This window comes from Acinetobacter sp. 12966, assembly GCF_031196995.1.
GTDB lineage: Bacteria > Pseudomonadota > Gammaproteobacteria > Pseudomonadales > Moraxellaceae > Acinetobacter > Acinetobacter geminorum.
Map to the genome: position 1 here is coordinate 57,672 of NZ_JAVIMC010000055.1, position 57,671 is coordinate 115,342.

Annotated in this window: 52 protein-coding genes (1 of these 52 only partly in view); 13 read left to right on the top strand and 39 right to left on the bottom strand. The window is 38.0% G+C overall.

Annotated elements, in window-relative coordinates:
• On the top strand, window positions 1-432 hold the 3' portion of the coding sequence (locus RFW85_RS08030; RefSeq protein WP_151302861.1) for an SDR family oxidoreductase. 270 nt of this gene lie to the left of the window's left edge; only the last 432 of its 702 coding nucleotides appear in the window; the start codon falls outside the window, past its left edge; it ends in the stop codon at window positions 430-432.
• An 88-nt stretch (window positions 433-520) separates the two neighbouring features.
• Here the strand turns inward: RFW85_RS08030 and RFW85_RS08035 are convergent, their stop codons facing one another.
• The 5 genes from RFW85_RS08035 to RFW85_RS08060 are packed head-to-tail and all read right to left on the bottom strand — an operon-like array spanning window position 521 to window position 5,869.
• The gene (locus RFW85_RS08035; protein ID WP_032064043.1) at window positions 521-997 is read right to left on the bottom strand and encodes a hypothetical protein; all 477 of its coding nucleotides are present in this window, start codon (window positions 995-997) and stop codon (window positions 521-523) included.
• 28 nt (window positions 998-1,025) lie between these two features.
• Window positions 1,026-1,379, bottom strand: coding sequence for a hypothetical protein (locus tag RFW85_RS08040; RefSeq protein ID WP_309171383.1), 354 nt, complete (start codon window positions 1,377-1,379; stop codon window positions 1,026-1,028).
• A 52-nt stretch (window positions 1,380-1,431) separates the two neighbouring features.
• Window positions 1,432-1,947: a hypothetical protein gene (locus RFW85_RS08045; protein WP_309171384.1), complete on the bottom strand. Its 516-nt coding sequence runs from the start codon at window positions 1,945-1,947 to the stop codon at window positions 1,432-1,434.
• 14 nt (window positions 1,948-1,961) lie between these two features.
• Window positions 1,962-3,080 carry a hypothetical protein gene (locus RFW85_RS08055; protein ID WP_347757674.1) on the bottom strand — a complete coding sequence of 373 codons (1,119 nt, stop codon included), beginning with the start codon at window positions 3,078-3,080 and terminating at the stop codon, window positions 1,962-1,964.
• Window positions 3,077-5,869, bottom strand: a complete 2,793-nt coding sequence (locus RFW85_RS08060; RefSeq protein WP_309171385.1) for a type VI secretion system Vgr family protein — start codon at window positions 5,867-5,869, stop codon at window positions 3,077-3,079. The genes RFW85_RS08055 and RFW85_RS08060 overlap by 4 nt, the downstream gene beginning before the upstream one ends.
• Before the next feature lie 261 nt (window positions 5,870-6,130).
• Between RFW85_RS08060 and RFW85_RS08065 the strand changes: the two genes are divergently transcribed.
• Window positions 6,131-6,823 carry a tetratricopeptide repeat protein gene (locus RFW85_RS08065; RefSeq protein WP_309171386.1) on the top strand — a complete coding sequence of 231 codons (693 nt, stop codon included), beginning with the start codon at window positions 6,131-6,133 and terminating at the stop codon, window positions 6,821-6,823.
• A gap of 11 nt (window positions 6,824-6,834) precedes the next feature.
• On the opposite strand, the gene RFW85_RS08070 is transcribed toward RFW85_RS08065, so the two are convergent.
• Window positions 6,835-7,308 carry a DUF4844 domain-containing protein gene (locus RFW85_RS08070; RefSeq protein WP_017387431.1) on the bottom strand — a complete coding sequence of 158 codons (474 nt, stop codon included), beginning with the start codon at window positions 7,306-7,308 and terminating at the stop codon, window positions 6,835-6,837.
• Window positions 7,309-8,358: 1,050 nt separating this feature from the next.
• On the opposite strand from RFW85_RS08070, the gene RFW85_RS08075 reads away from it, so the two are divergent.
• Window positions 8,359-8,700 carry a hypothetical protein gene (locus RFW85_RS08075; RefSeq protein WP_032053509.1) on the top strand — a complete coding sequence of 114 codons (342 nt, stop codon included), beginning with the start codon at window positions 8,359-8,361 and terminating at the stop codon, window positions 8,698-8,700.
• A gap of 256 nt (window positions 8,701-8,956) precedes the next feature.
• On the opposite strand, the gene RFW85_RS08080 is transcribed toward RFW85_RS08075, so the two are convergent.
• The 9 genes from RFW85_RS08080 to RFW85_RS08120 form a co-directional block, all read right to left on the bottom strand.
• Window positions 8,957-9,466: a GNAT family N-acetyltransferase gene (locus tag RFW85_RS08080; protein WP_069141633.1), complete on the bottom strand. Its 510-nt coding sequence runs from the start codon at window positions 9,464-9,466 to the stop codon at window positions 8,957-8,959.
• Window positions 9,467-9,873: 407 nt separating this feature from the next.
• Window positions 9,874-10,449, bottom strand: coding sequence for a DUF4126 domain-containing protein (locus RFW85_RS08085; RefSeq protein WP_309171387.1), 576 nt, complete (start codon window positions 10,447-10,449; stop codon window positions 9,874-9,876).
• A gap of 122 nt (window positions 10,450-10,571) precedes the next feature.
• Entirely contained in the window at window positions 10,572-10,706 is a 135-nt protein-coding gene (locus RFW85_RS08090) for a zinc ribbon-containing protein (RefSeq protein WP_001983336.1), read from the bottom strand.
• Between the two features lie 369 nt (window positions 10,707-11,075).
• Entirely contained in the window at window positions 11,076-12,341 is a 1,266-nt protein-coding gene (locus RFW85_RS08095; RefSeq protein WP_064785667.1) for a hypothetical protein, read from the bottom strand.
• Between the two features lie 11 nt (window positions 12,342-12,352).
• Entirely contained in the window at window positions 12,353-12,571 is a 219-nt protein-coding gene (locus RFW85_RS08100) for a hypothetical protein (RefSeq protein WP_309171388.1), read from the bottom strand.
• 75 nt (window positions 12,572-12,646) lie between these two features.
• Entirely contained in the window at window positions 12,647-15,253 is a 2,607-nt protein-coding gene (gene acnD, locus RFW85_RS08105; protein ID WP_309171389.1) for a Fe/S-dependent 2-methylisocitrate dehydratase AcnD, read from the bottom strand.
• Window positions 15,253-16,410: a 2-methylcitrate synthase gene (gene prpC, locus RFW85_RS08110; RefSeq protein ID WP_004795430.1), complete on the bottom strand. Its 1,158-nt coding sequence runs from the start codon at window positions 16,408-16,410 to the stop codon at window positions 15,253-15,255. The genes acnD and prpC overlap by 1 nt, the downstream gene beginning before the upstream one ends.
• A gap of 269 nt (window positions 16,411-16,679) precedes the next feature.
• Window positions 16,680-17,564, bottom strand: coding sequence for a methylisocitrate lyase (gene prpB / locus RFW85_RS08115; RefSeq protein ID WP_005071840.1), 885 nt, complete (start codon window positions 17,562-17,564; stop codon window positions 16,680-16,682).
• On the bottom strand, window positions 17,557-18,267 hold the full coding sequence (locus RFW85_RS08120) for a GntR family transcriptional regulator (RefSeq protein WP_001153627.1): 711 nt from the start codon (window positions 18,265-18,267) through the stop codon (window positions 17,557-17,559). Before RFW85_RS08120 ends, prpB begins: the two co-directional genes overlap by 8 nt.
• Before the next feature lie 45 nt (window positions 18,268-18,312).
• Between RFW85_RS08120 and RFW85_RS08125 the strand changes: the two genes are divergently transcribed.
• A complete protein-coding gene (locus RFW85_RS08125) occupies window positions 18,313-18,447 on the top strand; it encodes a hypothetical protein (protein WP_081274222.1) in 135 nt (44 codons plus the stop codon).
• 335 nt (window positions 18,448-18,782) lie between these two features.
• On the top strand, window positions 18,783-19,997 hold the full coding sequence (locus RFW85_RS08130) for an amino acid aminotransferase (protein WP_046812480.1): 1,215 nt from the start codon (window positions 18,783-18,785) through the stop codon (window positions 19,995-19,997).
• Window positions 19,998-20,045: 48 nt separating this feature from the next.
• Here RFW85_RS08130 and dld read toward each other — a convergent pair whose 3' ends face one another.
• The 4 genes from dld to lldP form a co-directional block, all read right to left on the bottom strand.
• Window positions 20,046-21,752 (bottom strand): D-lactate dehydrogenase, encoded by a 1,707-nt coding sequence (gene dld / locus RFW85_RS08135; RefSeq protein WP_309171390.1) that lies wholly within the window; start codon window positions 21,750-21,752, stop codon window positions 20,046-20,048.
• A 325-nt stretch (window positions 21,753-22,077) separates the two neighbouring features.
• On the bottom strand, window positions 22,078-23,229 hold the full coding sequence (gene lldD / locus RFW85_RS08140) for an FMN-dependent L-lactate dehydrogenase LldD (RefSeq protein ID WP_000587282.1): 1,152 nt from the start codon (window positions 23,227-23,229) through the stop codon (window positions 22,078-22,080).
• Window positions 23,226-23,978 (bottom strand): transcriptional regulator LldR, encoded by a 753-nt coding sequence (gene lldR / locus RFW85_RS08145; RefSeq protein WP_001222772.1) that lies wholly within the window; start codon window positions 23,976-23,978, stop codon window positions 23,226-23,228. Before lldR ends, lldD begins: the two co-directional genes overlap by 4 nt.
• 19 nt (window positions 23,979-23,997) lie before the next feature.
• Complete coding sequence (gene lldP / locus RFW85_RS08150; protein WP_272280914.1) at window positions 23,998-25,665, bottom strand: L-lactate permease; 1,668 nt, start codon at window positions 25,663-25,665, stop codon at window positions 23,998-24,000.
• 373 nt (window positions 25,666-26,038) lie between these two features.
• Between lldP and RFW85_RS08155 the strand changes: the two genes are divergently transcribed.
• On the top strand, window positions 26,039-27,409 hold the full coding sequence (locus tag RFW85_RS08155; RefSeq protein WP_031966799.1) for a phosphomannomutase/phosphoglucomutase: 1,371 nt from the start codon (window positions 26,039-26,041) through the stop codon (window positions 27,407-27,409).
• Window positions 27,410-27,435: 26 nt separating this feature from the next.
• Here the strand turns inward: RFW85_RS08155 and RFW85_RS08160 are convergent, their stop codons facing one another.
• The 13 genes from RFW85_RS08160 to tviB all read right to left on the bottom strand — a co-directional run bounded on the left by RFW85_RS08160 (window position 27,436) and on the right by tviB (window position 42,726).
• On the bottom strand, window positions 27,436-29,097 hold the full coding sequence (locus RFW85_RS08160) for an LTA synthase family protein (RefSeq protein ID WP_081313817.1): 1,662 nt from the start codon (window positions 29,095-29,097) through the stop codon (window positions 27,436-27,438).
• A 315-nt stretch (window positions 29,098-29,412) separates the two neighbouring features.
• A complete protein-coding gene (gene galE / locus RFW85_RS08165) occupies window positions 29,413-30,432 on the bottom strand; it encodes a UDP-glucose 4-epimerase GalE (protein WP_004735665.1) in 1,020 nt (339 codons plus the stop codon).
• A complete protein-coding gene (pgi, locus tag RFW85_RS08170) occupies window positions 30,425-32,095 on the bottom strand; it encodes a glucose-6-phosphate isomerase (RefSeq protein ID WP_083040543.1) in 1,671 nt (556 codons plus the stop codon). The genes galE and pgi overlap by 8 nt, the downstream gene beginning before the upstream one ends.
• Window positions 32,092-33,354: a nucleotide sugar dehydrogenase gene (locus tag RFW85_RS08175; protein ID WP_000686131.1), complete on the bottom strand. Its 1,263-nt coding sequence runs from the start codon at window positions 33,352-33,354 to the stop codon at window positions 32,092-32,094. Before RFW85_RS08175 ends, pgi begins: the two co-directional genes overlap by 4 nt.
• 115 nt (window positions 33,355-33,469) lie before the next feature.
• Entirely contained in the window at window positions 33,470-34,345 is an 876-nt protein-coding gene (gene galU / locus RFW85_RS08180) for a UTP--glucose-1-phosphate uridylyltransferase GalU (RefSeq protein WP_083040540.1), read from the bottom strand.
• 24 nt (window positions 34,346-34,369) lie between these two features.
• Entirely contained in the window at window positions 34,370-34,990 is a 621-nt protein-coding gene (locus tag RFW85_RS08185) for a sugar transferase (RefSeq protein ID WP_004735659.1), read from the bottom strand.
• A 12-nt stretch (window positions 34,991-35,002) separates the two neighbouring features.
• Window positions 35,003-35,830 carry a glycosyltransferase gene (locus RFW85_RS08190; RefSeq protein ID WP_000493217.1) on the bottom strand — a complete coding sequence of 276 codons (828 nt, stop codon included), beginning with the start codon at window positions 35,828-35,830 and terminating at the stop codon, window positions 35,003-35,005.
• 6 nt (window positions 35,831-35,836) lie between these two features.
• A complete protein-coding gene (locus RFW85_RS08195) occupies window positions 35,837-36,871 on the bottom strand; it encodes a glycosyltransferase family 4 protein (RefSeq protein WP_000697341.1) in 1,035 nt (344 codons plus the stop codon).
• Between the two features lie 3 nt (window positions 36,872-36,874).
• A complete protein-coding gene (locus RFW85_RS08200) occupies window positions 36,875-37,816 on the bottom strand; it encodes a glycosyltransferase family 2 protein (RefSeq protein WP_000142497.1) in 942 nt (313 codons plus the stop codon).
• Between the two features lie 4 nt (window positions 37,817-37,820).
• Window positions 37,821-39,203 (bottom strand): O-antigen polysaccharide polymerase Wzy, encoded by a 1,383-nt coding sequence (gene wzy / locus RFW85_RS08205; RefSeq protein ID WP_000367709.1) that lies wholly within the window; start codon window positions 39,201-39,203, stop codon window positions 37,821-37,823.
• A 6-nt stretch (window positions 39,204-39,209) separates the two neighbouring features.
• Window positions 39,210-40,157, bottom strand: a complete 948-nt coding sequence (locus RFW85_RS08210) for a glycosyltransferase (protein ID WP_309171391.1) — start codon at window positions 40,155-40,157, stop codon at window positions 39,210-39,212.
• The gene (locus RFW85_RS08215) at window positions 40,157-41,446 is read right to left on the bottom strand and encodes an oligosaccharide flippase family protein (protein ID WP_309171392.1); all 1,290 of its coding nucleotides are present in this window, start codon (window positions 41,444-41,446) and stop codon (window positions 40,157-40,159) included. The genes RFW85_RS08210 and RFW85_RS08215 overlap by 1 nt, the downstream gene beginning before the upstream one ends.
• Window positions 41,447-41,448: 2 nt before the next feature.
• A complete protein-coding gene (gene tviB, locus RFW85_RS08220) occupies window positions 41,449-42,726 on the bottom strand; it encodes a Vi polysaccharide biosynthesis UDP-N-acetylglucosamine C-6 dehydrogenase TviB (RefSeq protein WP_000487067.1) in 1,278 nt (425 codons plus the stop codon).
• A 162-nt stretch (window positions 42,727-42,888) separates the two neighbouring features.
• On the opposite strand from tviB, the gene RFW85_RS08225 reads away from it, so the two are divergent.
• The 5 genes from RFW85_RS08225 to RFW85_RS08245 all read left to right on the top strand — a co-directional run bounded on the left by RFW85_RS08225 (window position 42,889) and on the right by RFW85_RS08245 (window position 48,340).
• Window positions 42,889-44,031 (top strand): polysaccharide biosynthesis/export family protein, encoded by a 1,143-nt coding sequence (locus RFW85_RS08225; protein WP_001190673.1) that lies wholly within the window; start codon window positions 42,889-42,891, stop codon window positions 44,029-44,031.
• A gap of 1 nt (window position 44,032) precedes the next feature.
• Window positions 44,033-44,461 carry a low molecular weight protein-tyrosine-phosphatase gene (locus RFW85_RS08230; protein WP_002050525.1) on the top strand — a complete coding sequence of 143 codons (429 nt, stop codon included), beginning with the start codon at window positions 44,033-44,035 and terminating at the stop codon, window positions 44,459-44,461.
• 21 nt (window positions 44,462-44,482) lie between these two features.
• Window positions 44,483-46,678 (top strand): polysaccharide biosynthesis tyrosine autokinase, encoded by a 2,196-nt coding sequence (locus RFW85_RS08235; protein ID WP_309171393.1) that lies wholly within the window; start codon window positions 44,483-44,485, stop codon window positions 46,676-46,678.
• A 190-nt stretch (window positions 46,679-46,868) separates the two neighbouring features.
• Window positions 46,869-47,594: an FKBP-type peptidyl-prolyl cis-trans isomerase gene (locus RFW85_RS08240; protein ID WP_130174159.1), complete on the top strand. Its 726-nt coding sequence runs from the start codon at window positions 46,869-46,871 to the stop codon at window positions 47,592-47,594.
• 50 nt (window positions 47,595-47,644) lie between these two features.
• Complete coding sequence (locus RFW85_RS08245; protein ID WP_016139674.1) at window positions 47,645-48,340, top strand: FKBP-type peptidyl-prolyl cis-trans isomerase; 696 nt, start codon at window positions 47,645-47,647, stop codon at window positions 48,338-48,340.
• Between the two features lie 47 nt (window positions 48,341-48,387).
• Here RFW85_RS08245 and murJ read toward each other — a convergent pair whose 3' ends face one another.
• Window positions 48,388-49,938, bottom strand: coding sequence for a murein biosynthesis integral membrane protein MurJ (gene murJ / locus RFW85_RS08250; RefSeq protein ID WP_309171394.1), 1,551 nt, complete (start codon window positions 49,936-49,938; stop codon window positions 48,388-48,390).
• 72 nt (window positions 49,939-50,010) lie between these two features.
• Entirely contained in the window at window positions 50,011-50,580 is a 570-nt protein-coding gene (gene ampD / locus RFW85_RS08255) for a 1,6-anhydro-N-acetylmuramyl-L-alanine amidase AmpD (RefSeq protein WP_130174158.1), read from the bottom strand.
• 171 nt (window positions 50,581-50,751) lie between these two features.
• On the opposite strand from ampD, the gene nadC reads away from it, so the two are divergent.
• Window positions 50,752-51,597, top strand: coding sequence for a carboxylating nicotinate-nucleotide diphosphorylase (nadC, locus tag RFW85_RS08260; RefSeq protein WP_130174157.1), 846 nt, complete (start codon window positions 50,752-50,754; stop codon window positions 51,595-51,597).
• Here nadC and RFW85_RS08265 read toward each other — a convergent pair.
• Window positions 51,594-51,761: a hypothetical protein gene (locus RFW85_RS08265; protein ID WP_081309989.1), complete on the bottom strand. Its 168-nt coding sequence runs from the start codon at window positions 51,759-51,761 to the stop codon at window positions 51,594-51,596. The two genes, nadC and RFW85_RS08265, sit on opposite strands and share 4 nt — an antisense overlap.
• A gap of 376 nt (window positions 51,762-52,137) precedes the next feature.
• Complete coding sequence (locus RFW85_RS08270) at window positions 52,138-54,306, bottom strand: phosphocholine-specific phospholipase C (protein WP_309171395.1); 2,169 nt, start codon at window positions 54,304-54,306, stop codon at window positions 52,138-52,140.
• 40 nt (window positions 54,307-54,346) lie between these two features.
• Between RFW85_RS08270 and RFW85_RS08275 the strand changes: the two genes are divergently transcribed.
• Window positions 54,347-54,484, top strand: a complete 138-nt coding sequence (locus RFW85_RS08275) for a hypothetical protein (protein ID WP_017387462.1) — start codon at window positions 54,347-54,349, stop codon at window positions 54,482-54,484.
• A gap of 111 nt (window positions 54,485-54,595) precedes the next feature.
• Here the strand turns inward: RFW85_RS08275 and rph are convergent, their stop codons facing one another.
• The 3 genes from rph to RFW85_RS08290 form a co-directional block, all read right to left on the bottom strand.
• Window positions 54,596-55,312 carry a ribonuclease PH gene (gene rph, locus RFW85_RS08280; protein WP_002120794.1) on the bottom strand — a complete coding sequence of 239 codons (717 nt, stop codon included), beginning with the start codon at window positions 55,310-55,312 and terminating at the stop codon, window positions 54,596-54,598.
• Between the two features lie 159 nt (window positions 55,313-55,471).
• Window positions 55,472-56,614 (bottom strand): acyl-CoA desaturase, encoded by a 1,143-nt coding sequence (locus RFW85_RS08285; protein ID WP_130174220.1) that lies wholly within the window; start codon window positions 56,612-56,614, stop codon window positions 55,472-55,474.
• Window positions 56,615-56,644: 30 nt separating this feature from the next.
• A complete protein-coding gene (locus tag RFW85_RS08290) occupies window positions 56,645-57,670 on the bottom strand; it encodes a ferredoxin reductase (protein WP_130174155.1) in 1,026 nt (341 codons plus the stop codon).
• Window position 57,671: the final 1 nt, after the last annotated feature.

Sequence of the window (57,671 nt, forward strand, 5' to 3'; positions counted from 1 at the left end):
ATTGAAGGAAATATCTTAGAAACCCCTCCACTAGAGCTCACCAAAAGCTTTCATATTCGTGTTTCGAGCTATATTGCGACGGTTCAAACTTGCTTAGGTGATTTAGAGAAGAACCACGGTAGTATTTTATCAACAAATGGAATTTTTGCTTTCGATGCAGTGGGTATCGACTTGGTGGCTAAAGAGTACTCATCATTAGCAATTACTGCCGCTGCTCAATACAAAACCACCAATTTACTTGCTCATAGTCTCGCTGACTCAAATGTTTATGTGAGCCAAGTGATCGTGAATGGTTTCGTTGATGGAACATCTGGAGCACAAGATAAGACCTACACGGTACATCCAGAAACCATTGCAGAGCAGTTCTGGTACTTACACCAACATAAACAAGAAACTGTCTCCTTTTGTGGTGAAGCAATTCAAGCTGCTTAAAATTATTTCTTATGACAGAAGAAGCGTAATCAATTACGCTTCTCTGAACTTTTTTAATTTTATGTTTCTATGCCCCAGAAATATTTAATTATTTTTCATACTCTGAAGGATCAATTGTGTATTCTTTGAATAAAATTGAACGCACAGAGTCTTTTATACGTTCATCATGTTTAATAATTAAATAAATATCTTTTTTAGTCAGAGGAATTTCTTTTAGTAAATCAGGCAAGTCCTTCGACCTTATACCACTGACTTCACTAGGTTGTTTTAAGATATCTGGGTCTTGTTCTTCGAATTTAAAATCTACACCTTGTAAATTGAAATAAACCATAACCCTTCTGTTCAAAGAGTCACTATCATCATATAAAACAGTACCTTCTGGTAAAATATAATATTCTGGCAAAGTGCTATTTTTCGAATATTTACCTTCAAACGAATATATCTTTAAAGGTTTTTCTAAAACATGAATTTCGGGTGTTTTTGTGCGGTTCCAGAAGTAATAATTTAATAAGGACTGTATGATGAAAATTGAAATTAGTACGGTAATTAATAAATTCTTTTTCATATCCTCTTCTTATTAAAAAGATCTTTTATTATTTAACTACAAATTCATAGGTTTTAGTTAGCTTATCATCGCCTCGCCCATAAAAATATGTATTAATTACAATTTTGTATTTTCCTTTATATTTAGGAATACCTTCTATTTTTATGTGATTGTATCCATCTATATCATCTACTGGAGTAATTTGGAAACCCTGATTTTCTGGAATATTAGAAGTTAATTCAAAATGTTGTTCTGAGAGTTTACCACCTGTAATTTTAATAAATTGACTATATGACTTTCCTACATAAGCTACTGGGAGCTCATGTGGTTCAATCTTGTAATCGCTACTACACCCTAAAAAACTTGTCATTAAAAACAATATTATTAAGTTTTTAAAGTTCATCTTTATTTCTCTAGATTTCGGGCATAATTATAGCCAACCCATCCTAAATCTTTTAAAAAATTTTCCACCATTGCTTGTTTTTTCTCTGCTCTTCCGCATCTTTGATAGCTTTATTAATATTAGCTTCTATTTTATCTTTATTATTATCCCATATCTTATTTAATACCTGCTCAAGATCTTCTCTGCTCCATAAATGAAATAAGCCACTGCTTTCACCCATTGCTTCTATAATTTTTTCATGAACTTTCTGGTTATCATAATTTTTTATTTTTTTATTAAACATATCAACAACCAAATCATTGATATTTGGCTTTATGTCATTATAAAAATCTATTGTCGTATGATCTTCTAAATTATCATCTTGTATAACCCATTTAGGTACAGGTAAATACAGATTAGTAACAATGATTTCTATCCGTATAATATTTTTATAATACATAGTCCGCTGCGTACCATTAAATCGAATTGCTATTATTTTTTCTTCATCCCAAGATAATTCTTTCGTTAAATATGGAGAAGATTTTTCCTCTTTATGATTACTTTCTTGTTTAAAAAAATTAAATAGCATTGTTTTACCTCTTTTTAAAATACAGTCCAAGCAGTAAATGCTTCTAATTCTTTATCAAATGCATCTACCAGTTGATATGCAGCAATCCCCCCAATTGCACCACCAATGAGGATACCAATACCAGAACATATAGGTGATCCTGGACCACAAATTCCTCCTGCTATTGCTCCACCTGCCGCACCTCCTGCAATACCAGCACCAATAGAGGCGCCTTGTCTGTAAATTTCTTTTTCTTTATTTTCTGCGTTATAGATTTCATAACCTGCATAAGCAGCAGAAAAAACTACAATTGCTCTTCCCCCCCATTTCATAAATGAGATTTTAGAATTAAACCCAGCATTCGTTTTCCCTGAACCTTTTAATATGCTGTAAAACACTCTGTTCTTTTGTGAATCATTAAGCGATTTAAAAATAGGGTTTCCTTGTTTTGCAGAGGCCTTAACATAACTATCTATCGCACTACGCCCCTTACTCTTAAGCTCATCAAACAATTTGGGGTTTTTCTCTTGTAATGCATAGTACTCCATGAATTCATCCATTGTTTTTGTGAGCAGTTTTTCTTTTTCTGCTATAGCACGCCCCACTGGTGAATTACGTTTTCGAATACCTTCTAATATTTCATTTCTTAAACTCGTTGCCTCTGAGGTCGCCTCTTTTACTGTCATCTTTCCTTCTTTGACTAACTGAAGGTAGCGGTCACTCATCTTTTTCACTTCACGGATATAAATTTCACGTAGATGAGAATCATGAGCTAGGAAATTATTTCCAAAATAAACAGCAGTACCATTTAAACTATCTAATGCTATTTCCAGTTCATTTTTTACTTTAACAGGTACTTTATTAGTATCAGCCTGTTTTGTTGAGCCACTCGTTGTTTTTAATTGAAAAGTGGATTTATTAAACTCTCCATTTTCCAATGCAGGAACACGAATTCTCGCGAGCTTAGAATTATTTAAAATGAGTTCAACAAAAATTAGATCCAACTTGTTGCATGGATAAACTCTCGTACATCCATTCGCATCAAGCTTGCCTCCATAGTTCTGTTTTGTTGTTGTATTTGTAAAAGTATAATTTAGCTCAGTCAGAATTTCTCTATTGTCGCAAAATACCTTTAAACGAGCAGTATAAGTCACTCCTTTTCCTCCATAGCTTCTACATCATACTTATGAACCATGAGGGTATATTTTTCTTCTTTATCCGACGAAGCGACACGCACAATTCCGTCTTTTGGAACACTACCAGTTCTAATATTACCTTGAGAGTCTATAAGGCTATATGTTGGTAAGCTTTCTAATGCCACATTATCAAGTTTATGACGAACATCGAATTCTAATATGTACTTACCATTAGGTGATGAGGGAAGATTAGGTAGATCGGTTGTTACTTTTTGACCACCGCTAAACAAATGCTGCCCAGCCTTCACCTCAAACTTACCGCCTGTCGTCATAAAAATGCCTGACCCAGTAATTTTGACTTGAGAGCCGCCTGCGGTGAGTACAATTTCTTTGGCTGCTGTCGCCTCAATTTTGTCTTCTGCTGAAATAATCTGAACAGCTTTACGGGCAATTAAATCTGCACCATCGCCTTGTGCTTGTATCTCAACTTTGCCTTTGCCTGCATAGAGTCTTGCGCCTTCTTGCGCTGCAAAAAGGCTAATCTTGTTTTGGGCATGTGCGATTAAATTCTTTTGGGTAGACAGGTTAATACTGTCTCCAGCAGTTTGGTTTATCTGGCCATCTGCACTTAAGTGAATGTCTTCGTTACTGCTCAGCGCGATGCTATTTGGGCTCGCCAACAACATAATCGCCTCTTTAAACGTTTTGGCTTTTGCGTTGTCTTGCTGCTCAAGTTTTTCAATAAACGACTTTAGGTTTTCTAAATTTTCTAACGGGTCAGTTTGCTGATTTTTAGCAACTTCACTGAGTGCCTTGGCATTGTTGAGGCCGCCTTCTATTTGTTGTTTGGCCTCATTTGCGTCGAGGTGTACGCCTTGAGCTTGGTCCTGCTTGTGGGTACTAACGAGTAAACCACTGCCTGCTCTTACCGCTCCCCACTGGTCTGTTCTAAGTTCAAAACCTTCACCTCGGCCATCACTTTCGGCTTTGTCTTTTGGATGGCTTAAGTTACCCAAGTTGAGCTGGCTGGCCGCATGGCTACTTTGGAGCTGGGCACTGATTTGACCTGTGGTGTCATCAAACCGCAGTTGGTTAAAGCCTTTACCGTCGACTTCCTCAGAGCGGATGCCACTGAGTTTTTTGGTGTCGGGTAACTGGCCTTTCTGGTCGAACTGCGTTGGGTAGCGTTCAGCTTCATGAATACGTCCCACCACAAATGGACGGTCAATATTGCCGTCAAAGAAATCGATGACCACGATTTCGCCCACGCGAGGCAAGAAGCGTGCGCCATAACCGGCGCCCGCCCACGGGGTCAGCACATCTACCCAAGCCGAGTCAGTGTCATTGTCGTTACTTCCTGCCCCACCGTCATGACTATGATCGTCAGCTCGGGTAAACAAGAAACGGACTTTAATGCGTCCCCACTGGTCAACATGAATACTTTCGCCTTCTAGCCCCACCACTTTAGCACGCTGCGGGTAAGCTGCTGGTCGGTGTTCTAGCGGGTTATATTCAGGCACAGCTTTAATATTGCGTCGAACGACATTCAGCTCAGCATAGTGGCGCTGCTCAGGATTTTGGCTGTCGAGTTCGGCTGCCTTGAGCTTGTCTTTTGGTAATAGTCGCTCAAGTTGCTGTTGTAATTCTTTCGGTAAATTATTCTGGTTATAGTAATGCTTGCTTAAGATTAAGAATTCTTTATCGGCACTGTCATGCTGGTCGAGTTCAGGATGGTCATTCAGCTCAAACCAGTAACCGACCTGTGCATCACGGACGTTACCCGAAACGGTAAACTGTTTCGAACTTAGGTGATGATAAGCATTGATGTGCTGGTTAAGCTGTTCAATCTGGCTATTACCAGAAGCAGTAGCTTGGTCTTCACCTTTTAGGTCCTGCATCCACGCTGGGCTAACATGCCATGCATCTTCAAGGTTTAAGCTGGCATTGTCATAGTGTTCGCTGTGCTTTTGCGTGCCTTGTACGCTACCACTGCCTTCTTCTTGTTGTAGGGCATCAGCTTGCCAGCGTTGCACATGAACCGAGGTTGGTTGTAAGCGACGCTCAGCTTTAACTTGGGTAATGGTATCGAACTGTTCTGTCGCACTGCTGCGTTGGTAGCGGAGACTACGGCGTTCAAGCGCCTGATAATTTTGGTTATCGTCAATTAAACGTAAGACTTGTGGCTGAATGGAAGCATTCGGGTCAGCGACAAAAAGTTGCGATTCATCGACCAACCAGTTAATGCCTTCGCTACGCCATAAACGGGTTAAAAAGTCATAATCGCTTTCGTTTGACTGCATCACAAATGGACGCACATCGTAGTCTTTAGTTAAGCCTGCTGTGTCGAGTGTTAAGCTTGAAGCAAACAGCGGGCTTTTGCCTTGCCATTCTTTAAACAGAATTTCGCTAATATCACGCACGCTTTTATTCATAAACACGCGGCTATTGCGGCGTTTATGCCAGAGTGCAGTTGGGTCTTTTAAGGTTAAGTTATAAATGGTGAGTGAGCCGTCGCTTTGACCTTGGCTCGCTTGGGTAATAATGCCCGTAGTTCTAAAAAATTGGCCTGTGTCTGTCACCTGATCTACGGCCACCTGACAGCCAATAAATTGTTTTAATGCAATATGTGCGTTGGTCGATAGACACAGTAACTCAGCAACGCTACCTTGATTGAGGGTATGCTCGCCCTCAATGCGTTGCAAGAAGACTTGCTGATTTAAAGACTGATTTGAGAATTGGATATGAACAGCGCGATTTTGTGAAACAAGGCCTAAACGCTCCAATATACTCGACACACTCATCTGCATTTTTATTATCAATCAAACTTATATTTAGGCCGCATTTTAATTAAAAAAAGACTAATCTGTCTATCTATACTCATTTTCAAAATGTAACTAGTCTAAATATGCAGTTTTACGTTAATTTCTTATTAAATAGGTATTTAAACCGTAAAATCAGATCATTTTAAAGCACTCTAAATCAGCCAAACATATTTAATATTTTTGTTTTATATTCAAATGGATATTGAAGAAAGCAACTACTCAAATTAATAAAATTCAGGATGAGATATGAAAATAAAAAAGTCTGCTTTTTATATATTTACGGTGATTTTCTCACTTCATTCTTCAGCATTTGCTGAACCGAGTGTGGCTGATATTCAATATCGTGCAGAACAAGGGCAAGCTGTTGCTCAATATCATCTGGGGATGATGCTTTTAAGTGGCGAACAAGGCGTTGTTAAAAACTATGAGCAAGCGTTTAAATGGCTAACTGTAGCTGATCAAAATGGAAGTATGGGGGCAAAATATAGTTTAGGGATGATGTATTACACAGGCACGGGTGTTGAAAAAGATGCCAAGCGTGCTTTTGATTATTTTACTAAGGCTGCGGCCAAGGGTCATGCTAAAGCGCAATATAACTTAGGGGTGTTATACGACAGAGGTGAAGGAACTGCGCAAAATTATGTGCAGGCGTTTGAGTGGTTTAGTCGTGCTGCCAAGCAAGGCTACCCACCCGCAGAATATAATTTAGCTCATCTATATAAAAAAGGTCACGGCGTTTCACAAAGTGATGAGCAAGCCCTTAAGTGGTACACCAAAGCGGCTGAGCATAATGAAAGCGATGCCCAGTACAACTTGGCCCAGATGTATTTAAATGGTGAAGGCACGCCGAAAAACCTACAACTGGCAAAGAAATGGTTTCAGCAAGCTGCCGATGCAGGTGATTCGGATGCGAAAGAAATGCTTAAAAGTTTAGAATAAGGTATTAAAACTTAATGTTTATCTAGCTCTAATAACTCACTAATTTCTTCACCATATAGCCATTTATTTAAAATACCTTCCGAACTTTCTAGGCCTACAATATCTAGAAAGCTTTCAAATGTAGTTGCCACTTGTTCTCGATCTTCTGTATCAAGCTTGTCAGGATCGATTTGGCTAATTCCATGAGCAAGAACATGTAAAAGTTCTGCCTTAGTTGGTTCATTCTTTTGTTGATAGAGTCCAATAAAAGCTTGTGCAGCATCAGCCACTTTTTGGTTCAAGCTCATACGTAATGCAGGATTTTGAACCCCTGTATATAGTTGTCCATCTCCAGCAAAATGATCTTGAGCTTTAAACTTTTCTAATTGTTGAATAACAATAGAGTTTGAATTTTGAATACTCATTTCTGTTTTATTGTCAGTTTTTTGGGCACAACCAACTTGTGAACTTAAGATGGCCATAACTAAAACTAAAAGCTTTTTCATAATTTTATTACTTTTATATTTGTCTGCATCAAATATAAACTAAATTAATTATAATTTTCCATACCCATGAAAACTTATTTTATTATTTATTTTTTCTAATTAAATATAAATATTAATCCTATTATTTTAAAAATACATTTAGTTTTATTATTAAATCAAAAATATTTTAAATATTAAATTGACGTAATTAAAATCACCGATTATTATCTCGTTGCTGGCCTACATTGCCAGTCGGTTATGACAGACCGCGAATAACAAAGACGATATGCAAAATTCTTATTTTGCGTGTCGGGAACTCGTTCGCCCCCTTTTTCTCTATGGTAGGGCGGAAGGGGGACACCTTTGTGTGTGCTGGTTCCTTTGTTTCCAGTCTGTCAACCCTCTTTCGTTCTACCACCATAAATTAATTCGCGGTAATCTGGTGGTAGGACTCCATAATTTTAAGGAGTTGACCATGACATTTTTCAAACTTATTCCCTCTCCTGCTTAATCATTTTATTTATTTAAAATTTAGGTTTTCTATTGTCTATTTTTTAAATTTATAAATTATTTTTATTTTAAAAATTTAATTATTTTATTTTCCTATATACACGGGAGGATTAATTATTATCTAAAAATTATTTTAATCCTTAAAACTAATTATATTTTTACACTACTCATAGATATAAATCATTATGAGAATAATATGACAATTTATAAATCTATTTTGGCTTTAAATTTGGTTCTAAGCAGCTACGGTTTTTCAGTTTGCAAAGTCCTGTTCTCCCACGGGACTTTGCCCCTACTTTTTAGCTTCATGCAGCGGTGTGACAAAAGTAGTCTGGGCTAAGCGTTTGGCTTAGCTCCTCTATCTCTGTGTTGCAATGGTTTATTACTTTACATCAGCGCAAAAGATTAAAGTCTGTTGCAGCACAGAGGCCTAAAGAAGAATATTTTTAAGAAATTTGAACTCTTATAGTTTAGATATTTCTATACTCAGCTCGTTTTTAACGATAAAGTCATGTTTAATAAGTAGTATTTTTTAACATTAATATCATAGAGTTAATAAAAATGAGTTTTTATACAGAACTACAAGTCCGTTATACAGATTTTGACACGATTGATTTATCTACTGAAAAGCAAAAGATCCTAGAAATATTAAAGGAAGATTCAATCCACGAAGATGTTTATGGCGCTTTAGTAGATGCCTTTTCTGATGGTCAGGCAGGCCTTAATGTCGATCCCGTTTATTGCTTACAACTCATAGAAAAAATTACCGCTCTATTTCCAAATGCAAATTTTGAATGTCGAGGGTTAGGAGAAGAGTATTTCTATACGTGGATCCTCTGTGCTGAAAATGGGCAGATTATTTTTAGCAGCAAGCCTTGGGAAACTGAAAACCCTTTTATATAAGGATAACCCTACCCATTTTTGTACGCTTTAACTTACAAACTTTTAGGGATTTTGCGGATTGGCGATACTCCTCTTTTTTCCTAATATGAACTCATACAGGAACAGGATGTTCCAGAACATAAAACAACAATAATAGGTTCAAGCACCAGGAGCGTGAGATACGACAGGAGTCATATCTAGCAACCAAATACGAAAAAGCTCGACAGGATGTCGGGCTTTTTTTATTGCCATTTAAAAATAACCTAAAAGAAAATTCTTATATTGTTCTATTCACAACATACCTTTGAACTACTTGGTTGAGAGTAATTTCAGAATGAAGACGACCATTGTTTGCTTGAATAGTTTTTGCAGAAGCTAAATTAGATTTATAACAATGTATATGTAACTCCGTTAGGCCTAGCTTCCATGCCTCCTGAATTGTAAGCTCTAACAATTTCGAGCCAAAATTCTGTCCACGTTTAGAGGGACGAATACCTAAACCAATATGTCCACCACAATATTCAATCTGTTCATTGAGTTTAAGTCGCAAGTTGGACGCGCCAATAATTTCATCATCCTCTACTAACCAATATGTAATGTTGGGAACATGCCCTTCTTCTAGGGATTCCCCTTTTTCATAATCTCTCAGTTTATTCAAAAATGATTCAAAATTTGTATGGTCAAACTCCGTTGTCAAAGGGTGACGATCTTCATCTGCTAATTCATTAATATAGTTGTTATAGCTCTCTTTAAATCTTAAATGAGGTTTTACCAACATAACGGTCATTTATTTATTACTCCCGATAAAATTGTTCTTTTTACAATCAAACTTAAACATAACATATTGTTATCAATAGCAACTCTTATTCTTCTTAACATCTTAAATGATTAGATATAAAAGTAAGCCCCCTCTATTTACCTCCCGTGGTAACTACAAAATGCCCTACACCATATTTCAATGTACGTTTTATCCTACAAACTTTTAAGGATTTTGCGGATTGGCGACATCCCTCTTTTTTCCTATGATGAGTTCATACAGGAACAGGATGTTCCGGAACATAAAACAACAATAATAGGTTCAAGCACCAGGAGCGTGAGATACGACAGGAGTCATATCTAGTACCCAAATACAAGAAAGCCCAACAGGATGTTGGGCTTTTTTTATTGCTGTTTAAAAATATGTTCAGGCTAAACCTATAGAGGACTATGCGCCTGTTCTTGCTTTTTATGGCGTATCCAACGTACTGCTAAAATAACCGCAATCAGCACCACTACAGCAACAAGTGCAGGCACTAACATGGCCGAAACTGAAAGTAAGATTGCACCAATCCACTCACCTGTCGCAACAACAAAATTACCCAAACCACCCGTAGTTGCAGTTGAAACGCCACGTGCAGCAACGGTACTCATTTGCACCACACCAGCCGTGCCACCGCCCACAATAATCGCTGCCGCCCAACTGGCAAACTGAGACATTTCTCCACTACTCACCGCCATTGTCGCTAATGTACCCGCGATCATCGCCGCAGGGGTTGCGACTGTGTCTAATGCATTATCAACCCACGGAATATAGTAAGCTGCAACTTCACACACCGTTGCTACGCCCAAAGCTAAACACACCGATGGTAGAGCTAACCACTCAAAGCCCTTCGATGGCTCAAACCATCCCATCATGATGGCAATGCTCATGACCAGTAGCGGTACAAACACGCGAAAACCGCAGGCAGCGCTTAAGCCCACACCAATACATAAACCCAATATAGTTTCCATAACGGTTTCCTTTTCATGCCCATCACGGGTCTTGTTATGTAAGTCTTATTTTTAAATTAGCAAAAAGCCCCATCGGGTGACAGGGCTTTTTGTTAAATGCGAACGCAAATATTATTTCATTCTTAACGTTTAAATTGTGTGCAGTAGCATTTCGTGCAAGGTGGTAAAGGGTCAGTGTTAATTTCTAAAAACACTCGATGTCCGCACTGAGCACAGAAATAGAAGCCTGTTCCGGGTTTTTCGCCAGCTGTTACCATGATTACATTCCTATAATCGTATATATATTAAACAGGAATATAACCCACTTAAAGTGAATGTCAATTGTCCATTTCGCCCGATGATGATGGCATAAATGCAAAAAATGTTATTTGTACGATTTATCTTACACAGATTTAGGGATTTAGCGGATTGGCTGCCTTCTGCTTTTTTTCTAATATGAACTCATACAGGAACAGGATGTTCCGGAACATAAAACAACAATAATAGGTTCATGCATCAGGATCGTGAGATACGACAGGAGTCATATCTAGCAACCAAATACGAAAAAGCCCGACAGGATGTCGGGCTTTTTTATTCTAATGGTTTTCACTATATCTTATTAGATGAATTTTAGTACTAAAAATTTATTAGGAAGCTTCATCTAAATTATTGTTTGAAACTTTTGGATTAGTAATTTTCTCAACAGCATTTTCAGCAATTTTGCTAGCGCTATTTCCTAATTTAGCTAATCCTGTTGTTTCTAAAAGTTCATGGCTGGGGCTACCGTGATTACTAGCTTCAACTAAACGTAAAGGAGCTTCTTCTAAGCGTGTTAATGCTACGTTGAATAATCTTGCTTCGAACTCTGCATCAATTTTAACTGCTTCTTTTTTATATCCTTCATAGGCTTTGGCCACAGAAGCCTTAAAATCATAATCTTCAGCAAGTTTAAAACGCTGACTAATTTGTTTAGTTGCAAGCCAAGCAAACCATAAAGGAGCAACTACACTAGTCATAGATAAAACTATTTGAATTCCAATCACGCCCCAGCTCAAAGTTGGAGCACTAAGTGAAGTAGTTAAAATCTGTATACGTTCATGGCCAATCCACGCTCCTATAGCTAATGCAAATAATAAACCACCAACCCAAAATCTCATGGAATTTTTGAGGTCTTTGGCTCTTTGATCGAAAGCCGCAGCTAACCCTTTTGTTGTAGTTATACGGTAGGCTTCTTCGCATTTTTCAACTAGTTGTTGAGCTTGACCATGCAACTCATTAATAGCTTTTAATTGTGCCTCTGTTGATGTCTTATGTTCATTTACTTTTTTACGATCAAAAGAGCTTTCTTTTTCCAGTTCAGATACTTTATGCCTAGCCTCCTTTAGACTTTGCAAGTCTGTTGGTAATGACTCTGCTGCTTCAGTTGCATCATTAATAAGAGTTATCTGATCTGACAATATGTTCTTGTTCGGAATCAGGTTATCCAGCTCTGTTTGAATCCCTCTTAATCGACGTGTAAGTGAGGGTGGTAATGCTTTAGAATCTTGCAAGGTTTCCCATGAAAATAATGGCTGAGTTAGTCTTTCAACCCATTGAAGGGTAGATATATAGGCAGGTATTGCTTGGTTACCGTTCCCATTAAACATATAGGGAATAGTATTTGCATACATTATTTTTAATCGTGCAGGTATCGGTAATATTAATTCTACTAGTTCAGAGTCGATATTTTTAATATCTAATTTTCGAATATTTATTGATAAATTTTTTGGAATATTGGCTAAATCATGTCTTGTTATGGCTGGATGATGCCATCCATAAACTTCTTGTAACATTCTATCGTCATTCCATGCATTTAAAACAACTTGTGCTAGCTCATCTAAAGCATCACATAATATAACTAAATTTTTATCCATATTCCCCCCACTTAATCGTGTAAATTTCTTACATTTCTCATGATATAAGAGTTTAATCCATTACCACTCTTAGCCAATATTTTCATTTTTTCGACATGAAGTTGACCTGCTTTATAATAGCTGCACTGATAAATTTTAAAGGTTTTATCAAACTTTACCCTTATATATGTATCACTAATTTCATATGCAAAAACGCCAGAATCACCGTCTAAATCTAAATATTGTTGCATTTTATTCTCATTAAAAAACCCCATCATCAAGATAGGGCTTTTTTTGAACAATATCAATAATGTTTAACTAAACTATCAAGCCACTTGACCTTCTAAAAAGTCTTGTGCAAAACGCTGTAATACACCGCCCGCTTCATATACAGAAACTTCTTCTTCTGTATCTAAACGACAAGTCACAGGTACTTCAAGAATCTCTTCTTTACCATCCGCAGTAGCACGTTCAATCACTAAAGTTAAAGTCGAACGCGGCGCAATATTACCAATCACGCTATAAAGCTCTGTACCATCTAGTTTTAAAGTCTTGCGGTTTACACCCGGTTTAAACTCAAGCGGTAACACGCCCATACCCACCAAGTTAGTACGGTGAATACGCTCAAAACCTTCTGCCACAATCGCTTCAACACCTGCAAGGCGTACACCTTTTGCAGCCCAGTCACGGCTTGAACCCTGACCATAGTCAGCACCCGCGATAATGATTAACGGTTGCTTACGGTTCATGTAGGTTTCAATCGCTTCCCACATACGCATCACTTCGCCTTCTGGCTCTACACGCGCTTTTGAACCTTGCTTAATGGTACCGTCTGAACGAACCACCATTTCGTTATAGAGTTTCGGGTTGGCAAATGTTGCACGTTGTGCAGTCAAATGGTCACCACGATGGGTTGCGTATGAGTTGAAGTCTTCTTCTGGTACGCCCATTTTGTGAAGGTATTCACCCGCAGCCGAGTCCATCAAAATCGCATTTGAAGGCGACAAGTGGTCGGTGGTGATGTTGTCACCCAAAATCGCAAGCGGACGCATGTTCGCCAAAGTACGTGGTGCAGCCAATGCCCCTTCCCAATATGGTGGACGGCGGATGTAAGTACTTTGCGGACGCCAGTCGTAAAGTGGGCTTTTCGCTTGCTCAACTTCGCCCAAGTCAAACATTGGAATGTAGACTTTACGGAACTGTTCAGGCTTTACGGCTTGCTTAACTAACGCATCAATTTCAGCGTCAGATGGCCAAATGTCTTTGAGGTAAATCGGGTTACCGTCTTTGTCATGACCTAACGCATCTTTTTCGATGTCAAAACGAATCGTACCTGCAATTGCATACGCTACGACAAGCGGTGGAGATGCCAAGAACGCTTGTTTTGCATAAGGATGGATACGACCATCGAAGTTACGGTTACCAGAGAGTACTGCTGTTGCGTACAAGTCACGATCGATAATTTCTTGTTGAATGACTGGATCTAACGCACCCGACATACCGTTACACGTCGTACAAGCGTAAGCCACAATACCAAAACCAAGTTGTTCTAAGTCTTTTAGAACGCCTGCTTCTTCAAGGTAAAGTGCAGCCGCTTTTGAACCCGGTGCAAATGATGATTTCACCCAAGGTTTACGAACCAAACCTAGCTCATTTGCCTTACGTGCCAACAAGCCTGCCGCCACGGTGTTACGTGGGTTAGAAGTGTTGGTACATGAAGTAATTGCAGCAATAATGATTGCGCCATCTGGCATTAAGCCATCAGAACGGTTTTCAACAACACCCGCAATACCTTTTTCTTTTAGGTCGGCAGTTGATACACGTGCATGCGGGTTTGATGGACCAGCAATGTTACGTGTGACTGTCGATAGGTCAAAACGAAGTACACGTGGGTACTCTGCTTTGGTCATGTCAGACGCCCAAAGGCCGATTTCTTTTGCGTACTGTTCAACCAATGCGACTTGAGTATCTTCACGGCCTGTTAGACGTAAGTAGTCGATCGTGTTTTGGTCGATGTAGAACATCGCAGCCGTAGCGCCGTATTCTGGTGTCATGTTCGAAATGGTTGCACGGTCGCCCACAGACATGCTGTCAGCACCTTCACCAAAGAACTCAAGGTAAGCACCAACCACGCGCTCTTTACGCAAGAACTCAGTTAGAGCAAGTACGATATCTGTTGCAGTAATGCCTGCTTGACGCTGTCCTACAAACTCAACACCAATAATGTCTGGCAAACGCATCCAAGATGCACGGCCCAACATTACGTTTTCAGCTTCTAAGCCACCCACACCCACAGAAATTACACCCAAAGCGTCTGTATGTGGTGTGTGTGAGTCTGTACCTACGCAAGTGTCTGGGAATGCTACGCCATCACGCGCCTGAATGACCGGAGACATTTTCTCTAGGTTAATCTGGTGCATAATGCCGTTCCCCGCAGGGATCACATCGACATTTTTAAATGCGGTTTTGGTCCACTCAATAAAGTGGAAACGGTCTTCATTACGACGGTCTTCAACAGCACGGTTTTTTGCAAAAGCGTCTGGGTCAGCACCACCGTATTCCACTGCTAAAGAGTGGTCAACAATAAGCTGAGTCGGCACAACAGGGTTGACTTTAGATGGGTCACCACCTTTGTCAGCAATCGCATCACGTAAGCCTGCAAGGTCAACCAATGCAGTTTGACCCAAGATGTCATGACACACCACGCGAGCAGGGTACCAAGGAAAGTCTAAGTCCTGACGGCGTTCAATCAACTGCGTTAAATAAGCAGTTAAGTTCTCGGCATCGGCACGGCGTACCAATTGCTCTGCAAGTACTTTAGATGTGTAAGGCAGTTTTTCGTATGCGCCTGGCTGAATATCTTCAACGGCTTGACGCACGTCGTAATATTCAAGCTGGGTACCTGCCAGCGGTTTACGGTATTTTGTGTTCATTAACCACGCTCCGCCAATGGTTTAAATTCGAGGTTTTCAGGGCCTGTGTAGTTCGCGCTTGGACGAATGATTTTGCCGTCTTGACGTTGTTCGATCACGTGTGCTGACCAGCCTGCTGTACGTGCAATCACGAACAATGGTGTGAACATTGCAGTTGGAACACCCATTAAGTGATAGCTCACCGCACTGAACCAGTCGAGGTTCGGGAACATATTTTTCACTTCTTTCATCACTGCTTCTAAACGCTCAGCGATGAGGTACATTTTGGTGTTCTCTTGTGCTTCAGCCAAGTCGTGCGCCACTTTCTTGATGACTTCGTTACGTGGGTCAGAAACTGTATAGACAGGGTGACCAAAACCGATCACAACTTCTTTATTTTCAACACGCTTACGGATGTCAGCTTCTGCTTCGTCTGCATTGTCGTAACGTTGTTGAATCACGAATGCAACTTCGTTTGCACCACCGTGTTTAGGTCCACGAAGCGCACCAATACCACCAGTAATTGCTGAGTACATGTCAGAACCTGTACCTGCAACTACACGTGACGTAAATGTAGACGCGTTAAACTCGTGCTCAGCATACAAAATAAGCGATGTATGCATTGCTTGAATCCATTCTTCAGATGGTTTTTCGCCATGAAGTAAGTGCAAGAAATGCGCTGCAATTGAGTCGTCATCTGTTTCAACTTCAATACGACGACCGTTGTTGCTGAAGTGGTACCAATAAAGCAGCATTGAGCCTAAGCTTGCCATTAATTTGTCAGCAATGTCTTTTGCGCCAGCTTCGTTGTGGTCTTCATGTTCTGGAGTTAAACAACCTAGAACTGAAACACCTGTACGCATCACATCCATTGGGTGTGCAGACGGAGGAAGTTGTTCAAGTGCAGTTTTAAGTGCTGCTGGTAAGCCACGAAGTGCTTTTAATTTTGCTTTATACGCTTTGAGTTCAGCTTTGTTTGGTAATTTGCCGTGTACGAGCAAGTGAGCAACTTCTTCAAACTGGCTACCTGCTGCAAGGTCAAGAATGTCATAGCCACGATAGTGCAAGTCGTTACCGCTACGTCCTACGGTACACAGTGCTGTGTTGCCTGCAACTTGTCCACTAAGTGCAACTGATTTTTTTGGTTTGAAGCCTGTTGTTGTTTCATTTGAGCTCATAAGATTGTCCTTTCCTATCTATCTGAATTTATTTATTAAGCACGACGGAGTCGTACCATTTTCACTTCTTATTTCAGGATTAACCTTCGGTTCGACCTACTTTTCTTTCGGGAAAAGTAGGCAAAACCATTGTCATCTGCAAAACTCGTCCACAACCATCGAATATCTTATCTATCGCAGAACCAATTTTAAAAAATGTAGTCCTGTCTCAAACAGGTGCAGATGACGTCTCCGAGTATCAGATTCCAATTAATCAACTTTTTAATTTATTACTTCTTTTTAGCAAATGCGTTGTCTAAGTAGTCTTCAAACGCGTAGTAATTAATGCGTTCATATAACTCTTTACGCGTTTGCATAATATCAATCACGTTCTTTTGCGTACCTTCTTTACGTAAGGTTTCATACACAGTTTCGGCTGCTTTGTTCATAGCACGGAAAGCAGAAAGCGGATAAAGCGCAAGGCTTACATCGGCAGATGCTAACTCTTCAGTAGTAAACAGTGGTGTAGAACCAAACTCGGTAATGTTTGCCAAAATTGGTGCGCCAGTCTTCTGAGCAAATTGCTTGTACATATCAAGCTCGGTAATTGCTTCAGGGAACAACATGTCTGCACCCGCTTCAATGTAGGCACCCGCACGGTCAATGGCAGCTTGTAAGCCATCTACAGCCAATGCATCGGTACGCGCCATAATCACGAAGCTGTCATCACCACGCGCATCGACCGCTGCTTTAATACGGTCAACCATTTCTTCTTGAGTCACAATGGCTTTGTTCGGACGGTGACCACAACGTTTTGCGCCCACTTGGTCTTCAATATGCATTGCCGCAGCACCAAACTTGATCAGTGCTTTTGTAGTACGAGCAATGTTAAATGCAGAAGCACCAAAACCTGTGTCAGCATCGACCAATAAAGGAAGATCACATACATCGGTAATACGGCGTACGTCTGTCAACACATCATCAAGGTTACTGATTCCCAAATCAGGTAAGCCTAAAGAACCAGCGGCTACACCACCACCTGATAGGTAAATCGCTTTATAACCTGCACGTTTTGCCAAAAGTGCATGATTGGCGTTGATGGTTCCAACCACTTGTAATGGCTTTTCTTGGGCTACTGCATCGCGAAATAGCTGACCTGCGGATTGTTTAGCCATTGTTATGTTCTCCTTGTGCTTGTAGCAGTGTTTGCTCAATAATTTTGTAAGAAGCATTGATATGTCGATGCATGAGCAGCTCGGCAAGTTCACCATCGCCTTCTGCAATTGCATCTAAAATACGGATATGTTCGTCCCAAGCTTTGCTCGGTCGATCGGGTGTGTTTGAAAACTGAATTCGGTACATACGGATGAGGTGATAAAGCTCATCACATAGCATTTTTTCTAGGGTTTTATTGCCACTACTTTTGATAATGCAGTAGTGAAAATCATCCTGCCCTTCTTGCAAGTAATATCCTTTACCTGCTTTAAAGTTTTCATCTTCAGCATGCATACGTAATACATCACGCAGCGCCAAGATTTGCTTTTTATCAATATGCTGTGCGGCAAGTTTGCAAGCCAAACCTTCTAAAGAAGCACGAATCTGGTAAAGCTCTTTAAACTGTTGCAGTGAGAGCGAAACCACACGCGCGCCCACATGTGCAGTACGCTCAACCAAACGTTGTCCTTCAAGGCGATGAATCGCTTCACGCAATGGCCCACGGCTAATACCATAAGTGCGTGCCAGTTCAGGCTCGGAAATCTTGCTGCCTGCCGGAATTTGACCCAAAACAATCGCCGTCTGTATTTGTTTAAATACATTCTCGGTCAGTGTTCTTCCCTGACTTTGTAATGGCTCTGGTGCGAAGGTCAAATCTTGCATATTGTCGACAATTTTTAATCAATTATGAGTTTTATAGCGGTATGAATGAAAAAAATCAAGGTGATTGTTGACACTTTACAGAACGCATCAGGTCAATTTTTATCGTTAGGACTGACATTTCACCTTATATTTAAAGCATTACACCACCTACTATTTAATATTTATAAAACAATTATTTAGGGTTATTTTATCCATGGTTTTATGACTGTTTCTCGCTTGCTTTTCGACCGCTAATCTTTTGTTTCAAACTTTAGTCTACAACCAATGTATTACAGCAAGATTGTAGACAATCTGCTTGAATGAAAGCATGAGTTAGAAATTAGTTTCTATTTACCGTAATTTCTTTTAAATCTTTTTATCATTTTCATCCAGAAAATATCGATATTAGTGAAATTATAAGGTGCTTCACGGTAGCTTTATTGATACATTATTGAGCATCGACATAGTTGTAGCGTATTTTTCGAGACAGAAAAAACCCAGCACTATGCATATTGTTGAATGAAAGGACTTTTTTGATGTTTCAACATATCCCCCCATACGCAGGCGATCCAATTCTCTCTTTAATGGAACAGTTCAATGCTGATACTCGTTCTGAAAAAGTGAACTTGAGTATTGGTCTTTACTATAACGAAGACAGTATTGTTCCTCAATTAGAGACCATTATTGAAGCGCAAAAGCGTATCGAGCCTAAAAACGGTAAAACCAAACTTTATTTGCCAATGGAAGGCTTCAAACCTTACCGTGAAGCAATTCAAGCACTTTTATTTGGTGCAAACAGCCCAGCAGTTAAAGCTGGCCGTGCTGTAACCATCCAAACACTTGGTGGTTCAGGTGCATTGAAAGTTGGTGCGGACTTTTTAAAAACTTATTTCCCAAATTCAGACGTTTGGGTAAGCCAACCAACTTGGGATAACCACGTTGCGATTTTCAATGGCGCTGGCATCAAAACTCATTTCTACCCATATTTCGACAACGAAACACGTGGTGTAGATTTTGACGGTATGCTTTCTACACTTAAAACTTTGCCTGAGCAAAGCATTGTGTTATTGCACCCATGCTGCCACAACCCAACTGGTGCTGACTTAAACCCAGCTCAATGGGACCAAGTAATTGCAGTATTAAAAGATCGTAACCTTATTCCATTCCTAGACATCGCTTACCAAGGTTTTGGTGACGGTATGGAAGAAGATGCGTATGCAATCCGTGCTTTAGACCAAGCGGGTCTAAACTTCATTGTGAGCAACTCGTTTTCTAAAATCTTCTCTTTATATGGCGAGCGTGTTGGCGGCTTAACTTTCGTATGTGACGATGCAGAAGCTGCTCAGTGCACATTTGGTCAGTTAAAAGCGACTGTACGTCGTATTTACTCTAGCCCTCCTACAACAGGTGCTTGGTTAGTTGATGAAGTGTTAAATGACGCTGAACTTAACCAACAATGGCAAGGCGAAGTGAAAGAGATGCGTGAGCGTATTATTAAAATGCGTAGCATCTTGAAAGACGAACTTACTAAAGCATTACCAGACCGTGACTTTAGCTACCTTGTAAACCAAAAAGGTATGTTCAGCTACACAGGTTTAACTGCTGAGCAAGTTGATATCTTGCGTGAAGAATATGCAATCTACTTAGTACGTAGTGGCCGTATTTGTGTAGCAGGTTTAAACATGAACAATGTTTACACTGTTGCTAAAGCAGTTGCAGAAGTACTTGCTAAATCAGTAGAAGCAGCATAAGACATCTATTAAAAAAGGCGCTTTGGCGCCTTTTTTTATGTCTCGAATTTAAGATTTGGCTTTGCCCCAATATTTCAGTTTTGAGGTATGCCCAATCCCCACATTAAAACTGTTTGTTGGGTCAAGTTTTTGATAGAAATTTGCTAAGGCAGGCTTGGCAATGTAAAGATGCCCAACATTATGCTCTGCCGGATATTCAGCACGGCGTGCATCGAGTAATTTCCACATTTGGTGTTCCATTTCTAAAGGGTCATGGCCCTTTTTAAGAATATAGTCCTGATGGAAAACATGACAAAAGAAATGCCCATAATAGAGTTTATGGAGGATGTTCTTTTCCATCTCGGCTGGCAATTGCTCTACCCACTCGCGGTCATTACGACGTAACGCAATATCAAGCGCCACAATATCTTCAACTTCACTACGGTGCGTATCACGATAACGAATTGCCGCCCCCGCAATCGCAAAGCGGTGTAAGAACGCCTTTCGGCCTTCCTCTTCGCTACATACGAAATAGTGACCTGACTGATGCACTGCAAAATATTCTTTTAAAAACTGCTCGGTCTGTGCTTTTGAATTATTTTCGACGCGTAAAACTAAATGATGCTCATAACGATCTCGATATTCGGTCATACGCTTCGGCAAATGACTCGGTAAAAAGAAGGTGATCGCTTGTAAAATATGGTCTGTTAAACCTTTAATTTTAAATCTTTCCAAAAAGCCATCGACTTTATCTTTCATCGCAAAAGCTTTTGGAACATTGGCTGTACCAAACTTTTCAATAAATAAGAAGGTGTCTTTTCCGTACTTTTCACCAATCAGGTAAGCACCTCGGTGAATATATTCGCCTGCAATCGGTAGACTTGGCAGTGAGGTCAGTAAATAACGGCGAATCGCTGTTAAGTCATCGGCATCATTAGTACCAATATAAAAGACATTACTTTCTACTTTTTCATAGGTATCAAGACGTACCGCAAACACACAGACTTTACCAGCCGAACCAGAAGCCTCAAACAAACGTGACGGATCTGCATTAAAACGAGCAGGCGTATCTTCATCAACTTGGGTTACATCATGCGCATAGCGATGATCCGATGCCTGTTTTTCACTGTCATCTAAAATATCTAAGGCTTGGTATTGCTGTTTCTCTAAACGAGTCAAAATTTCTTCAGGAGTCGAACCTAAATTCACCCCTAAGTGGTTCACCAGTTCTAACTGACCAGCAGCATTGACCTGAGCATATAACGCCAGTTCAGTATACGCCGGGCCACGGCGTACCAATGCACCGCCCGAGTTATTACAGACACCGCCAAGTACTGATGCCCCAATACAAGATGAACCAATCACCGAATGAGGTTCACGGTCATAGCCTTTTAAAATTTGCTCTAAATTATCTAAGGTCGCACCCGGCAAACAAATCACTTGCTTACCGTCATGAATGACCTGAATGCCCTTTAAGCGGCGCGTACTCATCACCAACACAGGACGGTCATAATCATCGCCATATGGGGTTGAACCGCCTGTTAGGCCCGTATTTGCCGCCTGCATAATCACAATACAGTCTGCCTCAATGGCAGCTTGTAGCACCTGCCATTGCTCTAGCAAGGTCCCTGGTACCACCACTGCAAGTACTTTCCCCTCACCAAAACGACGACCTTGACGGTACTGACGCGTGCTTTGGTCATCGGTCAAAACATAAGAACGCCCTACAATATTTTGTAAGCGTTCGATCACTGCTTGAGGAGAAAATGTTTGCATGATGGTTTCCTTTTGGTCATCCATACCACATAGTTTTTTTAAATTTAGAGAAACACAATGGGGTCTTACAGAGAAAAGTTCGATGTAAGCAGCTCATTGACGCTTAGCACCAGCAGCTAATCTCTAGGTATTAGATTTAATGCAAATTGGCTACGCGTTGGCGGCATGGATGCCGCCTGTTGAGCAACCGTACAAGGAAGTACTGTTTGCTCAACAAAAGGTTTTTGGTTACTTTTGACCTTTCAAAAGTGACAAATGCCTATACGTAAAACATCAGCAAATCACCAAATTTTGAGGCTGTGCTTATTGCTTTACTTACTATGTCTTAAAGTCCTTGTTTAATCGCCTGTACTAAACAATCCGCATTAATATCTGAAATCGACTTAGCACCCGTGAGCGTCATCGCAACACGCATTTCCTTATCAATTAAATCAAGTAAGTTCGACACACCTTGTCCACCTGCTGCTGCCAAGGCATAAACAAACGCACGGCCAAGTAAAACCGTATCCGCACCAAGCGCCAACATGCGCACCACGTCTAAACCATTACGAATGCCTGAGTCAGCCAAAATTGCTAAGTCACCTTTTACTGCATCAGCAATTGCAGGCAATGCACGAGCAGAAGACATCACGCCATCTAACTGACGACCACCATGATTTGATACCACAATGCCATCTGCACCAAAACGCACAGCATCTTTGGCATCTTCAGGATCTAAAATACCTTTAATCACCATTGGGCCATCCCAAAACTCACGAATCCACTCAAGGTCTTTCCATGAAATGGATGGGTCAAAGTTCGAGCCTAACCAACCAATATAATCTTCAAGCCCAGTCGGCTTACCTAAATATTTAGAGATATTTCCCAAGTCGTGCGGACGTCCCATTAAGCCCACATTCCATGACCAGTGCGGATGAAACACTGACTGCATATAACGGCGCATCGCAGCATTTGGCCCACTCATACCCGAATGGGCATCACGATAACGTGCACCCGGCACAGGCATATCTACGGTAAACACCAGTGTTGAACAACCTGCCGCTTTTGCACGTTCCAAAGCATTACGCATAAAACCGCGGTCACGTAACACATAAAGCTGGAACCACATCGGACGGTTAATTGCAGGTGCAACTTCCTCAATCGGGCAAACAGAAACCGTTGAAAGCGTAAATGGAATACCTTTTTTATCGGCTGCCATTGCGGCTTGTACTTCACCACGGCGTGCATACATACCTGTTAAACCCACAGGCGCCAAGGCAACTGGCATCGACAGCGTTTCATTAAACAGTTTTGTCTCTAAACTCAACGCGGACATGTCATTCAGCACACGCTGACGCAATGCAATTTCTGACAAATCTTGTACGTTACGCTTTAAGGTATATTCCGCATACGCTCCACCATCAATATAGTGAAATAAAAATGGGGGTAAGCGACGTTGTGCCGCAGCACGATAATCATTGCCAGAAGAAATAATCATTTTGAATCAACTCTATTTAAACGGTTTGCACGTTTCTGGCGAGCTTCATCTTCATCCAGAGAACGCACATGATTAATCACAAATTCAATATGACCGCAGACAGCTTGGCGTGCGGCCTCGGGGTCTTTACGATCAATAGCATCCATCACCTGAAAATGCTGCTCGCTGAGCAAGTCACCATTTACGGGGTCGTTATAAACTTTTTTACGCCCTAACAAGACGTTGTATTGCAGCAAATCAAATAGACTTCGCATCATTTGAATCAGCACCACATTGTGAGATGCTTCAGCAATCGCTAAGTGGAATTCAGCATCGGCCACCGCCGCCTGTGCTGAGTCACCTGCATTTTGGTGGCGGCTAATTTCATTAAAATAATGATGAATTTTGGCGCGATCTTCTGGGGTCGAACGTAACGCGGCATACCATGCAGTCCCCCCTTCAAGTACCAAACGCGCCTCTTGCACATCAAAACGGTATAAAGGATCTTCTTCAATCAGGTTGCTGATTGGGTTCACAATCAGTTGCTGTGGCCATTGTTCAGGTAATTGCTGAATATAAGTTCCATCGCCACGGCGACTAATCAGTACACCTTGACTATTGAGCTGTTGAATTGCTTCACGTAAGGATGGACGAGAAACTCCTAAGCTAGTTGCAAGCTGGCGCTCGGCAGGCAAACGATCACCTTTTTTCATGTGACGCTCTTCAATTAATGCCTGCAATTTCATGACCACTTGATCGGAGATTCTCATCGCGTTTCCTTCACTGGAGTTATGGAATCATCCACGGAACCAGATAAGCCTGAACCGTAATAATGATGCCAACAAAGACAGTGAATATGATGCTATGTTTTACCGTGAAACGGAACAAGTCAGACTCTTTTCCAACTAAGCCTACTGCGGCACATGCAATCGCAATCGACTGTGGCGAAATCATTTTACCAGTTACACCACCGCTGGTATTGGCAGCGACCAATAACACTTCTGGAATACCAATTTGCTGAGCTGTAGTTGCCTGTAGTGCCGAGAACAAAGCATTTGAAGAAGTGTCTGAACCAGTAAGGAACACACCAAGCCAACCCAAAAATGGCGAGAAGAAAGTAAACGCATGACCCGTATGCGATAGAGCCAAAGCCAAAGTTGCAGATAAACCTGAATAGTTCGCAATAAAAGCAAATGCCAACACCATACCAATCGAGTAAATCGGTGTTTTCAACTCATTGAGTGTTTCACCGAAAGTTGTTACTGCCTCACTTGCTTTCATTTTTAAGAAAATAACTGTGATGATCGCAGCAATAAAAATTGCAGTACCTGTTGCAGAGAACCAGTCAAACTTATAAATCGCTTCGTATGGTTTTATCTCGGACACAATCGGTGGCATTTTCTCGACCAATTTGTGTAAATACGGCACTTCAAGTTTAAAAATCCAGTGTTCAAGAGCACCATCTTTTGCAAATAATGCTTTAAATGGCTTAACGCTCCAAATCGTGACCATTACCGTTAAAATAGCAAATGGAGACCATGCTTTTGCAATTTTCCCAATGCTATAACGTTGAACTGTTGTAGGTTGCTGAGCCAAAGTCTGACCCGCTTCAGGTTCAAAACGGAAAATATGTTTTGGTTTCCAAACACGGAATAACAACGTCAGGCTGACCAATGAAGCAATTGCTGCGGTAATGTCTGGTAACTCAGGGCCAATAAAGTTAGAGGTGAGATACTGGGCAATCGCAAAAGCACCACCACTGACCAATACCGCAGGCCAAGTTTCCTTAACACCACGCCAGCCATCCATAATCGCCATAATCCAGAACAGCACAATAATGGTTAAAAATGGCAACTGACGACCCACCATCTGGCTAATTTCCATAGTGTCTACACCGGAAACCTGCCCTGCCACAATAATTGGAATACCCATTGCACCGAATGCAACTGGTGCTGTATTTACAATTAAACATAAACCAGCAGCGTAAAGTGGCTTAAACCCTAAACCGACAAGTAGTGCAGCGGTAATTGCGACAGGAGCACCAAAGCCCGCAGCTCCTTCAAGGAAAGTACCAAATGCAAAACCAACAAGTAACATTTGCAGACGTTGGTCTTCGGTAATAGATAGAATGCTTGAGCGGATAACTTCAAACTGGCCTGTTTTTACCGAAATCTTGTATAGAAAAACCGCCCCGATAATGATCCATGAAATTGGCCATAGACCGTAGAAGAAACCGTAAATGATTGACGCAAAGGCCATTTGACCAGGCATTTGATAGAAAAATAGCGCAATCAGTAATGCAATAATAACTGTGCCCGTACCCGCGATACTGCCTTTTAAACGAAAAACAGCCAAGGCCAAAAAGAAGAAAATAATCGGGATTAATGCAACCGCACTAGACAGCCAAATATTATTTAAAGGGTCATAAAGTTGTTGCCACATATTGAGCATTGTCATCTCCTTGAAATGCCGGGGCGAATTTTTGTACCTTAAAATTTCAACATTTACACAAATTGGTATGACCAATTAAAATTTAAGTGCAAATGCTACTCCTTAAACCACAAGGCGCATCATAAACACAGTTATTGGTAAGATCAATGATTAAATAATTACCACAATTGGTATGACCAATATAGCCAAGAAAAATCAAGCCATTTCTCATCTATAATTTTTTTTATTCGACTAAAGTCGTAAAAAAGCTTCCTTATAAACTTAAATATGACCTACAGAAATGTAGTGCAAAATTTGAATATAAAAACTATAAACATACCTATTTCATGATCTATGTATAATGTGCACACAACTCAAACCACATGTATTGAATTGAATAATGACTACTTTAACGTGTTTTAAAGCTTATGATATCCGAGGCAAACTCGGCACCGAATTGAATGAAGAAATCGCCTATAAAATTGGCCGCGCTTACGGACAAATCTATAAACCAAAGACTGTGGTTGTAGGTTGTGATATTCGTCTAAGCAGTGAGGCTTTAAAACAAGCGACCATCCGCGGTTTAAATGATGCGGGTGTGAATGTGCTTGATTTAGGCATGACGGGTACTGAAGAAGTGTACTTTGCCGCTTTTCATTTAGACGTACAAGGTGGTATAGAAGTAACTGCGAGTCATAACCCAATGGACTATAACGGTATGAAATTGGTTCGAGAAAATGCTCGTCCAATTAGTGCCGATACTGGTTTAAAAGAAATTCAGGCTTTAGCAGAGACCAATAACTTTGAAGAAGTTAGCCAAAAAGGTACAACGCAAAGCTATAACATTTTGCCTGAGTTCGTTGACCATCTACTGACTTATATTGAACCTGCAAAAATCCGTCCATTAAAGTTAGTGGTAAACGCGGGTAATGGTGCAGCTGGTCATGTGATTGATGCCATTGAAGAAAAATTTAAGGCGCTTAATGTACCGGTTGAATTTATTAAAATTCATCATGAAGCAGATGGTACTTTCCCAAATGGCATCCCTAACCCAATTTTAATTGAAAACCGTGACAGTACCCGAAATGCTGTTCTTGAGCATAAAGCAGATATGGGTATTGCATGGGACGGCGACTTTGACCGCTGTTTCTTGTTCGATGAAAAAGGTCAGTTTATTGAGGGCTACTATATTGTTGGTCTATTGGCTCAAGCTTTTTTAATCAAACAGTCAGGCGAAAAAATTGTGCATGACCCACGTTTAGTGTGGAACACATTTGATATCGTCGAAGAATATAAAGGTGTTGCTGTACAGTCAAAATCGGGGCATGCATTTATTAAAGATGTTATGCGTGAACACAATGCCGTATATGGCGGTGAAATGAGTGCCCATCACTATTTCCGTGATTTTGCTTACTGTGACAGTGGTATGATTCCTTGGTTACTCACCATTGCTCTACTCTCTGAAACAGGACAATCTCTCTCAACACTCGTTGAAAATATGATTGCCAAGTTCCCTTGTAGTGGTGAAATCAACTTTAAAGTAGCCGATACGCAAACTACGATTCAAAAGATTTTCGACTTCTATGCCGATCAAAATCCACAAATTGACCGTACCGATGGTGTAAGCCTCGACTTTGGCGCATGGCGTTTTAATGTCCGTGCTTCAAATACTGAACCGTTATTACGCCTCAACATTGAAAGCCGTGCAGATCGTCAAGCTCAGCCAATGCAATATTATGTAGATGAATTGACTGGATTAATTCAGTCTTAATAATTCCTATATAATAGAGATGGAAATTACTTTTCCATCTCTATTTGAGTATTTTGCATAATCTTATAAGTATGATTATTCCCATCTAATACATCTCTATTTAAATTTTCATAATCCTTTAACAAAGCTTTATTGTTAAAGTTACAAGTTGGAGCTTCTTTTACAAATTTTTGATGTATGGCACTATAACAATTCGAAACATTATCAATAAATTGATAATAGTCTGACAAAGGTAGCCCTGCCAGCTTTAATAGCTTTGGAGCCACAAAACTTGCAGCAATATATGGTTGCTTTAAAGGCTTCTTATCTAATTTATAATTACTCCACACTACAAACGGAGTCTGGTAATTTTTTAGGTTAGTTCTCTCAGTATCTTCTTTAAAAAATCCATATCTATCATAGACTTCTTGCAAATTAGGCAAATGATCACCGAAAGCCACTAAAATTGTTGGCCGTTCTACAGTCTTTAAATATTCAGCAAGCTCCTGCAACTTTTGATCAGCACGTGCAATTCCAGCCGTGTAAGTACTTAATTTTTGTTTTTGGGTTTCAGTTAGTTCTCTACTAAATTTATAATTCTGTCTCCCAAATCGATCATCATTATACATTGGATGATTTTCGACGGTAATCGCATAAATAAACTTTGGCTTTTGCTCATTTTGTTTTAGAGTAGACTTAATCGAATCAAAAATAAGGTCATCTGTGGCCCAGCCCCCTTGATTAAATATATTACTCCGATCTTTTTGAGCAATCATATTTTCAAGTGATATAAATTTCTCAAACCCTAAGTCTGGATATACCTTATTACGATTATAATAATAACTATAGTTATTATGCATTGCAACCGTTTGATAACCCATTGAATTTAAATAATAAGGAAGAGCATAAATTGGTTTTTTTAGCTTAGAAACATATAACAGCTCATTAGGAAAAAAAGTCGTATTCAGGCTTGTAAGGGCTTCAAATTCTACATTCGCAGTACCTCCGCCAAAAGTAGGCGACAATAAATTAGATACTTGATTTTGTTGAACAAAAGACAATAAATCTTTCGGAAGCTCATTATCTAATTTGTGTGAATCCCAAAAAGACTCCTCCATTACTACAATAATATTTGGATATTGAGGAGTTTTATTCTCTAACGGATGTAAAATATGATGTTGGTGCAAAATTTGTTGTATCGCTGATTCAGATACTTTGCGACTAGGTAACAATACGCTGGTTACATTATCCAATACTTTAGAAACGTAAAAAGTCACAAATCCATAATCTTGTATCTTCCGGTAGTCACCAACCCAATCATTTCTGGTATTTGGAAATTCCTGCAAGCTAGCACAAATCATAGGTTTTCTTTCAGAAAAACAAGCGCCTGTAGGGTTCCTAATAAAATTTAAGTAAATTAAACCACTACTGATTAGTCCAAAGATAATGATATTAGGGACATAGGTATGAAAAGTGGCTTTACTTTCTTTACGTAGAGCAATTAAAAGTATGATAAGAAAGAAAATAATAAGAGTAAAAAAGATAAGTTGTAAGTGCCAAGGAGTGGCTTTCATTGCTTCTGGAAGTAAAAAAATATCTTCAGGACTTAAATTGCTAAATAAATACTGTTGCTTCTTTTTATTAATAAAATTTAAAAATATAACGAATAATTGGCTTAAAAAAATTGCAGCATATTTACGACCAACCACAATAAAAAATAGTTGAATTACCGCGTAGTTAAAAAGAATTGAAAAAATAGCCTTTTCTGAAATCAAATAGGTATAAAACTTATGCCCAGTTAAATTCATGTCCCATGCAACATATATACCTACACAGGTAGATAAAAAGGCAATAAAGATGAATAACAGTTGTTGACGTAGAAAAACCATGACTGCAAAAAGAGGCTAACGGAATTGTGGCGAATACTAGCATGAAAATAACCGCTACAACTGCTGTCTCTTTAGAAAACACGCGTTCTATTGACCAACAACTGCTATATATTTGAATTTAGAAAATTTAAATAATTAGCTCTTATAACCCGCCGGATTCTGCTTTTGCCAATTCCAGCTATCCTTAAGCATATCTTCTAAACCGTATTGAGGTTTCCAGTCCAACTCAGCAACTGCACGAGCATTGTCAGCAAAAGAAGTCGCAACATCCCCTGCTCTACGTGGAGCGAACTCAAAAGCAACAGGTACGCCATTCACTTGTTCAAAGGTATTTTTTACTTGTAAAACAGATGAACCATTACCTGTACCAATGTTCCATGCACGGCAACCTTGCGCCTGTAAGCGGTTATTTAAAGCGCATAAATGTGCATTCGCCAAGTCAACAACATGGATATAATCTCGCACACCTGTACCATCTATTGTATCGTAATCATTACCATAAATAGATAGTTTCTCACGGCGACCCACAGCAACTTGAGTCACATAAGGCATTAAATTATTTGGAATACCTTGCGGGTCTTCACCAATACGCCCACTCTTATGTGCACCTACTGGGTTAAAATAACGTAGTAAGGCAATAGACCATTTAGAGTCAGCTACTGAAAGTTTTTGTAATAATTGCTCAACAATTAGTTTTGTATATCCATAGTTATTACTTGGCATACCTGTTGGCATTTCTTCATTTAAAGGAGAGGTATTTGCTTCATCATATACTGTCGCAGAAGAGCTAAATACTAATGTATAAACACCGGCTTTCTCCATTGACTTCACCAGTTGAATACTGCCCGCAATATTATTATCAAAATAAATAAGCGGTTTTTCCTGGCTTTCACCTACTGCTTTTAAACCTGCAAAATGAATAACCGCATCAATTGCGTGCTCTTGAAACACTTGGTCAAGCTCACCAGAATTCCGAATATCGCCCTCCACAAAAGTTAAACTTTTTTGTGTGATCTCTTGAACTCTATTTAAAGATTCTTTTGAGCTATTTGAAAGGTTATCAAATACAATAACTTCATGGCCTGCTTCTAAAAGCTCTACACAAGTGTGTGAACCAATATAACCTGCACCACCTGTAACTAAAATTTTAGCCATCGACTTTTCCTAATAAAATTTTAATCAAACCACGTGTTGAAGCATCAAGTGTTGAAAGATCATTTTGAGCACCATTTAAAATTGGAAGTAACTGATCAGCAATCTGCTTACCTTTTTCAACACCCCATTGATCAAACGGATTAATATTCCAAATTACCGACTGAACAAATACCTTATGTTCATATAAAGCAATTAACATCCCTAAACTATATGGATTTAGTTCTTTTAAAAGTAATGTCGAACTCGGCTGATTACCTTCATATTGTTTATAAATTGGTAAATTCTTTAGTTCAGCTGAATCCAAAGCTTCATTACCAAAAGCCAATAAACGTGATTGCGCCAAACAATTTGATAATGCGAGGTGATGTTGTTCAATCAATGCCTCAGCATTCTCCACATACGTAAAGTGATCTGCATTATAACGTTGGATCGGTGCAATGAAATCACAGCTTACTGCCTGTGTTCCTTGATGAAGTAGCTGATAAAATGCATGTTGGGCATTTGGACCAACCTCACCCCATACAATCGGACAAGTATCTAATTCAACTTTTTGGCCATCACGTTGTACCGACTTACCATTAGACTCCATTTCAAGCTGCTGCAAATAGGCAGCAAAATACTTTAATCTTCCGTCATAAGGTAATACCGCATGGGTTTGAATATTTAAAAAATTATTATTCCAGATACCGAGTAATGCCATGAGAACCGGTATATTTTGCTCAAAGTTTGTATTTTGAAAGTGTTCATCAACAGCATGTGCGCCAGCCAAAAGCTGTTGAAAGCCATCTATACCAATCGTTAGGGCTATAGGGAAACCAATACAAGACCAAAGAGAATAACGTCCACCTACCCAGTCCCAAAGCAACAACTGATTTTCAGGAGCAATCCCCCACTCAGTCATTTTTTCAGCTTTTGTAGATACACCAATGAAGTGACTTTTTACAACGCGATCATGTTTTCCTAAAGCTTTTTCAAGCCACTGACGAACTGTCTGTGCATTTGATAAGGTATCAATGGTACCAAATGACTTTGAAGAAATAATAAATAAAGTTGTTTCCGGACGCAATTGATGGAGTAGGTCTGATAACTGGCTACCATCCATAGTCGAAACAAAGTGTACATTAAGTGGTTTGGCAGTTTTTACTTTAAAATCGCATAGTGCATGGGTCACCATTTGAGGCCCTAAATCGGAACCACCTACACCAATATTAACGACATCCTGAATCACTTCACCTGTAGCACCACGGTATTGCCCAGCATGGATTTTTTCAACCAAAGCGTACATACGCTGTAATTGAGTATGAACCTGTATTGTGAGTTCAGGAAATTTAGAATATTCCGATGGTAAACGCAAAGCCCAGTGCATAGCTGCACGCTGCTCAGTACAGTTGACTTTGTCTTGGGAAAATAAGCGCTCAATCCAGTGAGACAATTGTTTCGTCTTTGCTAAAGCAAACAATTGTTCTAAAACACTTTTAGTTATACGGTGTTTACTATAATCAAAAACCAATTGATCGAACTTTACCGAATAGTTTTGAAAGCGGTCTTGCTCGGCTGCAAATAATTCTTTGATATGTAATTTTGAATTCTTCTCAACTAATGAATGAAGCTGTGCTATAGGCGAGACTAACTCTTTAGGAAACTTCTCGATAGATTTACTCATAATCGACCTACTCCTTCATAAGCGAAACCTTTTGCTTTCACATATGCCGGATCATAAATATTACGCCCATCCAAAATAAGAGGATGCTGCATTACTTGTTGTAACTGTTTAAAATCAGGGCTCCAATATTGTTTCCATGCTGTCACTAAGCATAAAGCATGAGCTCCCTGTGCAGCTTCATATTGGTCAGCACATAAAACTAGATCTTCGCGATCTCCATAAGTTGTTGCAATCTCATCTAAGGCTTGCGGGTCATGCAAACGCACTTTTACCCCTTGTGCCCATAATGCAGCTAACAAAATATGAATAGGTGAGTTATGAGTACTAGAGGTGTTTTCCTTAAATGAAGCCCCCCAGATCGCAACAGTTTTACCGCTCAAATCACAGTGATAATAATTCCATAATTTACGGAATAAAATTTCTTTTTGTTGCTCATTAATCGCCCACACTTGCTCTAGCAACTGACTTTTAGCCCCTGTTCCAGATACAGTACTCGAAAGCGTTAAAATATCATGTGAAAAGTTTTCACCACCAAATCCAACACCTGCCGACAAATAGGCTGCACCAATACGTGTATCTGCAGCAATACCATGTTTTACATTAGCAATATCAATACCGAGTTTTTCGGCCACCATCGCCAAATCATTCATGTAGCTAATACGGGTTGCCAACATTCCCGAAATGCTGAGCTTTGTAAATTCAGCATCTAAAATTGGCATAAATAAATATTGATAGCTAAAACGGAAAAAAGGACGTAACAGCTCTTGCATAGTGTCCTGAGCATAACTCGATTCAACACCAACAATTACATGTTTTACGTTCAGCACGCTATTAATCGCATTTCCTTCTTGAATCACATCAGGAAAATAAACCCACTCATCTTTTGGCAAATGTTGTTTTAATTGATTCGTACCATGTAGACCAAAAGTAGAGCCATTGATCATTAAACGTGGATGAACTATCGGGCGCTCACTCAACTTTTCAACTGTTTTTAAAGCAAGCTCGATTTGTGTTGGGCTAAAACAAAATAAATAAACTTCAATATCTAAAGGAATTTCAGAAAAAGGACTTTCTTTTAAAAAACCTGCTTTTCTCTGTTTATTTAAATAATGATTAACTTCTTGATCTTGATAAGAAAGTATAGAAATGTTTTCTTCACAGGTGACACTTGTACACCAATAGATCTGATTGCCATATTCAGCTAATAATGCTGCCATTACACCAGCATGTAAGGTGGTTCCAAATACCGCGATTTTCATTGTACACCTGATTTTAATATTCTATAAAATTCTCTTCCCTCTCCAAGAAGAGAATATATTGCTCTGTTCATATATTTATTCGTTTTTACAAATAGTTAAGCAAAGCTACAAAATTTTATAATTTAAGTTCCTGAATTAACTGTTTAAAATCATTTCCTAACTTAGGGTGTTCAACTCCATAGTGTAGTACAGCTTTTAAATAGCCAATCTTACTACCACAATCAAACGTTTGACCTTGCATACGATAGGCTTCCACTACATCAGTTTGTTGCAGCATCGCAATTGCATCTGTTAACTGAATTTCATTACCCGCACCCTTCGGTGTATTTTCGAGTAATTGCATAATTTTTGCAGGCAAAACATAACGACCAACAACAGATAAATTGGACGGTGCAGAACCCACTGCAGGTTTTTCAATAATGCCCTGCATAGCGATGCTTTCGCCTTCATTTGGACTTTGTGCAACATCAACAATACCGTATTGATCTACTAAGTGATTAGGAACTGCTTCTACCATAATTTGTGCCGCCTGACATTCATTATAACGAGAAATCATACGCGACAAATCATTCTGCCCTGAGCTATCTTTCACCAATACATCTGGTAATAACACAGCAAAATCATCTTGCCCTACTACACTTTTCGCACATAAAACCGCATGCCCTAAACCTAAAGGTTGAGGTTGTCTTACGCTTACCACACTCACATGAGCAGGAACGATTTGGGTAATCTCTGCAAGTAAATCAAATTTTTTCTTTTGCTCTAGAGTAGTCTCCAACTCAAAGTTCCGATCAAAATAGTTTTCAATCGATGCTTTTGAAGAGTGAGTTACCAAAATAATTTGTTCAACTCCAGCTTCCACCGCTTCACGAACGACATATTCAATGGCTGGGCGGTCAACTACCGTAACCATTTCTTTTGGGATTGACTTACTTGCGGGTAAAAAACGTGTACCTAAACCAGCTACTGGTAAAACTGCTTTTTTGATCATAAGAAATATTTCAAGATATAAAATTTACTTTACAGATGAGTCGACATTTTCTTGGACGTCATTACCTTTAAATAAAGATGGTCCTACATGCCCTGGTGCATTAATACCTTCGCGTCTTAACATCACTTTGACTGTTTTAAACATGATTTTAAAATCAACCCAAACACTATGATTGTCTACATACCAAACGTCACATTTAAACCGTTCTTCATAATCCAGTTCATTACGTCCACTGACCTGAGCTAAACCAGTCATTCCAGGACGTACTTCTAAGCGACGTGCTTGTTCTGGTGAATATAATGCAACAAAGTCTTTAAGCATTGGACGAGGACCCACCACACTCATATCACCTTTTAAGACATTAATAAGCTGTGGCATTTCATCTAAGCTAGTAGAACGCAACTTCTGCCCAAATGGAGTAATACGAGCCTCATCTGGCAATGGATTCCCCTGCGCGTCAAAGGCATCCTTCATCGAACGGAACTTAATCATTTTAAATAATTTTCCGTCCTTCCCAGGTCGTTCTTGATAAAAGAATATAGGCGAACCTAAATTTTTACGGACCTTATAAGCAACTATCAGAAATATTGGCGACAGTACGGTTAGAGCTATTAAAGAAATGACTATGTCTACTAAACGTTTCATATTTTCATTCACTCATTTTTTAATATCTTTACGAAGAAAGGTATTATAAATTTTACCTAGCATATTTGCTGGCAACAGTCTAAACGCAGACCGTATCAGAAACAGCATATTAGCATATACAGGATTTTGTAACTTTAGTTGTTTTTTTAAATCTAGTAACTGTTTTTCACTTTTAATATATTGGAAACCTTTACGTCGTGCGTGCATACCATTACCAACACGAGCATAAAGAAGGACGTCAGGTAAGTTCGCAACTTTATAATTATTACCAATTACACGTAACCATAAGTTGTAGTCTTCCATAAATAAATGATGCTGATAACCTCCGAGAGATAAAATAACATCACGCTTGTACACGACGGTCATATGGTTAAAGGGACAACGTTTTTGTGCAAATTTTTTAATCTCGTCATGTGTTAAAGGCACAGACTTGATTACATCGGCATCAGCAATATCTTGATTAAATTCAATTACTTGAGAACCAAACAAAATAACATCCGGATTTTGCTCTATGAAAGCAAGTTGTTTTTCAAACCGATCAGATGTACAAATATCATCAGTATCCATACGAAAAACCCAATCAGCACTACACTGTTTTAGCCCTTCATTTAATGCCTTACCAAGCCCTACGTTTTGCGGTAACGCAACTACTTTTAGTTTTTCAGCGATTTTAACTTGCCACTCCTGTACAGAAGTTGTGAGTTGCTCACCAATAGGCCCATCTAAAACTAAAACTATTTCACTTGGCTTCAAGCTCTGATTATCCCAAATGCTTTCAAAACACTTTTCTAGATATTCAGGTTTTTCTTTATGATATAGAGATAATAGAACCGAAAACATACAATTTTAACCTTCCAAAACCTTTTCAATCCAAACTTTTAAGATCTGTTCAGGTTGATATTTTTTAGCATTGATCAATGAATTTTGTGAGAATTGCGCCAACATATCTGGAGAGGAAGCAAGTTGTAAAATCGCATCTGCCAATGCCTCAATATTTTGGTTCTCAACCAACAAGCCATTTTTATGATTTTGAATAACATCGCTTGGTCCAAAGGGACAATCATAAGAAACTATAGGTAACCCGAAACTCTGCGCCTCTACTAAAACCATAGGTAAACCTTCATACTTAGACGACATTACAAAAAAGTCTGATTGTCTATATACCTCTTGCACATTTGATGTACTTCCTTTCAAAATAACGCGCTGTAGAGAGTTCTCCTCAATATAATCTTGTAGCATTTTTTTGTGTTCACCTTCACCATAAATATTAAGGTGCCACTCTGGTATTATTTGATATATTTTTTTCCAAGCTTTCAATAAATGAAGGTAATTTTTCTGATCGGTTAAACGGCCTATGGTTACAATTTGTTTTCTACTCAGCGGAGATTCCGAGACAATAGGGAAGGGTGAAAAATTGGGAATAACAATAACTTTAGAATGAAATTTATCAAATTGTTCTTTATCCTTTTGGGTTAAAGTAACAACCTGATCAACCCACTTGTAAAAGAATTTACTTAAGACTTGAACTTTTTTAGGACGACTAACAAAAGAGACATGCTCTAATATAACCAATTTTTTGATTTTAGGTAAAAGAGTACATAATAAAGATAACTTACCCATATTATGTACAATCACAATATTATAAGAGTGAAGAGAAAGATGTATCTTTAATTTTTTATAAAATTCAAAGAAGTTACCTGAAATTGCCACTACATTTACATTATCAGAAACTGGATAAGCTGTATTACTTTTATTAGACTCTCTGTTTAAAAGAGTAACATCATAATTAGCCATGAGAGATAATTTGTTTGCCAGTTCAATAGCAACACGTTCAGTTCCAGATTTGTTCTTTAAAGAATTAATTACAAAAAGAATTTTCATAGCTTAGCCTATCGTAATTATTTTAAAAACCAATCGCTTTAAAAGATATTGCAATTGAAATCTGGATTTCATGACGCATAAGCCTATAAAAAATAACATTTTCAAAAACTTTTTATCAGCCTTTGCCATAAATGCAGATTTTAAAAAAATATTTGACTGATCAAAATCCGCTTTATATTTAGAATATTTTTCTAAATATTGTGAAACATTCAATTCACTAAAATCATCTTTTCCAGTTTTTAGCCTCATCTCATATAGATCAAGCACATAATTTGACATCAATCTCTGATTAAAACCAATTGTAGAGGTAGTATTCCCGTCACGAATACGAACTGAATATTCATAACTATTTAGATTAGTAAAGAGTAAACCTAATGAATGCATTCTTAATAAAAAATCATAGTCTTCAGCACCAGGAATTTCTCTATATCCTTTAAGTTTAGTATAGACTTCTCGCTTAGCTAACCAAATATGTAGAACTGGCGAACTATACTTTATTGTTTTATTAATAATATTATCATTGATTGGCATTTCTTGCTTACCAATTATTCTATTATTAGGGTCTATAGTATTAACATGACAACCCACTAAATAATATTGAGGATTTTTTAACAAAAATTCTAACTGTTTTTCTAGTCTTTCTGGCGTACTTATGTCATCGCCATCCATTCTTGCAATGAATTCTCCTTTTGCCTGTTCTAATGCGAAATTTAAAGTTTTTACTATTTTTAAGTTTTTATCATTTTTATAAAGTCTAATTCTTGGATCAATCATAGCTAATTCAGCAACTATATTGTATGTATTATCAGTAGAGCAGTCATCAACTACTATTATTTCAATATTTTTATATGTTTGATTACAAATTGAAAAGACTGCTTCTTTAACAAAAGCTTCAACATTGTAAACTGGAATCAAAACACTTATTAAAGGCTGCTCAAAAGTCATTTAACTATCTCTTTTTAATAACAATAACAAAAATAAAAATAAGGAGGAAACAGACAAATGAATAAATTAAACCAGAACTAATAGAATACATCAAACTCCGTGGTGCGAACATAAAAGCAGGAAGCGAAGACAATAATACGTATAAAAACAATACATTTTTTTTAGATTTTTCTATTAAATAACAAAAAACTAATCCTAATATAAAAGAAAAAAAACTTAATAACAAATAATTACGTCCACTTAAAATATACAAGTCTAAAAAAACAGACCACCCTAAACCAAACCCATTATCAAATAAAGAGTTATTTAATGTATAAGCAAAAAAAGCGCCTGAATTATAATTTTGGCTTCCTGTCACTAAACCTAACGATGAAAACAAACCAGCTACAGGAAAAAACATTGTTACATAAGTCAATGGAGGCCATTCTGCATGTAAACTATTTACTATTGATGGCAATATATAAGTTAGACTTTGTACATAAATAAATTTTGATAGAGGATTTTCTAAACCAAAGTCGCTTCGACCTCCTCTAAAGCTTTCTAAAAATTGTGCAAAAATCATTAAAGAAATACCCAGTAATGAAATTTTAAAAAAAGGTAAATCTCTTTTTGTTATTAAATTATACATCCATAAACAAATTAATACCCAAACAAATAAAAGTGCTCTTTGACCAACAAATAGATTTACTAATATATACAAAAACAGAATAAATAAAGAAAAATATAAACTTCTTTTATTATTGCATAAAACACCGGTTGCTACCATTATAGGGAGAAGTAAACTTGCTATACGTTGAGCACCAAAACTATAATCCGCCTGACCTGTATACAACCCTTCATAACCAGCTACCATAAACATTGAAATCATTTCATAGGATATTGGAAACCATAAAATAAAAAGTATAGTTGCACTTAAAAAGTTTAAAATATAAAATGTTTTTTTATAATTCAAATTGCTTAATTGTATATTAAACTCTAACCGAGTAGAAAAAATCAAGCTACCTAATATAAAAGAAGATAACGATAATTGCCAAAAAATTAAACTCTCAAAAAAATCTAAATTATTAAAATAAAAAAGCTGCCCCCAATACAATTCATAGTAATCTCGATATAAACCAAAAAAACTTAAAAAAACTCTACCTAAAGCAAACAAACAACTTGATATATAAAACAAGCCTTGAGGAGAAAATATTTTCACCCTATAAATATAAAACAAAAAGGGGATTAGGGCAAAGTTTAATATATATAAAAATTCACAAAACTTATGATAGAAGCTATCACTTAAGTCATTAAAAATTCCAAAAAAGTAAAATAAAATACAAACAATATTAAATGTTAAAAAAATTACAGTTGCTATTATTTTATTATTTTTAAAAACCATATCCATATTCTTTCACACCCATTTCTTTTTTAACTTTAATAACACTAGATAGATAAAAGGAAAATACTTTAACAAAAAAATCTTATAACTAACTCTATAATTTAGCTTAATATTTGCCTCCTCACTAATAACAAATGAATAGACTGTAGACAAACTTTGCCCTCTATCTATCATTATTGATATTTTTTGAGATAAAAATTGATTATAAATAATAGAATAAAGAGGATATTTATTTGTTGGTATAAATTTCTTTATCCCTAAGTCAATTCCATTTAGAAGAGGTGCTGGATACCCACTTCTAATTGAACTACCCTCTCTATGTCTGTAGCAAATAAGTTCTTTTTGCAATTCAAAAATTTCTAGACCATTTGCAAAGTAATAAATTTTTGGAAAATACAGCTTATCTTCCATATACACATTAATATCAAAAGCAAATTTACTTAGAATGTCTTTTTTGATAACTCTTAACCAAGGATACCAATAAGACTGTAAAAACAACTTTTCTCTATAGGATTCATCATTTATTGAAATTTTACTATGTGTAACAAAACAAATATTCTCAACATAACCTTTATCTGTATCATATTGTTTAGCATTAAAATGAATTATTTCTACTTTTTTCTCATTTATAACTTTTATTAATTCATAAAAATAGTTTTGTAATAAATAATCGTCTGAATCCAAAAATCCAACATACTCACCCTTTGCTATTTTTAATGCATTATTTCTAGCAACGCTTTGTCCTTGGTTTTTTTGATCAATAAAAACAAATTGTTTTTCAAAATGAGGATATTTCTGAGCAATATAATTACGTGCTAAAGCCATAGATCTATCAGGCGTACCATCATTAATCAAAATAATCTCTACGCCACTGATCAATTGATTACATATACTCTCAATACACTCAACAATATATTCTTCTACTTTATATATAGGAACAATTATACTTAAAATTATCATTAGTTGTACTCTTTTCTATAAGTGGAAGGTAAAAAAATTCTCTTTTGAACATCGAGTATGATTCTATCTTTATAAAAATAATTAAATATAGAAAATGACATAATTTCTGTAGTTAAAATGGCAAAAACTGCACCATTTAAACCCCAAAAATGAACAAAAAAAGCTGTTAGTATGATATTAAAGACAACTAAATAAAGTGTTTTTTTCTTCAAATAGTCATATGCATTAAATTTCAACAAATACTTCTCCGCAATTGTGGAAAGCCCTGAAAATAACGTAACAAATACTGTAAATATTAGAATATTATTTACACTTGCATATTGCTTACCATATAACCATTCAATAATATAATGTCCTGTTAAAGAAAAAATAACCATTACTAACAGACAGATTAAAATGATAACCAAACTTAGCTTAGCAACCATATTTTGGCTTTTTTCAAAATCCTTCTCAACATAAACTTGTGTAAAATATGAAGAAATTATTGCAACCAAAACAAAATAGAAACTATTCCCCAATGTCATTGCTACAGTATAAATACCCAAATCATATTGGGACTTAATACCTAGAAATAACTGCGATGTTTTTGTAAAAATTGCAACTGAAAGTGAGTAGAAAGCAAGTTTACGCCCCACACCCAACATAAATTTTCGATAACGCTTAAATTTTTCTACTACAATATCACTTTCACTCACTTTTTTCTGTGCATACAAATACTTTCTAATAAAAAAAGGTATCAAGGTAATCATTATTATCGGAATACATAATAACTCTATTGCTAACTGAAATTTTGCGATACAATATCTTATAATTAGTGAAATAATCAAAGCTAAAATATTACAATATGCATTTATTTTAGATTGCAAAATTGCATTAAAATATATTAAATATACATCGTGAACAGCAAAATAAATCGCCACACTTGTCGCAAGTGAAAATACAAAAGTTAGATAATCAGTAGCATAATAAATATAAAACAATGTAAGTGATGAAAAGCCAAGATACAGAATATCTCTAATTATTTTTGTGGAATCAATTATATATTCACCTATTTTTTTGTTTTTAGATGTTTTTTGAAAAATAATATTTTCCGATCCAAACATTGCAATTGTTTGAATGATCGCAAAAATTGAACTTGCAAAGGTTAGCTTTCCAAAGTTTTCAGGACCTATATACTTTGCAACAAATGAGGTAACAAAGATTAAACCAAAAATTGAAATTAGTTTTTCAGACATCATCCAAACAGAATTGGCAAATACTTTGTTCTTTAACTTCCCAATCAATACCATTGCTATAGTCTTAAATCTGCATCTACTTTATTAAGAACATGCTTTAAATCATAAAGGACATGCTTTTTTTTACCTAAAGAATGAAAGTCTTCAGTACTCATTACCTTAAACTGATCATGTGCAACTGCAATTACGATAGCGTCATACCGACCTTGTTTTAATTCCATGATTGGAGCTAACCCATACTCTGCTTCAACCTCAGCACTATCTACCCAAGGATCATAGATATCAAGATCTAAATCGTATTCTTTTAGTGCTTTAACCATATCTACAATCTTAGTATTTCGTATATCTGGGCAGTTCTCTTTAAAACTCAAACCTAAAATTAATATACGAGCACCAACAACTTGGATACGTTTCTTTACCATTTCTTTGATCAATTGGGTTGCAACATATTCACCCATACGATCATTTAAGCGACGAGCTGCCAAAATAATTTCTGGATGTAAACCAATTGACTCTGCTTTATGCGTTAAATAATACGGATCAACACCAATACAATGACCACCAACTAAACCAGGTCTAAAGTTTAAAAAATTCCATTTTGTACCTGCTGCCTTGAGTACATCTTCTGTATCGATACCCATTTTATTAAAAATCAGAGCCAACTCATTGATTAAAGCGATATTCACATCTCTTTGTGTATTTTCAATGACTTTAGCAGCCTCAGCGACTTTGATACTCGGGGCCTTATGTGTACCCGCCTCAATAATTAAATTATATACTTGATCAACATAGTCAGTGACCTCTGGAGTCGAACCTGAGGTAATTTTTAAAATATTAGTGACACGTCGTTGTTTATCACCAGGATTAATACGTTCTGGACTATAACCAACAAAGAAATCTTTATTAAAATTTAAACCGGAATGTTTTTCTAATTCGGGTATACAAACCTCTTCTGTCGCACCAGGATAAACCGTTGACTCATAAACAACGATATCGCCTTTTTTTAGAACTTTAGCAATGCTTTGGGATGCTTTTATGAGAGGGGTCAAGTCAGGTTGTTTAAAATCGTCAATGGGTGTTGGCACAGTGACAATGAAAAAGTTTATATTCTGTAAGTCTTGAATATGTGCTGTATACGACAAATGCTGTACGTGTTTTAACTCATCAGAAGTCACTTCTAATGTATGGTCATATCCGTTTTTTAACTCTAATATCCGATTTTCATTTATATCAAATCCGATTGTAGGTTTATGTTTACCAAATTCAACTGCCAAAGGTAATCCAACATACCCTAAGCCGATAATTGCTATTTTTAGTTGCTCAAGTTGAAACATATATAAAACCTAACCATTTAATTTTAAATGGAGAAACATCATGGATACGACCTACTACGTTAATATAGCAGACTTTAAACAAAATTTTCTCGAAATATACAATCACTGCTTGGCAAATAAAGTATGATTTGGGTTAATTATAGACTACAATCCAATGTCTTCATGCAAAGTATCATTGGATTACAAACAATAAAGGGTTTGAATGTGAAGCACCAAAGCACATTATTATTTTTAGCCATTTCACTTTCGTTTACAGGATGTGCAGTCACCTCAGGCTTACAAACTTACGACTTACCTGAACAAGGTACTTTTAAAACAGAACAAGGCGCAGAGGTTTCTGTTGTTCAACTCACCCAAAACAATATTCCAAAGATTAGTTCTGAGGCTTTGCGTCCACAAGGAAATATAAGCGCCTTATTTAATACTCCTTTTTATCAATACCGCTTAAGTGCTGGGGATGTTTTATCTATTCAGCTTTGGGCTTATCCTGAAATTACTCCTCCTATTCAAGGTGCCTCTACTGATATTAAAGCATTTGGATACCCTATTGATTCTGCAGGAAATGTACAGTTACCACTTGTAGGCCAAGTTCACATTGCAGGGAAAACACTGGCTGAGACCAATAAATATTTACGAAGTCAATTTGCTAAGTATTTAAAAACACCTGATGTTGTAGTTCGCGTGTTGTCATATCAAGCTAAACGCTATTTTGTTAATGGTCAGGTTATGAAAAGTGGACAATACACTTTAGATGATCAACCAATTAGTATTTATACAGCCTTAAGTATGGCTGGAGGTGTAAATCAAGAGTCTGGTGATAATACTGATATTCAACTCATTCGTAATGGCGAAGTTTATAATTTAAATGTCGTTGCACTTGAGAAACAAGGTTATTCACTACACAAATTATTAGTCCAACCCAATGATACAATTTATGTAAATACTAAACAAAATCAAAAACTCTATGTTATGGGTGAGTCTAATAAAAGTTCAGCAATTCCATTACGAGATCAGGGAATGACCCTAAGTGATGTATTGGGCGAGAGTGAAGGTGTTAATCCATACTCGGCAAGTGCAGCTCGTATTTATGTCATGCGTACAGATTTACAAACAAAAAGATCAACAATCTATCAGCTCAATTTGAGTAGTATTGGTAACCTTGCATTATCTAATCAATTCCAAATGCAAAAAAATGATATTGTTTATATTGATGCAACTGGTTTAACACGCTGGCAGCGTATTATGAACCAGATTGTACCATTCTCAAGTGCACTCTATACATTTGATCAATTGGGTAAAAACTAGAATGCAGTTACAAAATATCTTAGTAGTCTGTGTAGGTAATATTTGCCGCAGTCCAATGGCAGAGTACTTTTTAAAGGCCCAACATCCTACATTAAATATCTCATCTGCTGGTATTTCAGCCCTAGTAGGTCATACTGCAGATGACAAAGCGATTCATTGTATGGATCAGTTGAATATTGATATGAGACCACACGTGGCTCGCCAGCTCAGTGCTGAATTGATCAAACAAAATGATTTGATTTTAGTAATGAGCAATAATCAGCAAAAGCATATTGAACAAACTTGGCCATTTGCTAAGGGTAAAATTTTTAGGCTTGGCCATTGGCAAGGGCAAAATATACCTGACCCCTATCAGCATGACCAAGCTTTTTTTGATCAGACTTGCCGCAACATTCAAAGCTATGTGCAAGATTGGCGCACTCAATTATAATTGTATATTAGTTGTAAATTTATGAACCAAAACTCTAAAACTAGCGAAGATAGCATCGATTTAAAAGAGTTATTCTTTTCATTGATTGCACAGTGGAAAATCATAGCATGCTGCGTGGTCTTAAGTTTAATTTGTGCCTTGCTATACTTACGGATAACGCCAGATACTTATTCTGTAGATGCAATGGTACAAGTTGAGGACAGTAAAGGCGCTGCCTCTGCTGCTTTGCTTGGTGACCTTTCTAAAGTCAGTGGAGGTCTATCTCAAAAATCACCAGCTGATCCAGAAATAGAGATTCTTCGTTCTAGAATGGTTTTAGGACAAGTCATTCAGAACCTTAATCTTGATATTAACGTCAAAGATAACCAATCAGGATTGATCGACAAGTTAATTTCACAAGATAAGAGTAGACTTGAGTATCGTCATGAATCTGTACTGTACAGTAATCAAAATAATAATTTGATTATACGAGAACTTAAAGTACCTGAATATTATTTAGATAAACCCTTAAAGTTAGAGTTCAAAGGTGCAAATCAATTCACTTTAACATACAAAGATCAAGTTGTATTTAATGGTCAATTAAACAAAAAAAATATACTAAATACAAATAGAGGTCTTTGGCAGGTACAACTTAATGCTCAAGGTAACCTGAAAGAACAAAGCTATACTTTAACTAAACTCGCTCTACCAACAGCCGTTAAAAATTTTAATGATATCTATAGTGTTGCTGAAAAAGGTAAAGTGACTGGTGTTATTGGTTTAAATTATCTAGGCCAAGATCCTGAGCACATTACACAAGTACTTAATAATGTTTTAAATGTTTATCATGAACAAAATATTGAGAGAAAGTCGTTAGAAACAAAACAGACTTTAGCTTTCCTTGAAAAACAGTTACCAGATCTTAGAAAACAGTTAGAAGATTCTGAGATCAAATTTAACCAGTTCCGTGAAAAGTATAAAACGGTAGATGTTAATGCTGAATCTGAATTATTACTTAAACAAAATATTGATTTAGAAAAGCTTAAAATTGAGTTACAACAGAAACAAGCTGAGCTTTCTGCTAAATATACTAATGATCATCCATTAATCTTGCAAATTGATGCACAAATTACAGAGATTAATAAAAAGATTGCTGATCTTAATAATCGTTTAACTCAACTTCCTGAGACGCAACGTTTATATTTACAACTATATCGTGATGTAAAGGTCAATACTGAGCTATATACATCATTACTCAACTCATATCAGCAACTCAAAATTGCTAATGCGGGTGAAATTGGTAATGTTCGCATTATTGATACTGCTGTAGAACCAGTTAAACCTATTAAACCTAAAAAATTGATTGTTCTAATACTTTCTATTTTTGTTGGTGGTTTTATCGGTGTATTAATTGCATTATTACGCAAAATGATGCGTAGCGGAGTTAATGATTCAACTCAAATTGAAAATGAATTAGATCTGTCAGTTTATGCGACCGTACCTCGTTCTCCTATTCAAGAGACTCGTATGAGTATTTTGAAAAAGAAAAAGAGTATTCCTATTTTAGCAGTTAAAAGTAGTGATGATATTGCAATTGAAAGTTTGCGTAGTATTCGTACTGCCATTCACTTTGCTTTAACCTCAGCAAAAAATAATATTATTATGATTGCTGGCCCGTCTCCGGAAGTTGGTAAATCTTTTATTTCAACTAACTTGGCTACTATTTTTGCACAAGGAAATAAACGCGTATTATTGATTGATGCTGATATGCGTCGTGGTTATATGCATAAATACTTCAATGTTGACGTAAAACCTGGTCTTTCTGAATTATTAAGTGGCCAAGCTGACTTGACACAAGTTTTACATAAAACGCAAGTTGCGAATCTCGACGTGATTACCCGTGGTAAGAGTCCAACCAACCCTTCAGAAATGTTGAGCTCTACCCAGTTCAAAGACTTACTAGAGAAGTTCCAAACTCAATATGACCATATCATTATTGATACACCACCAGTGCTTGCAGTAACTGATGGTATTATTATTTCACAGTACACAGGTGTGAACTTAATTGTTGCTCGTTATGCTAAGTCTCATATGAAAGAGCTTGAGTTAACAGTTAACCGCTTTGAACAAGCTGGTGTTAAAGTGAATGGCTTTATCCTTAACGATATTCAACGCTCTAGTGGCGGTGGTTATGGCTATAACTATGCCTATGCATATAAAGCACAAAAAGAAGATTAATTAAGAGTTTTCTTAAAAAACCGGATCATTTGATCCGGTTTTTTTATTTGATTTTTTAAGTTTCACCAAATTAAAACTAACTAAAATATATAAAAAACCACTCGTTTTTTTTCTTAAACATTCTATGCTTAAGCATGCTAAGATCAAAAGCAGCCTTTTTAGACTCAAATGATTATTTTTGGAACCTTTTATGAGTAAAGCCTTACCCATTGCTGTCGCTGTAGTTTTAGGCGGTGCTGCACTTTTACCAGTTTATTATGCAAGCCAACATCCGACCACAGAAGTCGGAAGCAAAGCAAATAAAAATGCCTCTCCAATTGAAAAAATCAGTTATATTCTTGGGTACGAAGTTGCTCAGCAAACTCCACCTGAACTAGACACAAAATCATTTGTGAAGGGGATTCATGATGCTCGTAATAAGCAACCAAGTGCTTATACTCAAGAAGAGTTAAAAGCTGCTGTTGCTGCTTATGAAAAAGAATTGCAGCAAAAAATGCAACAACAAGATAAATCAGAGCAAGCTGCTGGAGCAGCGTCTGAATCTGCAGATGTTCAATTCCTAGCAGAAAATAAAACAAAAGCTGGTGTAAAAACTACAGCATCTGGCTTGCAATACATCATTACTAAAGAAGGCACAGGTAAACAACCAACTGCGCAATCTATGGTTAAAGTACATTACGAAGGCCGATTAATTAATGGTCAAGTATTTGATAGTTCTTATAAGCGCGGTGAACCAGTTGAGTTTCCTCTCAATCAGGTTATTCCAGGTTGGACTGAAGGGCTTCAGCTCATGAAAGAAGGCGGCAAAGCGACGTTCTTTATTCCATCTAATCTTGCTTATGGTCCTCAGGAACTTCCTGGCATTCCAGCAAACAGTACGCTGATTTTTGATGTAGAACTCATTTCAGTGAAATAAATACATTCAGGAGAGTAAAACAGTACTCTCCTTTTTTTTTGGAAAACGGCATGAAAAAAATCGGTTTAATTATTGCAGCATCAACCATGAGTTTATCTGTTTTTGCTGCAACTCCTATAACGAATAAAAGTCCAGCAAAAGAACAATTTAGTTATAGTTATGGCTATTTAATGGGTCGTAATAATACGGATGCGCTAACAGATCTGAATCTTGATATTTTTTACCAAGGTCTCCAAGAAGGTGCTCAGAGTAAAACAGCACGCTTAACTGATGAAGAAATGGCGAAAGCGATTAATGACTATAAGAAAACATTAGAAGCCAAACAACTCGTCGAATTTCAAAAAACAGGTCAACTAAACGCTCAAGCAGGTGCGGCATTTCTTGCTGACAATGCAAAAAAATCTGGTGTGATAACGACTAAATCTGGTCTCCAATACCAAGTGTTAAAAGAAGGCAATGGACAAAAACCGAAAGCTACCTCTCGCGTTAAAGTGAATTATGAAGGTCGTTTACTAGATGGAACCGTATTTGATAGTTCTATTGCTCGTAATCATCCAGTTGAGTTTCAGCTCAGCCAAGTCATTGCAGGTTGGACAGAAGGTCTACAAACCATGAAAGAAGGCGGAAAAACACGTTTCTTTATTCCTGCCAATCTTGCTTATGGTGAAGTCGGTGCTGGTGACACGATTGGTCCAAATAGTACTTTAATTTTTGATATTGAATTACTACAAGTTTTACCAAAATAAATTCATTAGATATAAAAAAGCGATCATTTAAGATCGCTTTTTTTATTTTAGTGTTTTAAGTCTCTAGGACGAAAACCGGTAATGATTAAAACGACCAGATAAGCAACTACGCCAACAACACACAATCCCACTACTTCGGCAATACGCAACCACTGTGAAAGCTCACCGTTATACCAATTTAATGCAAACCAAAGTGCTGCAATCATGGCAAGGTTCGCCAAACCATATTGAAGCCCTAATTTTTTCCAATGCGAATCAAATCGGAAAATATTACGTTTGTGTAAATAGAAGTAGAGTAGACCCGCATTTACCAAAGCCGAGCCTGAAGATGCCAGTGCCAGTGCCATATGTTCTGCATGCCAATCAATCAGCTTAAAGAAACCAATAAATACAACGTTTAAAATAGCATTAGCTGCGACCGACATTAAACCGACACGTACTGGTGTTTTGGTATCTTGCTGTGCATAAAAACCAGGTGCAAAGACTTTAATCAGCATAAACGCAATCACGCCTGCACTCATACATTGCAGAGCAAGTGCTGTCATTTGTGTATCACGTAGATCAAACTCTCCACGCTGGAATAATGCCTGAATAATTGGTGTAGAAAGCATAAATAAAGCAATACTTGCCGGCAACCCTACCAATACAATGACTTTTGCAGCCCAGTCGATCATACCGCGGAACTTTGCTTGATCCTGCTCTGCATGACGGGCAGAAAGTGAAGGCAAAATGACTGTACCAATCGCAACACCAATTAAACCTAAAGGTAGCTCAGTCATACGCTCAGCACTGTAGAGCCAAGACACTGAACCATCTTGCATGAAAGATGCCCAAATCGTATTTAGCAATAGGTTAATCTGAGTCACCGATACACCAAATAATGCTGGAAGCATTAATTTTAAAATACGCTCTACACCCTCATGTTTAAAATCAACTTTAGGTGGAATCAGTAGGTTTTTACGCCACAATTCAGGGATTTGTATCGCTAACTGTAATACCCCAGCCGCAACAACTGACCAGCCTAATGCTTTGATTGGCTCAGCCATATACGGCGTAAGCCACCACGCTCCTGCAATCATGGCTACATTTAATAAAACTGGCGAAAAAGCTGGTGAGGCAAACGAGCCATAACTATTTAAGATGCTGCTGGCAAAAGCCGTGAGAGACATGAACATTAAATAAGGAATGGTCAAACGGAACATACTGACAGCTAAATCGAACTTTTCTGGATCACTGTGGAAGCCCGGTGCGTACATATAGATGATTGCAGGTGCTAAAACCATAGCCACAAAAGTGAGTAATGTCATAACTGTTAGCAAACAGCCAAATACCCGACTAATTAAGATCTGTACTTCAGCGTGTGCTCGACCCGTTTTATATTCAGTTAAGACTGGGATAAAGGCCTGAGAAAAGGCGCCTTCGGCAAATAGTCGTCGAAAGAAGTTGGGAATACGAAAAGCGACGACGAAGGTATCAAAATCTTTACCTGCACCAAACACGTTGAGCAATACGACGTCACGCACGAGCCCTAACACTCGTGACAACATCGTCATTGCACTGACAATAAAAGTCGATCGCCACAATGCCATCGCACTCACCTACAGCTATATTCGAAAGACGCTATTGTAATGAAACTAGAAAATCTTTTCGTTGTGAAATGATGAACAAACTCAAGTTTTTTTCTGAGCTAACAATTGTCTAAAGTGCTGCCATTTAAAATAAGGGCCTGGATCGGTTTTTCGGCCAGGTGCAACATCTGAATGCCCTGCAATATGGTTTTTAATTTCTGGATAAGCTTGGCGAATTGCAGTAACAACGTCAGTTAGCACTTTATATTGTACGTCTTCAAAAGGTAAATCATCACTTCCTTCAAGTTCTATACCAATTGAATAATCATTGCATTCTACTTTAGCTAAATAGCTCGAACGTCCTGCATGCCATGCTCTCTCGTTAAAGTTAACGAACTGTAGGACTTCACCTGTACGTAAAATTAACAGATGTGTAGAAACCTGCATGCCCTCAATAGTCTGAAAATAAGGATGAACTGACCAATCTAACTTGTTTTGAAAAAACTGCTCAATATAGCCACCTCCAAATTGAGACGGTGGCAAACTAATATTATGAACCACAATCATTTGAATTTCGGTGCCAGTCGGACGCTGGTTAAAATTTGGAGAAGGGATTTGTCTCGCCCCTTTTAATTGTCCATCTATAACTTCATACGCTGTGATTTGCTTCATTGAGACGCCAATAAATTGCTTACCAATTGCTTTAGTTTAAAACAGTTATGAGCTTTTCAAAGTAGTAAATGCGATTGTTTATCGCGATTAATCTCATAAAACAGCTTATTTTTCAGGTCGACGATGCTAATATATCGCAAGTTTTAGGGTCATCGACAAAATGGAAACCGTATGAGCATACCTCAGTCTTTGCTTGAACAATCAATTCAAATCAATATTCAACAAGCATTACAAGAAGATATTGGGGACGGTGACATTACCGCTATGCTCACACCTGAAGATGAGCAAGCCACTGCAACCATTATTAGTCGCGAAGATATGGTTTTAGCTGGACAACCGTGGGTTAATGCGCTCATCTCAGCTTATGACAATACTGTTCAGGTGACTTGGCTAAACCAAGAAGGTGAACGTGTTGCTGCAAACGAAGCCTTTTTAAAGCTTTCAGGTTCTGCACGTAGCTTACTTACTGTAGAGCGCCCTGCTTTAAACTTTATTCAAACTTTATCGGCTGTTGCAACCAAAACTGCTGAATATGTTCAGCATCTTGAAGGTTTAAATACAAAACTTCTCGATACACGTAAAACCTTACCAGGCTTACGTATTGCTCAAAAATATGCGGTTGCTATTGGCGGCGGACAAAACCATCGTCTTGGTTTATTTGATGCGTTCTTAATTAAAGAAAACCATATTATGGCGGCGGGCGGTATTGCCCAAGCAATTGCAAAAGCACATCAAATTGCGCCAGGCAAACCTGTTGAAGTCGAAGTTGAAACTTGGGATGAGCTAAACCAAGCGCTTGAAGCTGGGGCGGACATTGTCATGCTCGACAATTTTAGCCAACAGCAAATGATTGATGCCGTAAAACATGTGGCGGGACGCTGTAAACTCGAAGCATCTGGCAATATCACCATTGAAAACTTGCGTGAAGTTGCCACAACTGGCGTTGACTATATTTCTATGGGCGTCCTAACTAAAGACGTTAGAGCTGTTGATTTATCTATGCGTTTTAATGCTTAGATAAAATCTGTGTCATTATTGGTATTTTTTTGCGACTTGGTCATGTCTGCCGCTTGTGTTTTCTGCCATGCTGACTGAGTCGCTTGTGCCCCACCATCACGTGGGTCGGCAGCCATTAAAACAAATGTAACGACTGCTAATAATACAATAAAACCTTGTAGCATAAATTTTCCCCATTACTTTAAAAATCAGGGTTTCAAGATAAAAGATAAATATGACTAGGCTTAGGAGATTCTGTTACAAAAGGTAAGTCTTTATTTTTATTATTCATCTATACGACAGCATCTTCCCACATAGTATTTTATATAAACACCTTATTCCTCTTATTTACTATCGTGACAGGTGACATGGATGTCACTGTTTCTCTGTGTTACATGGAAGTAACATCAGAGAAACAGAGGTTTTTGTCACTTTTGACCTTTCAAAAGTGAGGAAGCCTATACAACCTCTATTTGAATTTCATGGGATATGAGGCTGTGCTTTTTTATCAAAGCCATCTAAATCGACTTTAAATAACAATCCCAATTCAGGCTATACAACTTAAGACTCTAGATAACCCATATATGGATCAGAAATTGAATCTTCTTGAGTTTCTATACGGCCTGCGAAACGACGACTAAACGTAGCATCATCAGCTAAAGTCACAGTGAAGTCATACCAACCACCAAATTCAGACATATCCCAAACCAGTTCTTTTTCAGAACTATTGGTTTCAATCGTCCATGTCTTATTTGGAAGATAAGCATTTGCTTTGACGTTTAGCTTGACTGACTTATTACCATCATGACGCAATTTTAAATACAAATTCGCATCACACTCTTCCACACATACTCTAATTTCCGGTAATGCTTGAGTCTGGTTAGCTTGACTCAAATCGCCTTTAAACGCGCGATGGAAACCATTTGGTCCAAGCACCCACAAATCGTACTGCCCATTTGTAGCATTCCATACATCATCGAGCTGTTTACCCGCCTCAACCATATAACGACGTGGAATTGCCGAAAGATCTAATGGGTTATAGACATGAAAAACGGCTGCCTGTTTACCTGTATTAGAGAACATCAGCTTAACCGTTTTTTGAGTGACATCGACTTTGGCACTGGTGTGCAAAATATATGGCAAAGCACGTGATGGCCTAATTCCCATTTCCTGCTGAGGAAATTGCTGCTGGCTCGGAACAGGAACTTGTGGCAATAAAGCTTGAGCAACACGAATCGCATCGGCTTCGGCTTTAGTTTTCTTCCCATCTAGTTCAGCAACAGGCAGAACATTCGGTGTTTTAAAGTTAAATGCCGTCGTTAAATCACCACATACAGCACGGCGGTAAGGGCTAATGTTAGGTTCTTGCACACCAAAGCGTTTTTCCAAGAACTGTAAAATAGAAGTATGATCAAAGACTTGAGAATTTACCCATCCTCCACGGCTCCACGGCGAAATCACATACATGGGAACGCGTACGCCTGGTCCATACACTCGACCATCTGGCTTAGGTTGAGATTTTGAAGTCGCTACTGCTGGATGGTTAAAGTACTCATAGGACACTTGCTGATCGTTTAAAGTGGTTTTTCCATATACAACACCATTTACATCTTTAGAAGGTGCACTTGGTGAAGGGACATGGTCAAAGAAACCGTCATTTTCATCGAAGTTCACCAATAAAACGGTTTGGCTCCACAACTCAGGGTTTTCAGTTAATGCATTTAATACTTCCTGAATATACCAAGCACCTTGTACAGGACTAGATGGCCCCGGATGTTCACTGTAAGTTGCGGGAGCAACTAACCAACTCACCTGCGGTAATTTACCTTGTGCGATATCAGCTTTAAAAGTTCCTAAAAAACCACCGTCCGGCATGGTATTGGCAATACCTTTGTAAAGTGGTTGAGTCGCATCAATCTTTTCATCATATGCTGGACACGTTAGTGTGTCGTTACTGACAGGTTGACCAGATTGCTCATTTGCACGGCGATACTGTTTGAAGCCAGCTAACGGGTTATCGGTAAAGTTATCTGGCATATTTTGATAAACTTTCCATGTTACGCCAGCTTGCTGTAAGCGCTCAGGATACGTTGTCCACTCATAACCTTCTGTTGATGCCCCAATCCCATCAAATTCATTTACAACACTCGCAACACCTGCACCTGTAGGACCATTAGTTCCAGTCCAAATAAACTTACGGTTTGGGTTGGTCCCAGCATGCATAGCACAGTGGTAAGCATCACAAATGGTAAAAGCATTCGCTAAAGCAAACTGATATTCGACTTCTTGTTTTTTATAATAGCCCATCGACTGTGGTTTTTTATAAGCGACCCAATCACTCATACGGCCATTGTCCCAAGCTGCTTGGCCATCAGACCATGAGTGAGGTGTACCTGAAACACGCTGAGCATTTCCTAAACGACTATCTAAATGGTAAGGCAATACTTTCTTTTTATTCGCATCATATTGTTCCCAAACCTTTCGGCTTTCCGTCATTGGAATCGTAAAACGATCACCAAAACCACGTACACCTTTTAATGTTCCGAAATAATTATCGAAAGAACGGTTTTCCTGAGTCAAAATCACGATGTGTTTAACATCTTGAATAGTTCCACTTTCAACTTTGGCATCAATAGCTAAAGCTTTTTGAATACTCAGCGGGAAACTCGCTAAAGCAGCTGTCCCAAACATGGTTTTTGTAGAGTTTAAAAGAAATTCGCGACGGTTCATTAGTTCTATCCTGAGTTCTTATTATGGTGCACAGTGCATTTTGCAATTACTGGTGGGCGGTGTTGTTGGCGATGAATTATCTGAGTCATTATCATCGTTACAAGCACTGAGCATGAGTGCTAAAGAAGTAATTAATAAAAGTGAAAGTTTTCGCATTGGTTTTTTCCAAACGGTTTAAATGCGAACTACTAATAAAGTGTTAAAGTGACAGGCAAGTGATGTTTTTATGTCGATTTGATGAAGGCATAAAAAAACGCATCCGAAGATGCGTTTTTTAGAAAGCGTAAAATTACCAGCCTAAAGCTTCTTGTTGCTTTTTAATGAGCTCGGCAATCCCTTTTTCAGCCATCTCTAACATGGCATTGCTTTGAGCACGGGTAAACGGTTTGTCTTCGGCAGTACCTTGAATTTCAATAAACTCGCCCGCTTGTGTCATTACTACATTTAAGTCAGTTTGACAGTTCGAGTCTTCTTCATAGCAAAGATCAAGCAACACTTCATCTTGATACATACCGACAGAAATTGCAGCAACCAACCCTTTAAGCGGATCATGCTTAATTTTCTTTTGAGACAATAAAACATTCATCGCATCAACTAATGCTACAGCAGCACCAGTGATTGAAGCAGTACGCGTACCACCATCAGCCTGAATCACGTCACAGTCGATGGTAATCGTGTTTTCACCAAGCTTTTTCAAATCAACCATCGCACGTAAGCTACGGCCAATCAAACGTTGGATTTCTTGAGTACGACCAGTTTGTTTACCACGAGCCGCTTCACGGTCACAACGTGAATGTGTTGAACGCGGTAGCATGCCATATTCTGCCGTTACCCAGCCTTGGCCTTGGCCTTTTAAAAAGCGTGGCACTGAGTTATCAATGCTTGCAGTACAAAGGACTTTGGTGTGACCAAATTCGACCAGCACAGAACCTTCAGCATAACGGGTGTAGTTTCGTGTAATTTTCACTTCACGTAATTGGTCTAATGCACGTTGGTCAATACGCATAATCCTTCCTAACTTCTCTTAAATACAAACTTGGGCATAGTATAGCAAAGGATTTTGACAGGTTGAGTTTATTCCCTACTTTCAAATGTAAGTCTGCAAGTTTCATAACTCAAAAATAAAAATAGCCCCTAAAAAAGAGCTATTTTTAATTAACTGAGATTACGCAAATTTGAATTTTGCTTTTAACTTTTCTAATGTCTGCATCACTTTTCCAGTGGTATGGTTTGGCAGTGAACATTTCGCTAAACGTACCCATACACTCCAGAACTGGCGCATAAAGTTCGCTTCATTGTAATTAATGCCATATTCTGCGCAAAGTGCCTTAATTTTCGGCGCTACTTCTTTATAACGATTAGCTGGCATATCTGGAAATAAATGGTGTTCAATTTGATGGCTTAAGTTACCACTCATAAAATGCAGCCATTCTGTACCACTAAAGTTACTTGAACCACGAATCTGGCGTAAGTACCACTCTGCCTTAGTTTCGGTATCAGTATTATCAGGCTCAAACGTTTCTGCATCTTCAGTAAAGTGACCATTAAAAATCACAGCAGATGACCACAAGTTACGAATAATATTCGCAACTACATTTCCTGCAAAAACCGGTAAAAACATAGGGCCAGAGATCACAGGGAAAAACACATAGTCTTTTAAGACTTGGCGCGTGGCTTTTTTACGGACTTTAGCCGAATCTTTCCACACCTGTTTCCAGCTCTTGGTTTTATAAACTAATACATCTTCAAGATGTAAGTTTTGCACGCCTACATACCACTCAAAGAAAAACATTAATTGTAGACCGAGGGGAATATTAAACAGATGGCGGGGTTCCCACTTCTGTTGATCACTTACTCGCAAAATACCATATCCGACATCATGGTCTTTACCGACAATATTGGTATAGGTGTGGTGCACATAGTTATGTGTTTCACGCCAGTCATCACCCGATGCAATGGTATCCCAATCGTAAGTATTACCGTTCAGACTTGGTTCATTTAACCAATCAAACTGACCGTGCATGACGTTATGACCAAGTTCCATGTTTTCTACAATTTTAGAAATACCTAATAAGCCTGTGCCTAGTAGCCAGACTGGCGGAATCCAACCACCAAACATCAACATGCCACGCGATGCGATTTCGGTATATCGAACAAAATTACGTACTTTGTAGATATATTTTGCATCTTGCTCACCAAGACTTTGCATAACGTCTTGACGAATCTGCTCAACACGGCGACCAAACTCTTCAGTCTGTTCAGGTGTTAAATGAGCAGATTTAGAAACAGTAGAAAATTCTAATGCCATATTCATAGGGTTAATCCTCTTTAATTCTTTTTATAGATCAATTGTGACTGGGCTTAATGCCTGGCTCACGCATAGTTTAATTGGGCGGTTCGGTTGATCTTCAATTTCACCAGTTAATAGGTTTTGAGTAACTCCGCTTACCTTGGTACAGCTGCATTTATTGCAGACACCCATACGGCAACCATGTTGTGGGCGTAAACCAGCTTGCTCTGCACTGCTCAGTAAATTTGTTTTAGCTAAAAACTCGTGTTGAGCACGGCGGAAAATAACAGGCTGTGCTGCATGTGTACCAGTCACTTGAAGTGGCTGAAAATACTCTTGATGAAGCTGCGACTGAGCACCTTTTTGTGCATAAATTTCATTGGCTTGCTGCATCATGCCATGATGACCACAAACATAAGTTGCTGTCTGCTCAAAATCTGGAACCAGCTTTTGCAGTAAGCTTTCAGTTAAATGCTGTTTTTGCTCGGTGGTATTAAAAAAGTGATATTGAAGCTGTGGGTGCTGTTCTGCCAAAGCCTTTAATTCAGCATGAAAAATTTCCGCACGATTAAAATAAATGACATGAATTTGTTCAAGCTGCTGTTTCAAAGCTTGCTGCAAGAGTGAATAAATTGCAGTAATGCCACTTCCTGACGCAATCAAAATCGCAGGATGCTGACCTTGGTGCAAAATAAAATCACCTTGTGGCTGTGAAATCTCCACACACTCGCCCACATGTAATAGTTGAGCTGTACGAGACACCAAACCTTGTATTTTAATGCCTAAAGCAATTTCACCTTGCGTTGTCACTTCAATAATCGAGTAACTACGTTGTTGGTAAACGCCATCGATAAGTAAAGTCAGCAGGATACTTTGACCCGCAAAAACTCGATCGAAATTAAAATTACGATTTGGTTTAAGTCTAATGAGCACCATATCGGTATGAAGTGGCTGAACTGCAGTAACTTCTGCAAGTACCCTTTTCCACGCCCAAGTCACGTTAATTTTCTGCAAGACAAAATCAACGAAATCTTCTCGAACCCAATGTGGCTGATAGCTAAGTGTTGCGTTCATA

Coding starts and splice junctions, on each gene's coding strand:
- prpC (WP_004795430.1), bottom strand. CDS start 16,410: ATGAGCTCAAATGAAACAACAACAGGCTTCAAACCAAAAAAATCAGTT.
- RFW85_RS08265 (WP_081309989.1), bottom strand. CDS start 51,761: ATGCTACAAGGTTTTATTGTATTATTAGCAGTCGTTACATTTGTTTTA.
- RFW85_RS08090 (WP_001983336.1), bottom strand. CDS start 10,706: ATGGTAACAGCTGGCGAAAAACCCGGAACAGGCTTCTATTTCTGTGCT.
- RFW85_RS08175 (WP_000686131.1), bottom strand. CDS start 33,354: ATGAAAATCGCGGTATTTGGAACCACCTTACATGCTGGTGTAATGGCA.
- RFW85_RS08130 (WP_046812480.1), top strand. CDS start 18,783: ATGTTTCAACATATCCCCCCATACGCAGGCGATCCAATTCTCTCTTTA.
- RFW85_RS08065 (WP_309171386.1), top strand. CDS start 6,131: ATGAAAATAAAAAAGTCTGCTTTTTATATATTTACGGTGATTTTCTCA.
- tviB (WP_000487067.1), bottom strand. CDS start 42,726: ATGTTTCAACTTGAGCAACTAAAAATAGCAATTATCGGCTTAGGGTAT.
- RFW85_RS08095 (WP_064785667.1), bottom strand. CDS start 12,341: ATGGATAAAAATTTAGTTATATTATGTGATGCTTTAGATGAGCTAGCA.
- ampD (WP_130174158.1), bottom strand. CDS start 50,580: ATGAAGCAAATCACAGCGTATGAAGTTATAGATGGACAATTAAAAGGG.
- RFW85_RS08085 (WP_309171387.1), bottom strand. CDS start 10,449: ATGGAAACTATATTGGGTTTATGTATTGGTGTGGGCTTAAGCGCTGCC.
- RFW85_RS08190 (WP_000493217.1), bottom strand. CDS start 35,830: ATGTTTTCGGTTCTATTATCTCTATATCATAAAGAAAAACCTGAATAT.
- RFW85_RS08155 (WP_031966799.1), top strand. CDS start 26,039: ATGACTACTTTAACGTGTTTTAAAGCTTATGATATCCGAGGCAAACTC.
- nadC (WP_130174157.1), top strand. CDS start 50,752: ATGAGCATACCTCAGTCTTTGCTTGAACAATCAATTCAAATCAATATT.
- RFW85_RS08200 (WP_000142497.1), bottom strand. CDS start 37,816: ATGACTTTTGAGCAGCCTTTAATAAGTGTTTTGATTCCAGTTTACAAT.
- RFW85_RS08060 (WP_309171385.1), bottom strand. CDS start 5,869: ATGCAGATGAGTGTGTCGAGTATATTGGAGCGTTTAGGCCTTGTTTCA.
- galE (WP_004735665.1), bottom strand. CDS start 30,432: ATGGCTAAAATTTTAGTTACAGGTGGTGCAGGTTATATTGGTTCACAC.
- RFW85_RS08235 (WP_309171393.1), top strand. CDS start 44,483: ATGAACCAAAACTCTAAAACTAGCGAAGATAGCATCGATTTAAAAGAG.
- RFW85_RS08185 (WP_004735659.1), bottom strand. CDS start 34,990: ATGAAACGTTTAGTAGACATAGTCATTTCTTTAATAGCTCTAACCGTA.
- RFW85_RS08285 (WP_130174220.1), bottom strand. CDS start 56,614: ATGGCATTAGAATTTTCTACTGTTTCTAAATCTGCTCATTTAACACCT.
- RFW85_RS08210 (WP_309171391.1), bottom strand. CDS start 40,157: ATGATAATTTTAAGTATAATTGTTCCTATATATAAAGTAGAAGAATAT.
- RFW85_RS08245 (WP_016139674.1), top strand. CDS start 47,645: ATGAAAAAAATCGGTTTAATTATTGCAGCATCAACCATGAGTTTATCT.
- RFW85_RS08240 (WP_130174159.1), top strand. CDS start 46,869: ATGAGTAAAGCCTTACCCATTGCTGTCGCTGTAGTTTTAGGCGGTGCT.
- RFW85_RS08125 (WP_081274222.1), top strand. CDS start 18,313: ATGAAAAAAATCAAGGTGATTGTTGACACTTTACAGAACGCATCAGGT.
- RFW85_RS08225 (WP_001190673.1), top strand. CDS start 42,889: ATGCAAAGTATCATTGGATTACAAACAATAAAGGGTTTGAATGTGAAG.
- acnD (WP_309171389.1), bottom strand. CDS start 15,253: ATGAACACAAAATACCGTAAACCGCTGGCAGGTACCCAGCTTGAATAT.
- galU (WP_083040540.1), bottom strand. CDS start 34,345: ATGATCAAAAAAGCAGTTTTACCAGTAGCTGGTTTAGGTACACGTTTT.
- RFW85_RS08040 (WP_309171383.1), bottom strand. CDS start 1,379: ATGAACTTTAAAAACTTAATAATATTGTTTTTAATGACAAGTTTTTTA.
- lldD (WP_000587282.1), bottom strand. CDS start 23,229: ATGATTATTTCTTCTGGCAATGATTATCGTGCTGCGGCACAACGTCGC.
- RFW85_RS08230 (WP_002050525.1), top strand. CDS start 44,033: ATGCAGTTACAAAATATCTTAGTAGTCTGTGTAGGTAATATTTGCCGC.
- rph (WP_002120794.1), bottom strand. CDS start 55,312: ATGCGTATTGACCAACGTGCATTAGACCAATTACGTGAAGTGAAAATT.
- prpB (WP_005071840.1), bottom strand. CDS start 17,564: ATGGCTAAACAATCCGCAGGTCAGCTATTTCGCGATGCAGTAGCCCAA.
- lldP (WP_272280914.1), bottom strand. CDS start 25,665: ATGACAATGCTCAATATGTGGCAACAACTTTATGACCCTTTAAATAAT.
- RFW85_RS08100 (WP_309171388.1), bottom strand. CDS start 12,571: ATGCAACAATATTTAGATTTAGACGGTGATTCTGGCGTTTTTGCATAT.
- wzy (WP_000367709.1), bottom strand. CDS start 39,203: ATGGATATGGTTTTTAAAAATAATAAAATAATAGCAACTGTAATTTTT.
- RFW85_RS08270 (WP_309171395.1), bottom strand. CDS start 54,306: ATGAACCGTCGCGAATTTCTTTTAAACTCTACAAAAACCATGTTTGGG.
- RFW85_RS08080 (WP_069141633.1), bottom strand. CDS start 9,466: ATGACCGTTATGTTGGTAAAACCTCATTTAAGATTTAAAGAGAGCTAT.
- dld (WP_309171390.1), bottom strand. CDS start 21,752: ATGCAAACATTTTCTCCTCAAGCAGTGATCGAACGCTTACAAAATATT.
- RFW85_RS08290 (WP_130174155.1), bottom strand. CDS start 57,670: ATGAACGCAACACTTAGCTATCAGCCACATTGGGTTCGAGAAGATTTC.
- RFW85_RS08070 (WP_017387431.1), bottom strand. CDS start 7,308: ATGAAAAAGCTTTTAGTTTTAGTTATGGCCATCTTAAGTTCACAAGTT.
- RFW85_RS08045 (WP_309171384.1), bottom strand. CDS start 1,947: ATGCTATTTAATTTTTTTAAACAAGAAAGTAATCATAAAGAGGAAAAA.
- lldR (WP_001222772.1), bottom strand. CDS start 23,978: ATGAGAATCTCCGATCAAGTGGTCATGAAATTGCAGGCATTAATTGAA.
- RFW85_RS08215 (WP_309171392.1), bottom strand. CDS start 41,446: ATGGTATTGATTGGGAAGTTAAAGAACAAAGTATTTGCCAATTCTGTT.
- RFW85_RS08120 (WP_001153627.1), bottom strand. CDS start 18,267: ATGCAAGATTTGACCTTCGCACCAGAGCCATTACAAAGTCAGGGAAGA.
- pgi (WP_083040543.1), bottom strand. CDS start 32,095: ATGAGTAAATCTATCGAGAAGTTTCCTAAAGAGTTAGTCTCGCCTATA.
- RFW85_RS08035 (WP_032064043.1), bottom strand. CDS start 997: ATGAAAAAGAATTTATTAATTACCGTACTAATTTCAATTTTCATCATA.
- RFW85_RS08195 (WP_000697341.1), bottom strand. CDS start 36,871: ATGAAAATTCTTTTTGTAATTAATTCTTTAAAGAACAAATCTGGAACT.
- RFW85_RS08075 (WP_032053509.1), top strand. CDS start 8,359: ATGAGTTTTTATACAGAACTACAAGTCCGTTATACAGATTTTGACACG.